Below are 57671 nucleotides of genomic sequence, written 5' to 3'. Positions count from 1 at the left end.
CATCCGCGAGCTCTTCCGGCACTACCTGGCCGTCGGCTACCTGACCACCGGCACTTTCGCCGTGGCCTGCCTCGTGGTCGCCCCCGAGGTGGTGCAGGTCCTCTACGGCGCCCGCTACCTCGATGGCCTCGCCGTCTTCCGCCTCTACCTCGTCACCGCCATGGTGCGCTTCGCCAGCCTCTCGCTCATCCTGTCCGCCGCCGGCAGGACCCGCGCGCTCATGGCGGTCTCCCTGGTCGCCGTCACCGCCAACGCGGTGCTGTGCCCCGTGCTCTACGCCCTCATCGGCTTCATCGGGCCGGCCGTGGCCTCGGTCGTCGTCAACGCGGCGATGACCTGGGTCCTCCTGCGCCTCAGCCTGAAGGAGATCGAGGGGAGCCTGCGCTCGGCCCTCGACCCCCACGACCTCGTCCTCTACGTCTTGAGCGCGCTGGCCGCCGCGGCCGCGGGCGCCGGAGCGCGCTGGGCGCTGCTCTCGATCGGCGCCCCCGTGCCCGTGATCGCGGTGGTCGTCTTCACCGCCGTGACCGCAGCGGTCCTCGCCCTCAACCGGAGATCCCTCATGGGCTCGCTGCGCGCGATCAACGCGATGAAGTGATGGCCCGCTCCGGCAGGACCGGGACAACCGGTATGCCCGGCACCAGTGACATGACCGACATGACCGACAACGACCGAAGTGATCCCCGAGCAGGAAGGCTCCACATGTGTGACGCAACAGGATGGCCCGGCGCGGCCCCGCCCCACGGCATGGCACCGGACTGGACCGGCGCACCCGGCCGCCTCACGGGGGAGGAGGCCCGCTGATGACTCTCGAAGACCTCCTCCTGCTCGCCAGGCGCTCCTGGCGCGTCCTCGCCATCGGTGTCCTCGTGGGAGCTCTCCTCGCGGCCGGCGCGGCCCTGCTCGGCCCCAGGTCGTACACCGCCGCCTCCATCGCCTACGTCAAGGTGGACGCCTCGATCGCCGCCGCTCAGGACAACCCGACGAGCTACCAGCTCGTCGCCTCCCAGCTGGCCGAGCGCAAGGCCAAGTCCCTCCTGCCGGTCATCACCTCCGAGACCGTGGCCCAGGGGGTGATCGATTCCCTCGGACTCGCGGGCACGACGCCCACCGCCCTGGCCGGCTCCATCAAGGCCAAGCACGTCACGGGCGCGGACACGGTCGTTGTCGAGGCCACCGCCGACTCGCCCGAGCAGGCCCGCAGGATCGCCGATGAGACCGTCCGGCAGTCCAACGCGGAGTTCGCCGCCCTCAACGGCGACGACATCCCCGTCGGGGTCGAGCTCATGACCTCCGCCGAGCTGCGAGCCGCCCCCCGATCACCGTCGATCACGATACTCATGGGCGCCGGGGTCCTCGGCGGGCTCGTCCTGGCGTACCTGGGCATTCTCGTGGTCGAGGTGCTCAACAAGCGGGTGCGCGGCGCCGGAGAGGTCCTGGCCGTCTTCGAGTCGCCGGTCCTGGGGGTTCTGCCGCACTCCGATCTCATCCGGAACGGTGCGGACGCCTCCGACCCGGCCATCGAGGAGGAGCTGCGCAAGCTGCGCACCAACTTCATCCGCGCCACGGCGACCGCCGGACGCAGTGCCGTCATCTCATCGGCCGTCCGGGGCGAGGGGCGCACCACCATCACGGTGGGCCTGGCCCGGGTCCTGGCGATGTCCGGGCACCGCGTCGTCCTCATCGAGGGGGACCTGCGCGCCCCGTCCCTGGCCTCCGTCCTGGGGGTGGACGGCCGTCGCGCCGGCCTGGCCCAGGTGCTCGCCGGCACCGCCTCCTCCGACGACGTCCTCGTGCGCACCTCCATGCCGGGCCTGTCCGTCATCCCCGCCGGGGCGCTGCCGGGCAACCCCTCCGAGCTCCTGGGCTCCTCGCGGATGACCGAACTGCTGGAGAGCCTGTCCGCCGAGGCCATCGTCCTCATCGACTCCCCGCCGACCTCGCAGGCCACCGATGCTGCCGTGCTGGCCGCCCAGGCCGACGGCGCCCTGCTCGTGGTCTCCACCGGCACCACCACCACCACCCAGTTGCGCCAGGCCGCGCAGGCTCTCGAGCAGGGCGGCGGGAGGATCCTCGGCGTCGTCCTCAACGCCGTCAACAAGCGGGGGCTTCTCGACGGCGGCCGCGCGGGTGCGCTCATGCCCGGTGGCGCGAGCCGATCCGGCGCCGCCCGCGGGGAGATCGGCGCCGGGGCCCCCGCGCCCGCGATCCCGGTCCGCGACAACGGCACCGCGGGGCTCCTGGCCGACCGATCGGCGGAATCATGATCCAGTCGTCCTCCTTCAGCGCCGTCCCGACGGCGTCCGAGGCCTGGAGGAGGAGGACCTTCTTCCGCCGGGGCCTGCGGGCCGGAGATCTCGTGATCATCCTGCTCGTCGTCGTATGCGTGGAGAGGCTGTGCCATGTCACCGGCCGCGAGGACATCGGCACCGGAGTCGTCCCCGCCCTCGTGATGCGCGCCCTGCTCATCGCGGCGGTCGCCGTGACCTGGGGGATGCTGCTGACCAAGGCCGATGTGTACCGCGACAGGGTCCTGGGGCACGGAGCCACCGAGTACAAGCGGGTCGTGTGGGCCACCGTCCTGGAGTTCGCGGGGTTCTCGATCCTGGGCTACATGGTGGGGGTGCGGCTGCCCACCTCCTACCTCGTGGCCGCGCTCGCGATCTCGATCGTGGCCCTCCTGGCCTGGCACTGGGCCGCCCGGCGCCGTCTCATCCGCCTCTCCGCCGCGGGGAGGCTCGCGCAGCCCGCCTACGTCGTCGGATCGACTGGCGCCGTGGCCTCGGCGATCGCCGAGCTCGCCCGGCAGCCTGGCCTCGGACTGCAGATCCGAGGCGCCTTCATCTCCGATGAGGGCCCCCTCGGGGAGCGCCCCGACCTCCCCGTGCCCATCATCGGGGGAGTGGGAAGCCTGCAGGACACCGTGGAGAGCTCCGATGGCATCGCCGTCGTCGTCGCGGAGGACTCCGGGCTCACCTCCGCCATGATCCGCCGACTGAGTCAATCCCTCGGCGCCGAGGGACGCCTCATCATGCTGCCCCCGCTCCTGCAGATCGCCAGCTCGCGGCTGTGGATGCGCTCGGCCAGGGGCCTGTCCGCCATCGAGATCCAGCAGCCCCGCGCCGATGTGGCGCACTCGCTGGTCAAGCGCGCCACGGACATCATCGCCTCCTCGCTGCTCATCGTCCTGCTACTGCCCGTGTGGCTCATCGTTCCGCCGCTGATCTGGATGCAGGACCGCGGCCCGATCCTCTTCCGCCAGACCCGCATCGGCCTGGACGGCAAGCCCTTCCAGATCTGGAAGTTCCGCTCCATGCGGATCAACGCCGACGCCGAGCTCGCTGGGCTCCTGCGCGAGCAGAACCGCACGGACAGCCCCCTGTTCAAGGTCGACAACGACCCGCGCATCACCCGCGTGGGCGCCTTCCTGCGGCGCACCTCCATCGACGAGCTGCCCCAGCTCTTCAACGTCCTGGCGGGCTCGATGAGCCTGGTGGGTCCGCGCCCCCAGGTGGCAAAGGAGGTCGCGCTCTACGACGATGAGGCCGCCCGGCGCCTGCTCTCCAAGCCCGGGATCACCGGGCTGTGGCAGGTCAGCGGCCGTTCCTCCCTCACCTGGGAGGAGGCCATCCGCCTTGACCTGTTCTACGTGGACAACTGGACCCCCGGGCTCGACCTGTGGATCCTGCTGCGCACCGTCAAGGCCGTCCTCCTCCTGGACGGCTCGGCCTGACTACCTCCGGCCCGGGTGGGCCCTGCCGGGGCCACCCATCGTCCGCGCCCACCGCTCTCCCCTCATCCCGATGCCTTATCGCCATCGACGCGCTCTCCCAGGCGCGCGGGGCACCACTGAACGACCCTGATGATCCGGCCCCGCGAGGGCCGGGAGGAGAGGAGCACCCATGCGCATCTCGATGATCGGATGCGGCTACCTCGGCGCCGTCCACGCGGCGTCAATGGCCGAGATCGGGCACGACGTCGTGGGGATCGACGTCGACGAGCACCGGATCAGCGCCCTCGCGGCCGGGAGGGCGCCGTTCTTCGAGCCGGGCTTCGAGGAGGTCCTCTCGCGCAACGTCGCCTCCGGGCGCCTCCGCTTCACCGCGGACATCTCCGCCGCCGAGGGTTCCCAGGTCCACTTCATCGGCGTCGGGACCCCCCAGACACCCTCCGGCGCGGCGGATATGACGTATGTGGACAGCGCCGTCGACGCCCTCGAGCCCCACCTGGGCAGGTGCGTCGAGGGCGAGGAGATCGTCGTCGGCAAGTCGACCGTCCCCGTGGGCACGGCCGCGCGCCTGGCCGAGCGCTTCGACGCCGCGGGCACCACCCTGGTGTGGAACCCCGAGTTCCTGCGCGAGGGCTTCGCGGTCAAGGACACCCTGGAGCCCGATCGCATGGTCTACGGCCTGCCCGCCGACACCTTCCGGGCCGAGGCGGCCACCGCCGTCCTCGACGAGGTCTACGCGCCCATCCTCGCCACCGGCGTCAAGCGCCTGACCATGGATTACGCAACGGCCGAGCTGGTGAAAGTCAGCGCCAACTCCTTCCTGGCCCTCAAGATCTCCTTCATCAACGCCGTCGCCCAGGTCTGCGACGCCGCCGGCGCCGATGTCACCTCCCTGGCCGAGGCCATCGGCCTGGATGCGCGCATCGGCCACCGATTCCTGCGCGCCGGCATCGGCTTCGGCGGGGGATGCCTGCCCAAGGACATCCGCGCCTTCCAGGCGCGCGCGGCCGAGCTCGGCACGGGCGAGGCTCTCGACATCCTCGCCGAGGCGGACCGGGTCAACTTGCGGGCGCGTTCCGTCGTCCTCGACAAGGCCCGCCAGATGCTCGATGATGGGCTCGACGGCGCCCGCGTGGCGATCCTGGGAGCCGCCTTCAAGCCGGACAGCGACGATATGCGCGACTCGCCTGCTCTCGAGATCGCGGGTCTGCTCGCCGCCGCCGGCGCGCGCGTGGCCATCACCGATCCCCAGGCCGGCGCCATCCTCGCCGAGCAGGGCCGCGAGGGCCTGGAGGTCTGCGAGACCGCCGATGAGGCCCTGCGAGGAGCCGATCTGGCCGTCCTGACCACCGAGTGGCGCCAGTTCACCTCCATCGATCCCGTGCGGGCGGCCTCCCTCATGCGCCGCACCAACGTCATCGATGGCCGCAACTCCCTGGACGCGGGGGCGTGGAAGGGCGCGGGCTTCTCCTACATGGGAATGGGCCGGCGCTGAGGGGGCATCCGGGCCAGTACAGTTGTCTCTCGCGGGCACGGTGCGGGCCCGCGGGCGATGAGGAGGACTGATGACCCACCACCAGGGATCCGGCGGCGCGGCGAGCGCTGAGGGCGAGCCGACCGGTCGGGCCGAGAACGGCGCCAAGGGCTCCCACCCGGGCGCGGCCTTCGGTATTCCCGCCCGCGCCACCGCCGAGGAGGTCGTCGACGCCGTCTTCGGCACCGGGGGCGCAAGCACCGGGGCCCGGGACGGCGGGGAGGGGATCGACCCCGGGCTCCTGCCCTACCTCGAGGCCGCCGACGCCTCCGCGGCGGGCGGGGGGCAGGATCCCTCCGCGCCGGGCCGCAACCTCGCCGAGGCCCGCCGGGCCGCCGGTGAGCGGGATGAGGCGCGATCGGCGGCCGAGGCCGAGGACCTGGCGGCCTTGCGCGAGCTCGTCGCGCACAACATGCTGGCCTCGGGCGACCCGGACGAGCTCGACGCGCTCCTGGCCGAGGTCGACGCCGACGGCTCCGATGACTGGGAGTCCTGGGAGCCGGTCCTGCCGGACGCCGATGGCGATCCCGACGGAGGGCAGAAGGCTGACGCGGCGAGGGACGGCGATCCCGGCGAGGGGGACGCCCACCGCCGGGCCCTGCTGGCGGCCGCCCGCGGCGTCGAGGTGGGCGAGCGCATGCGGCAGGTCGAGGCCGAGATCCTCTCCCGCGCCCCCGAGCACCGCGTCCAACCCTCCCTGGAGCGCATTGAGGCGGTGATGGACATCCTGGGCCACCCCGAGCGCGCCTACCGGGTCATCCACATCACCGGCACCAACGGCAAGACCTCGACAGCCCGCATGACCGAGCGGCTGCTGGCGGCCGCGGGCCTGCGCACCGGCAGATTCACCAGTCCGCACCTGGCCACGATCCGCGAGCGCATCAGCCTGGACGGCGAGCCGATCAGCGAGGAGGGCTTCATTGCCGCATGGGAGGACGTCGCCCCCTACATCGCGATGGTCGATGAGCGCTCCACGGCCGGGGGCGGCCCGAGGATGAGCTTCTTCGAGGTTCTCACCGTCATGGCGCTGGCGGTCTTCGCCGATCACCCCGTGGACGCCGCCGTTATCGAGGTCGGTATGGGCGGTACATGGGACTGCACGAATATTGTGGACTCCGATATCGAGATCATCACCCCCATCGGCCTCGACCACGCCGCCTGGCTCGGCAGCACGATCCGCGAGGTCGCCGAGAACAAGGCCGGCATCATCAAGGACGGGGCCACCCTCATCACCTCGCTCCAGGATCCCCGGGCGCAGGAGGTCATCGCTGCCGCGGCAACCGAGCACCGGGTCGTGTGGCGCAGGGAGCTCGATCCCCAGGAGGACCCGGGTGAGCCGGGGGCCGGCGAGTTGAGCGTGCGCTCGCGAGAACTGGCCGTGGGCGGCCAGCTCGTCACGCTGGCCACGGCGGCCGCCGTCTACGAGGACGTCTTCGTGCCCCTCCATGGCGAGTACCAGGCGCGCAACGCGCTACTGGCGCTCGCGGCCGTCGAGGCCTTCTTCGGGGGGCGCGCCCTTCCACCGGCCCTCGTGGAGGAGGGCTTCGCCTCGACGACATCCCCGGGGCGCCTGGAGGTCCTGCGGTCCTCCCCGACCGTCATCGTCGATGCCGGGCACAACCCGCACGGCGTGTCAGCCCTCATGCCCGCCGTTGAGGAGGCCTTCGGCTTCACGCATCTCGTCGCCGTCATGGGCGCCATGGCGGACAAGGACGTTGAGGGGATCCTATCGGTCCTCGAGCCCGCTTGCGACGCTGTCGTCTGCGTGCCCATCGACTCGCCCCGGGCCATGGACGTCGAGGACCTGGGGGCCGTCGCCCGCGAGGTCTTCGGGGAGGACCGCGTCCAGGTGGCGCAGGCGCTCGCCGACGGCGTCGACCGCGCCGTCGCGCTCTCCGAGGGCGGTGATGCCCCGATGACGTCCTCGGGCGTGCTCATCGTGGGCTCGGTGATCTTGGCCGCCGAGGCCCGGGCCCTGTTCCGCCGCCCCTGAGCCCGCGGGCGCGATATCGTCGTCCCACCGCGGCGGCCGGTGCGACGAGATCCGATCACCGGTCCCGCCCGTCACCGACGTCGAAGGACACCCATGACCGCCTCACCCAGCCGCATCCTCATCCTCGTCAAGCCCGACGGCGTGCGCCGCCGCCTCACCGGCGAGATCCTGCGCCGCATCGAGGCCAAGGGCTATTCCCTGGCCTCCCTCAAGCTCGTCGTCCCGACTGAGGAGGTCCTCGCCGCCCACTACGCCGAGCATGTGGAGCGCCCCTTCTACCCCGGGCTCGTGGAGTACATGACCTCCGGGTCGGTGGTCGCCGCCGTGGTGGAGGGCCATCGCGTCATTGAGGGCTGCCGCTCCCTCATGGGCGCTACCGATCCGACGACGGCCGCGCCCGGCACCATCCGGGGCGATCTTGCCCGCGACTGGGGATCGAGCGCCATCGAGAACCTCGTCCACGGCTCGGACTGCGAGGCCTCCGCGGCCCGCGAGATCGCCATCTGGTTCCCCGAGCTCGGCTGAGGCCCTCGCTGGCTCCCACGGGCGCGATGGCGGCCCGCCCCTTCCGGGGCGGGCCGCCATCGCGCGAGGACGGTCAAGGACGATCCGGGGCCGGCGGATCGGATCAGTGGCGTCAGTAGTGGCTGACCACGGTCGTGCCGTTGTCCGCCCAGGTGTACATCCACTGGGCCTCGTCAACGGGCATGTTGAGGCAGCCGTGCGAGCCCGAGTAGCCGAAGGACGAGCGCCACGGGGCCCCGTGGAAGGCGTACCCGCTGTGGAAGTAGCTCACCCAGGGCACGTCCTCAGTGACGTAGTCGGAGCCATCGGCGTTCTGGCCGCGCATCGTCTGCGTCGCGTACTTGAGGTAGACGCGGTACGTGCCGGTGACCGTCGGCGTCTCCGCGGCGCCATCGACGATCGAGACGGGCCCGCGCACGACGGTCGCCCCCTCGTAGGAGGTCACCGTCTTGGCGGAGAGGTTGACGTCCACCCATTTCTCACCGGGGGCGGCCTGGTAGATGAGGCTCTCGGCGCCGTCGGCGATGGCCCGCTGCGTCCACTTCTCCTCGCCGACCTCCATCTCGAAGGCCCCGGAGTAGCCGGTGCCCTTGCCCAGGGCCTCGGCGATCGAGGCGGACAGGGCGTCGGCGTTCTTGACCGTCCGGCTCTTGATCGCCTCGACGGGGGTCGCCACGACCTCGCCCTTGGAGTTGACGTTCCTCGTGCCCTGGACCTCGTCGATGTTCTCCTCACTGGCCTGATCGGCCACCCAGGAGGAGACCTCAGCGGAGTCGATCGACAACGTCGGCGCGGCGTCATTGCTCGTGGAGACGGTGATCCAGGAGGCCTTGGTGGAGGCGTCGGGGCTGTAGGAGGTTTTGCCGGAGGCGTTGGAGATCGTCACGTCCTGGCTGATCCAGCTGTTCGCCGTATCGGCCACGGCCTGGGCGTCCGCGTCCGAGACCGCGGGCGGCTGGGTGGTCATCGACACGGAGGCGCTGGTGGGGGTCAGGGTCGAGGCGGCCTCGGCGCCGGCCCGGGCCAGCGGGGCGGGATCGATGCTCGTCCCCGACACGGCCGGTGTCACCGTGAAGGAGGTCCCCTTCGCGTTGAGCGAGACCTCGGCATTGCGCGCGCGGACCTTGTCGGTGGGGATGAGCGAGGAGGCGTAGGCGTCGGTGACGGAGGCGTCAGTGGTTATGACCACGGGGATGTCCTCGGAGGAGAACAGTGAGGCCAGGCGATCCCCGGCGCTGGCGCCCCGCGCCAGGGCAGCGTCGGCCGTTGCGCCTGGATCCACGGTGATGCCGAGGTCCGCCAGCGTCGCGGTGGCGGTCACGTCCCCGGACACCGCGACCGTGGCCGACTCCGACTTCGAGGCGATCATCGAGGAGATCTCATCGCGCGTCATGCCCGACACGTCGGTCCCCCCGATCGCGGTTCCAGGGACGGCGCGGTCCGCGTAATGGCTCGCGTAGGCGTAAGCGCCCGTGCCCGCGCCGGCCACGAGCAGCAGTCCCAGCCCGGCCCACAGAGGCCAGCGGCGATGGCGTCCGGGCGCCGCCGCCTCGGTGCTGTTGTCCAGAAGAGTCTCCGCGGTCATCACATGCCCTCGATCGTGCCCGCCCTGTGAGCCCCCTCCTCGGGGAGGGGAGGGACGCGCTGTCCCCGTCCGGCCCCGCGTGCGCGCAGGGCCGTCCGTGAGACCATCACACGCCAGTCCGCTTACCGAGTCAACGCCCTTCCCTGCATGTTTCCTGTGAGATCCCTTAATGATCGTGAGATTTTGCGGGTCACGGGGCGTCCGTGAGGAATCCCCCTGGGTCCCGGTGGGCGGATACTCCCGGAGCGCCTGGGCGGCGGGCGGTGATGGGCCGCGGTGCGCGGGTGACGGGTCAATGACGGGCGCTGTTGAGCGCTGCCGGGCGCGGGAGCCCCGTGGGCGCGCGCCCGGGGGCGGCAGGATTAGACTCCTGCCCATGTCTGCCATCTCCTCCGCCGAGGTCGCGCGGGTCGCGTCGCTCGCGCGCGTGGCCCTGACCGATGAGGAGGTGACGCGCCTGGCTGGTGAGCTGGACGCCGTCGCCTCCTCCTTCGCCAGGGTCACCTCCGTTGTCACCCCCGATCTGCCTGCGACCTCCCACCCCGTGCCGCTGGCCAATGTCCTGCGCGAGGACATCCCCGGCCCGACCCTCGATGTCGACGAGCTCCTCGCCGGCGCTCCGGCGGCCGAGGACTCCATGTTCCTCGTGCCCCAGATCCTCGGAGAGGAGTCCGGCTCATGAGCGAGGCCCGTTCCCTGTCCGCCCTCATCCGGGCCACGGCCGCCGAGCAGGCTGAGGCCCTGGCCGGAGGCGAGGTGAGCTCCCGTGAGCTCACCAGCGCCCACCTGGAGCGCATCAGCGCTGTCGACGGCGCCATCGGGGCCTTCCTCGACGTCGATGCCGACAAGGCCCTGGCCGATGCCGACGCCGCCGACGCCGCCCGCGCCGCCGGACGAGCCGATGGCGGGGCCCCGCACGAGCTCACCGGCGTTCCCGTGGCCGTCAAGGATCTCTTCGCCACCCGTGGGCAGGTCACCACGGCCGCCTCCAGGATCCTTGAGGGATGGGTTCCCCCTTATGACGCCACGGCCGTGACGGCGCTGCGCGAGGCGCGCCTGCCGATCCTGGGCAAGACCAACCTCGACGAGTTCGCCATGGGCGGCTCCACCGAGCACTCCGCCTTCAAGCGCACCGCCAACCCGTGGGACCTCGGGCGCATTCCAGGGGGCTCCTCGGGCGGCTCGGCCGCTGCGGTGGCCTCCTATGAAGCGCCGTTGGCCCTGGGCACCGATACCGGTGGCTCGATCCGCCAGCCCGCCGCCGTCACCGGCACCGTCGGCGTCAAGCCGACCTACGGCACCGTCTCGCGCTTCGGCGTCATCGCCATGGCCTCCTCCCTGGACACGCCCGGCCCCATGGCCCGCACCGTCCTGGACACCGCCCTTCTGCACGACGTCGTCGGCGCGCACGACCCGCTCGACTCCACCTCGTTGGACGACGCCCCCCGAGGCATGGCCGCCATCGTCCGCGCCGCCCGGGCGGGACGGGACCTGACGGGCCTGCGCGTGGGCGTCATCTCCGAGCTCGATGGCGGTGAGGGCTACGACCCCGGCGTCATGGATTCCTTCCATGCCGCCCTGGCCCTGCTCGAGGCGGCCGGTGCGAGCGTGGAGACGATCAGCCTGCCCCACCTGGACTACGCGCTCGACGCCTACTACCTCATCATGCCCGCCGAGGTGTCCTCCAATCTCGCCCGCTACGACGGCATGCGCTACGGCCTGCGCGTCGAGCCCGCCAGCGGCCCCGTCACCGCCGAGACCGTCATGGCCGCCACCCGCGGCGCGGGCTTCGGCGACGAGGCCAAGCGGCGCATCATCCTGGGCACCCACGTGCTCTCCGCGGGCTACTACGACGCCTATTACGGGTCCGCGCAGAAGGTCCGCACCCTCGTGCAGCGCGACTTCGCCGCCGCCTGGGAGCGCGCCGACGTGCTCGTCTCCCCAACGGCGCCGATCACCGCCTACCGCTTCGGGGAGAAGGACGATCCCCTGGCGATGTACACGCTGGACGTCACGACGATCCCGGCCAACCTGGCGGGCATCCCGGGCATGAGCCTGCCCTCGGGGCTGAGCGGGGGCCTGCCCGTCGGCTTCCAGATCCTGGCGCCGCAGCGCGCCGATAACCGCCTTTACCGCGTCGGCGCGGTTCTGGAGGCGGCCCTGGAGGAGAGCTGGGGCGGGCACCTGCTGGCCCAGTGCCCTGAGTTGGAGGAGGAGCAGCGATGAGCGACACCCTGATGGACTACGACGAGGCCGTGCGCCGCTACGACCCGGTCATCGGCCTGGAGGTGCACGTCGAGCTCGGCACCGCCACGAAGATGTTCGACGCCGCCCCCAACGCCTTCGGCGGGGTGCCGAACTCCCGCGTCACCCCCACCTCCGTGGGCCTTCCCGGCGCGCTGCCGGTGGTCAACAAGCGGGGCGTGGAGTACGCGATCCGCATCGGCCTGGCCCTGGGCTGCCAGATCGCCGAGTCCTGCCGCTTCGCGAGGAAGAACTACTTCTACCCCGACCTGGCCAAGGACTTCCAGACCTCCCAATCCGATGAGCCCATCGCCTTCGATGGCGCCCTGGAGGTCGAGCTCGGGGACGGCGCGCTGTTCACCGTGCCCATCGAGCGCGCCCACATGGAGGAGGACGCGGGCAAGAACACCCACATCGGCGGGGCTGACGGCCGCATCGAGGGCGCCAGCCACTCCCTGGTGGACTACAACCGCGCCGGCGTGCCACTGGTAGAGATCGTCTCCCGCCCGATCATCGGCGCCGGGGCCAGAGCTCCGGAGGTGGCCGCCGCGTACGTTCGCTCCCTGCGCGATATCTTCAGGGCCCTCGGGGTGAGCGAGGCCCGCATGGAGCGCGGCAATGTGCGCGCCGACGTCAACGTCTCCCTGCGCGAGGGCCCGGACGCGCCATTGGGCACCCGCACCGAGACGAAGAACGTCAACACCTTCCGCGGGATCGACGCCGTCATCCGCTACGAGATCTCCCGTCAGGCCGCCATCCTGGCCAGTGGGGGGCGGGTCCTCCAGGAGACCCGCCACGGCCAGGCCGACGGCACGACGCGCGCCGGGCGCGTGAAGTCCGACGCCGACGACTACCGCTACTTCCCCGAGCCCGACCTCGTGCCAGTGGCCCCCAGTCGGGAATGGGTCGAGCAGATCCGTGCCGCCCTGCCCGAGCTGCCCGCTGCTAAGCGCCGTCGCCTCAGGGCCGAGTGGGATCTCAGCGACTCCGAGATGCGCGACGTCGTCAACGCCGGGGCCCTGGAGCTCATCGAGGCCACTGCCCAGGCCGGCACCACCGGCCAGGCCGCCCGCAAGTGGTGGATGGGCGAGCTCGCCCGCGCTGCCAAGGAGCGGGAGACCGCGTTGGAGGAATTGGCGATCACTCCGGCCCAGGTGGCCGAGCTCCAGGGGCTCGTGGACTCCGGGCGCCTGACCGACAAGCTCGCCCGGCAGGTCCTGGCCGGCGTGCTCGCAGGCGAGGGCGATCCCGAGGCCGTCGCCTCCGCACGCGGCCTGGAGGTCGTCTCCGACGAGTCCGAGCTCACGGCCGCCATCGATGAGGCGCTGGCCGCACAGCCCGACGTCGCCGACAAGATCCGCGGCGGCAAGGTCCAGGCCGCCGGCGCGATCGTGGGCGCCGTCATGAGGGCCACCAAGGGCCAGGCCGATGCCAAGCGCGTGCGCGAGCTCATTATGGAGCGCATCCAGGGCTGAGGCCCGGGCCCCTGACCCCATCGGTGCCCCGGCGCCCGCCCTTCGGAGGCGCGCCGGGGCACCGCTCATGGGGGAGGAGCGGTCGACGGGCCTGGGGAATCGGACAAGCGCGAATCGTCTTGCCTGATGGTCGCCCCGAGTCCGGTCCGTGGGGCGAGGGGGATAGGCTTCGGCCGAATCATTCCCATTCCAGGTGGTCGGCGAGCGGCGCCGACGGACACCGCTTCGAAGGAGCCATCATGGTCCAGCCCAGCCCCAGTTACACCGTGGCCCTGCACATGGAGGTTCCCGCGTCCCAGCGGGTCGTCGCGAAGCTGGTGGACACGGCCACTGCGACGGGCGCCGTCGTCACCGGCGTCGATGTCTCGGACTCCGACGGCGACAGCCTCGTCGTCGACCTGACCGCCGACACCCGCGACTCGGTGCATCGCGGTGAGCTCGTCGAGGCGCTGAGCGCCATCGACGGCGTTATCGTCGAGAACGTCGGGGATTCCACCTTCCTCGCGCACGTCGGCGGGAAGATCGAGATCGCGTCGAAGTACCCGGTGCGCAACCGCCGCGACCTCGCCCGCGTCTACACCCCCGGCGTGGCCCGCGTCTGCAAGGCCATCCATGACCACCCCGAGCGGGCCCGCAAGCTGACCATCAAGAAGAACACCGTCGCCGTGGTCACCGATGGCACTGCGGTGCTCGGCCTGGGGGACATCGGCCCGGCCGCCGCGATGCCCGTGATGGAGGGCAAGGCCATCCTCTTCAAGCAGTTCGGCGGTGTCGATGCCTGGCCCGTCGCCCTGGACACGAAGGACCCCGAGGAGATCATCGCGATCTGCAAGGCCATCGCCCCGGCCTACGGCGGTATCAACCTCGAGGACATCGCCGCCCCCAAGTGCTTCGACATCGAGGCCCGCCTGCGCGAGGAGCTGGACATCCCCGTCTTCCATGACGACCAGCACGGAACCGCCGTCGTCACGCTCTCCGCCCTCATCAACGCGCTCAAGGTGGTCGGCAAGCGCATCGAGGACGTGCGCATCGTCCTGTCCGGTGTGGGCGCGGCGGGCAGCGCCATTGCCAAGCTCCTCATGGCTCATGGCGCCACGGACATCGTGGGCTACGGGCGCACCGGCGCCCTGCACAGCGGGGACACCGAGGGCATGAACGAGCACCGCAAGTGGCTCGCTGAGAACACCAACCCCCGAGGGGTGACCGGCACGCTCAAGGAGGGGCTCGCCGGCGCCGATGTCTTCATCGGCGTGTCGTCCGGCAACCTGCTGGCCCCCGAGGACCTCGATGTCATGGCCGACGGCGCGATCGTCTTCGCCATGGCGAACCCGACCCCCGAGGTCGATCCGATCGGCGCCGCCGACCATGTCAGCGTCGTGGCGACCGGCCGCTCGGACTTCCCCAACCAGATCAATAACGTCCTGGCCTTCCCCGGCCTCTTCCGGGGCCTGCTCGATACCGGGATCACCAACATCTCCACCGAGCTCCTGCGCGCCGCGGCCACCGGCATCGCCTCGGTGATCAGCGACGCTGAGATCAGCCCCGTCTACATCATCCCCAACGCCTTCGACGCGCGCGTGTCCGCCGCCGTGGCCGCCGCCGTGTGCCGCTTCGCCGAGGACTGAGGCGAGCGGCCGCGATCGATCGTGAGGGGGCCCGGTCCGCGGACCGGGCCCCCTCACGATCGATCGCGGACCGGGCGGGGACCGGGACACCGGGCGGGGACCGGGACGGGGTGTGTTCTGCTTCATGCTCGGAGGATTTGACCTTATGGGGACGTCGCGGGCTAAAGTTCTCTTCGTTGCCGCGAGGGCCCGAGGGGCCCGAGGGCAGCACCGGAGAGAGTTTCGGAGCGATATGGGAGATGAGGGTCACGGACTCTCGATTTGACCGGCAAGTATCGATCCGATAAAATTCTCCAGCGCCTTCTTGTGGTGGTGGCCCTTGTTGTGGGGGTTGTTGTTGTGGGGTGGGTGTGTTGTTTGAGAACTCGATAGTGTGTCATGCTTGTTTATGTCATTTTTTGGCCTGTCTGGGTGCTTGATTTTTTGGTTGGGTGTCTTGGGTGGGTTGTGCTGTGGTGGTTGGCTTGTGCTGTTGCCTGTTTTGGGTGGTGGTGTGGGTTGGTTGCTGTGGCTTTTTTGTTTGGCCTGTGCTGTTGCCTGTTTTGGGTGGTGGTGTGGGTTGGGCCTGGTTTGTTTTTTCTGGGCTTGGCTTATGGGATGGATGCGCTTGGTCTGCCTTGTGTTTGGGGTGGGTTGGGTGTGTTTGTTTTGTGGGTTTTGTTTGGAGAGTTTGATCCTGGCTCAGGACGAACGCTGGCGGCGTGCTTAACACATGCAAGTCGAACGGTGAAGCCCTGGCTTTTGTTGGGGTGGATGAGTGGCGAACGGGTGAGTAACACGTGAGTAACCTGCCCCCTTCTTCTGGATACCGCCACGAAAGTGGTGTTAATACGGGATATTCTGGCTCTGTCGCATGGTGGGGTTGGGAAAGGTCTTTTGTCTGGTGGGGGATGGGCTCGCGGCCTATCAGCTTGTTGGTGGGGTGATGGCCTACCAAGGCTTTGACGGGTAGCCGGCCTGAGAGGGTGGACGGCCACACTGGGACTGAGACACGGCCCAGACTCCTACGGGAGGCAGCAGTGGGGGATATTGCACAATGGGCGGAAGCCTGATGCAGCGACGCCGCGTGAGGGATGGAGGCCTTCGGGTTGTGAACCTCTTTCGCTAGTGAAGAAGGCCTGCTTTTTTGGGTGGGTTGACGGTAGCTGGATAAGAAGCGCCGGCTAACTACGTGCCAGCAGCCGCGGTAATACGTAGGGCGCGAGCGTTGTCCGGAATTATTGGGCGTAAAGGGCTTGTAGGCGGTTGGTCGCGTCTGCCGTGAAATCCTCTGGCTTAACTGGGGGCGTGCGGTGGGTACGGGCCGGCTTGAGTGCGGTAGGGGAGACTGGAATTCCTGGTGTAGCGGTGGAATGCGCAGATATCAGGAGGAACACCGGTGGCGAAGGCGGGTCTCTGGGCCGTTACTGACGCTGAGGAGCGAAAGCGTGGGGAGCGAACAGGATTAGATACCCTGGTAGTCCATGCTGTAAACGTTGGGCACTAGGTGTGGGGGGCCTTTCCGGGTTTTCCGCGCCGTAGCTAACGCATTAAGTGCCCCGCCTGGGGAGTACGGCCGCAAGGCTAAAACTCAAAGGAATTGACGGGGGCCCGCACAAGCGGCGGAGCATGCGGATTAATTCGATGCAACGCGAAGAACCTTACCAAGGCTTGACATGTCGGTGTTGGTCGCGGAGACGTGGCTTCCCTGCTTTTGTGGGGCGCCGTCACAGGTGGTGCATGGTTGTCGTCAGCTCGTGTCGTGAGATGTTGGGTTAAGTCCCGCAACGAGCGCAACCCCTGTCCCGTGTTGCCAGCGCGTTATGGCGGGGACTCGCGGGAGACTGCCGGGGTCAACTCGGAGGAGGGTGGGGATGACGTCAAATCATCATGCCCCTTATGTCTTGGGCTTCACGCATGCTACAATGGCCGGTACAGAGGGTTGCGATGCCGTGAGGCGGGGCGAATCCCTTAAAGCCGGTCTCAGTTCGGATCGGTGTCTGCAACTCGACACCGTGAAGTTGGAGTCGCTAGTAATCGCGGATCAGCAACGCCGCGGTGAATACGTTCTCGGGCCTTGTACACACCGCCCGTCACGTCATGAAAGTCGGCAACACCCGAAGCCCGTGGCCTTATGGGGAGCGGTCGAAGGTGGGGCTGGTGATTGGGACGAAGTCGTAACAAGGTAGCCGTACCGGAAGGTGCGGCTGGATCACCTCCTTTCTAAGGAGTTTTTTGGCCTCTCGTTTGTTATTGCCTGGTCGTGGTTGGCTGGGTTCGGGGGGTTGGGTGATGTGGGTGAGTGTGGCGCGCTATCGGGGTTCTGGGGCGGCATGCCGTTCCCTTTTGTGGGCCTGATGCTGGCTTGTCTCCCTTTTGGTTGGGGGGTGGGTTGGTGTGTGGGTGGGTTGGTTGTGAACTGTATAGTGGGCGCGAGCATCTGCATGGTTCCGTGTTTGCTGTTTTCTTGGTGGGTTCTGGCCTGGTTTGGGTTGGGGTTTGCTGAGGGGGTGGTGTGCGGGGCTGTGTGTGATTTCGTTTGTTTTTGCTCTGTGTGTTTTGTGTGTTGTTTGTTTTTATGGGCGTTCGGTGGATGCCTTGGCATCAGGGGCCGATGAAGGACGTGGTGGCCTGCGATAAGCCTCGGGGAGCCGGCTAGCGGGCTGTGATCCGAGGGTTTCCGAATGGGGGGACCCGGCCGGGGTCATGCCCGGTCACCTGCGCTTGAATTTCATAGGGCGTGGGGGGTGACGCGGGGAAGTGAAACATCTCAGTACCCGCAGGAGAGGATATTCCGTGAGTAGTGGCGAGCGAAAGCGGATGATGGTTAAACCGTGGTCGTGTGATTACCCGGCAGGGGTTGCGGTTGCGGGGTTGTGGGGCATCGCCGTTCTCGTTTCTGCCGGAGCGGGGCGCAGTGAGAAAGCTTGTCTGGTAGCCGAACCTCCTGGGAAGGGGGGCCGTAGTGGGTGATAGCCCCGTAGGCGGAACTGGTGGGCCTGTGTGTGTGGTGTTCCCGAGTAGCACGGGGCCCGTGGAATCCTGTGTGAATCTGCCGAGACCACTCGGTTGCCTGAATACTTCCTGATGACCGATAGCGGATGAGTACCGTGAGGGAATGGTGAAAAGTACCCCGGGAGGGGAGTGAAAGAGTACCTGAAACCGGGCGCCTACGAGCCGTCAGGGCCCTTTTTTGGGGTGATGGCGTGCCTATTGAAGAATGAGCCTGCGAGTCAGTGGCGTGTCGCGAGGCTAACCCGTGTGGGGGAGTCGTAGCGAGAGCGAGTCCGAATTGAGGGCGTTTTAGTGGCGCGTCCTGGACCCGAAGCGGGGTGATCTACCCATGGCCAGGTTGAAGCACGTGTAAGAGCGTGTGGAGGACCGAACCCACCTCAGTTGAAAATGGGGGGGATGAGCTGTGGGTAGGGGTGAAAGGCCAATCAAACTCCGTGATAGCTGGTTCTCCCCGAAATGCATTTAGGTGCAGCGTCTCGTGTTGCCCGGCGGAGGTAGAGCTACTGGGTGGCTGATGGGCCCCACAGGGTTACTGACGTCAGCCAAACTCCGAATGCCGTTCGGGTGTGAGCGGGGCAGTGAGACGGCGGGGGATAAGCTCCGTCGTCGAGAGGGAAACAGCCCAGATCGCCGGCTAAGGCCCCTAAGCGCGTGCTAAGTGGGAAAGGATGTGCGGTCGCGCAGACAACCAGGAGGTTGGCTTAGAAGCAGCCATCCTTGAAAGAGTGCGTAATAGCTCACTGGTCAAGTGATCGTGCGCCGACAATGTAGCGGGGCTCAAGCACGCCGCCGAAGCCGCGGACCCGTCGCGTTTGTTCCTTTCCTTCCTTGTCCCTTTTTGGGCGGGTTGGGCAGGGGTGGCGGGTGGTAGGGGAGCGTCCTGCGCCGGGTGAAGCCTCGGGGTGACCCAGGGGTGGATGGCGTGGGAGTGAGAATGCAGGCATGAGTAGCGATACTAGGGTGAGAAGCCCTAGCGCCGAATGACCAAGGGTTCCAGGGCCAGGCTAGTCCGCCCTGGGTGAGTCGGGACCTAAGGCGAGGCCGACAGGCGTAGTCGATGGATGACGGGTTGATATTCCCGTACCGGTGTAGCACCGTCCATGCTGACGTGCGGGTGCTGACCCACGCCGCTGCTCACGTTGACTTGTGCTGGGGGCTTTCGGGTTCCTGGTGTGGGTTGTGGGTGGTGGTCTGGGGACCCTCCGTGCTGGTAGGCAAGCGCATTAACAGGGGTGACGCGCAGTGGTAGCCTCGCGGGCCTGATGGCTTGGCCCGTTCAAGCGTGCGGCCCGGTCCCTAGGTAAATCCGGGGGCTGCCTGCCCTGTGGGGTGGGAGGGTGAGGCGTGATGGTGACCCCGCTTTTTGGTGGGGGATAGTAGGGTGATCCTGTGGCGCCGAGAAAAGCCCCGGCGCGAGGTGCGAGCCGCCCGTACCCTAAACCGACACAGGTGGTCGGGCAGAGTATGCCTAGGCGCACGAGTGAATCATGGTGAAGGAACTCGGCAAAATGCCCCCGTAACTTCGGGAGAAGGGGGGCCTGAACCCTGAGACGGCTTGCCCGTTGGGGGGGAGGGTCGCAGAGACCAGGGGGGAGCGACTGTTTACTAAAAACACAGGTCCGTGCGAAGCCGCAAGGCGATGTATACGGACTGACGCCTGCCCGGTGCTGGAAGGTTAAGAGGATCTGTCAGCCCCTTTTTTTGGGGTGAAGCGGTGAATTCAAGCCCCAGTAAACGGCGGTGGTAACTATAACCATCCTAAGGTAGCGAAATTCCTTGTCGGGTAAGTTCCGACCTGCACGAATGGCGTAACGACTTCCCCGCTGTCTCCACCATGAGCTCGGCGAAATTGCAGTACGAGTAAAGATGCTCGTTTCGCGCAGAAGGACGGAAAGACCCCGGGACCTTTACTATAGCTTGGTATTGGCGTCCGCTATGGCTTGTGCAGGATAGGTGGGAGACTGTGAGGCCGTCACGCTAGTGGTGGTGGAGTCGTTGTTGAAATACCACTCTGGCCATGGCGTGCGCCTGAACCTGGGCCCGTGATCCGGGTCAGGGACAGTGCCTGGTGGGTAGTTTAACTGGGGCGGTTGCCTCCTAAAGTGTAACGGAGGCGCTCAAAGGTTCCCTCAGCCTGGTCGGCAACCAGGTGTTGAGTGCAAGTGCACAAGGGAGCTTGACTGTGAGACCGACGGGTCGAGCAGGTGCGAAAGCAGGAACTAGTGATCCGGCGATCCCGTGTGGGTGGGTCGTCGCTCAACGGATAAAAGGTACCCCGGGGATAACAGGCTGATCCTGCCCAAGAGTCCATATCGACGGCATGGTTTGGCACCTCGATGTCGGCTCGTCGCATCCTGGGGCTGGAGCAGGTCCCAAGGGTTGGGCTGTTCGCCCATTAAAGCGGTACGCGAGCTGGGTTTAGAACGTCGTGAGACAGTTCGGTCCCTATCCTCTGCGCGCGCAGGATACTTGAGAAGGCCTGTCCCTAGTACGAGAGGACCGGGACGGACGAACCTCTGGTGTGCCAGTTGTCCCGCCAGGGGCACGGCTGGTTGGCTACGTTCGGGACGGGTAACCGCTGAAAGCATCTAAGCGGGAAACCATCTTCAAGATGAGGTATCCATGCCCCTTTTTTTTGGGGGGTGGGAGGTCCCCAGTGGATTACTGGGTTGATAGGCCAGGGGTGGAAAGCCTGTAAGGGCTATTGAGCTGACTGGTACTAATCGGCCGATACAATCAACATGTTTAGCGCGCTGGCTTGTTCTTGCTTGTTTCCTTGTTGTGGGGCGGGTAGGGGTGGTTGGTGCGTGTGCGGAGTTGTTTAGAATACGGCGGCGCGCCCACTATGCGGTTCATGACCAGCCCACAGCCCCCTCTTGTGTTTGTCCTCATGTTTTGTGTGGGGGTTGGGGGGTGGGTGATGTGAGCCTGTCTGCCATGGTGATTGGTGGGTGGGTGGTGTATAGAGACGTCCCGGTGGTCATAGCGGGGGAGCCACGCCCGGTTTTCCTTTCCGAACCCGGAAGCTAAGACCCCCAGCGCCGATGGTACTGTCCTTGTTAAGGGGCGGGAGAGTAGGACACTGCCGGGTACTTGCTTGGAAGAGAGCGGGGAGACCTCCTGCGCGCCCGTAAGGGTGTGTTGGTGGGGTCTCCCTGTTCTCTTTCTTGTTTTTTGTGTTGTTGTTTTGTTCTCCCACACACCCACCCACACGCACACGCCCTTCGCGGCATTACCCCACCCGCCCGCGCGCGGGGTGGGGGTGGGGGGTGGTTGGTTCACCATGATGGGCGAGGGCGCGTCTTGTGGTCGTTGTGGGGCGCCGGCCCGTCACGACCGGATCCGGGTGCTGGTCCGACCAAGCGCACCACAACCGGGGCGCTGGCAGTGGTCTCGTCGGGCGCCAAGCAGGTCTTATGCCGTGGCTCTTCAGGTGGCCGGAGAGTCGCCGGGGAGTGTACTGGCCCGCCCCGTCGGAGCTCATCGGCCCCTGGGCGGTGGCCGCCGCCCTCATCGCCTGGACGGTTGCCCTGTTCGCTGCGGCCATTGTGCTGTTCCGGGGCCGTGGCATCTGAGGCGCGGCGGCAGGCACTGACGACATCGTCCACGTCAAGCGGCGGCCTGACACAGGCGTCGACAATCCACCCAGGGCCCAGGACCTCACGAGACCCTGCACGGGCGGTCCAGGGCCCTCCTCGCGCCTTGCCGGATCAGATCCAGCTCTGGAACCACATATGCCAGTACCAGAAGTCGTAACTGATTGTCTGGCCGGTCCACAGGGGCCACCACAGCAGCCCGAAGGCAACGGCGAGGAGCACGACGACGCCCATCGCGGCAAGCCCCTCGTACCGCAGCCGCCATCCTGAGACTCCGATCCATTCCTCAGTCAGGAAACTGGGGTTTGCGATACCTCGCCACCTGCCGAAGCCCAGGAATCGGGCGATTACGCCCCGGGGCGCCGGCAGGCCGGGGCCCGTCGTCCCCGCGATAACGGCGTACTCCTCATCTCGCGCGGCCGCCGAGCCCGGCAGTGGCGGGATCATCCCGGACAGCGAGCCCAGCGCGAGAGCGAGCACCATGACGACGCACGGCACGAAGGCCACGGTGTAGAAGGAGAAGATCGTGCGATCGGGGTACTGGAACCACGGAAGGTAGAGGCCCACGTAGCCGATAAGCGGCACCCACATCCTCCAGTCACGGCGAGCCACCGCTACCGTGATGACGACGGCGAGTGCGCCGATACCGAACCACCACACCGGGATGTTCCCGATCGCGGAGATCGCCTCCACGCAGTGGTCGGAGCCGCAGGACGAGCCCAACTGCTCTTTGGGGGGGTAGTAGAAGAGCGTCGGGCGCATCTGCACCAACCAGGAGAGCGGCTTCGACATGTACGGGTGACTGCTGTCCAGGCCCACGTGGAAGCGGTACATCCGGATGTGGTAATCGAGAAGGCTGTTGAGAGAGTCCGGCATCCAGGACCGAGGCAACATCTGGCCGGTCTCGCGCCGCTGCGCGGCCCAATCGCGGTTGAAGGCCTCCGAGTGGGCGAACCAGGAGAACCAGCCGGCCACGTACACGACGAGTGCCGTGGGAACCAGGTAGAGGAAGTCCTGCAACCCCCTGCCGAGGAAGCCTGCCGTGTGCCACGAGCGCGCTCTCACCGCGCGCAGCGCGCAGACATCCCAGACCACCACCAGGACCCCCACTGCGGCGAGCAGATAGAGGCCCGACCACTTGATCGAGCAGGTCAGGCCCAGGCTGATCGCCGTCGCCAGCAGCCACGGCCGCCATAGGAGCAGGGGAGCGGTGCTGCCCGCGGGACGATCGGCGAGCCCCCGGGCGAGCCGCTCGCGCATCCACTGGCGGTCGCGCACGAGGCAATACAGGGCGCAGGTCGCGAACAGGCCGATGAAGTTGTCGAGGAGGGCGATCCGGGACTCAGTGATCCCGATCCCGTCGATGGCCAGGAAGAAGCCCGCCAGACCGGCCAGGAGAGGCGAGTGGGTGAGCCGCATCATGATCCGCGTGACGAGGAGAACGGTGAGCACGCCGGCCAGCGCCGGCATGAACCGCCAGCCGAAGGAATTGACGCCGAAGATCTCCATGCCGGAGCCGATGAGCCACTTCCCGAGCTCGGGGTGGACGACGTAGGAGGGCTTCGTGGTCAGGGCGTGGGCGACGTCGCCCGTGGCGAAGAGGGCGTCGGCCCCCTCCTTCCATTCGGCCTCGTAGCCCACGTGCCAGAGCGCGTAGCCCTCCTTGACGTAATAGATCTCGTCGAACATGAGGCCCCGCGGGTGCGACAGGCCCACGAAGCGCGTGACCGCGGCCAGCAGGGTGACGATCGCGGTGACTGCCCAGCCATTGATGCGCAGGGAGGCGGCGAGCGCCCAGGAGGTGGGGCGCAGCCCGAGGCGCGCCCGAAGGACGTCCCCCGAGCGGTTGTCCATGAGGGGAGTAGCCGTGGGTGCCGTGGGCGCCGTGGGTGCAGGCCGCTTGCCGGCCGCCCAGCGCGCCAACTCCTCGCGAGGCGAGACGCTCTCGGCCCCAGGGGCGCTCGCGGCCGGGACTGCCGCCTCGACGGCGCCCGGCGACGGCAGGGGCCCGACCTCAGGGGTGTCGGGAAGGTCATGCCTGTTATCAGTCACCGGGCGAGTCTAAAGGGGGAGCGCCATACTGGGCCCATGAGCGACGTCACCGCGCCCCCGGGTGCCCATGAGACCGATCACGAGGCCCATCCGCGCGATGCTGCCGGCGGAGTCGGTGAGGCGGGCGCGACCGGCCCCGCCGAGCCGGGGGCCGATGCCCCACGGCGCGGTGAGATCCTCCTGGCCGCTACCCCCATCGGGAACGCCGGCGATGCTTCCGCCCGACTGCGCCGGGCCCTGGAGGAGGCGGACATCGTCGCGGCCGAGGACACCCGGCGGGTCAAGGCTCTCGCCCAACGGCTCGGCTTGCGCATCGGCGGCAGGACAGTGGCGTACCACGAGCACAATGAGGCCCAGCGGACCGGCGAGCTCATCGAGGCCGCCCAGTCCGGGCGGAGCGTCGTCATGGTCTCCGACGCCGGAATGCCGTCCGTCTCCGACCCCGGCTACCGGCTCGTCGTGGCCGCCGCCGAGGCGGGCGTGCCCGTGAGCGCCGCCCCCGGGCCCTCGGCCGTCCTCACCGCTCTGGCTGTCTCGGGCCTGGCCTCCGATCGCTTCTGCTTCGAGGGCTTCCTGCCCCGCAAGCAGGGGGAGCGGGGCCGGGCCCTGGCCGAGCTCGCCGATGAGCGGCGCACCATGGTTCTCTTCGAGTCCCCACGCCGTGTCCACGCGACCCTCGAGGCGATGGTCGAGGCCTTCGGCCCCGAGCGTCCCGCCGCGCTGTGCCGCGAGCTCACCAAGACCCACGAGGAGGTGCGCCGGGCCACGCTCGCCGAGCTCGCCGCCTCTACGGCCAGTGAGGTGCTCGGGGAGATCGTGCTCGTCGTCGCCGGGGCCCCGCAGCGTGCGGCCGATCCCGAGCAGGCCGCTGCGGAGGCGCTGGCACTGGCCGACGGGGGCATGCGCCTGAAAGAAGCAGCCGCCAAGGCGGCGCGTGGCAGCGGGCTGCGGCCCAACGCGGTCTACCAGCGCGCCCTGGCGCTCCGGCGGTGACAAGCCTCGCGCCCGGCCGGTGACACGGCCGGTTGACGGCCGCCGAGGGCCCGGATTGCCCGAGAGCCCCGGGTGCCCCGGGAGGCCCTCAGACGGTTGCGCCGCCGGACGGCTCGGCGGCTGGGCCGAGAAGCGCCCGGGCCCTCCGATTCGACGCACCGCGCGTCGCCACCCAGACGATCCCGATGATGAAGACGATCAATCCCGCGCCGCCCAGGAAGAGGGCCCCGAGGAAGCCTCCGACTCCCCAGAACATGCCCGAGACCGTCGCCGCGTCGCCCAACGCGAGGGATTGCGCGCTCCCACTGCACTCGAAGGTGTACATGCCCGAGGCGCTGGGCGTCAGGATCAGCAGCTCGGACTTGTCATTGACGGTCACGGAGCCCGTCACGGAGCGCTCCTCAACGGCGCCCGGGCCAGTGATGTCGCAACTCGCGTAGCCGTCGCCGAACAGGCCGTAGTCCTTCCCGCCCTCCAGGGCGGCAGTGGTGGTTCCGTCCGGGTCCAGCGGTTCCAGCGACACCGTTCTCGCGAAGGCGCCGAGACTGAGGATGATGCCGACGATCGCCACGACGATCATGATCACCCCGGAGGCCAGGAGAACCCAGGGAGCCGTCATGCTCTTGACCGCCGGGGGCCGCCAGGGCATGCCGTACCCCGGCGCCACTCCTGGGTAGCCGCCCGGATGGGCGGCCTGGTAGCCCCCGTAGGGTTCCGGCGGCGCGACGGGTGCCCCGGGCCCGGACGACCAGGAACCTCCCGTCGGGCCGAAAGGCGTCGAGGATGGAGCGGGGGACTGGGACATGACTGCTTCTCATCGTCGTGGGACCGCCCTACGGATGCCCGCTGGACTGTGGCGCCGGTGATGTTGGCGGTGCCAGTGGGCGCAGTGGAGAGCCAGGCGCTCCTAGCGCCCCGATACCACCATACGGCGCCGCGCGCACGAGCGGATAGGCTTGGCCCATGAGCCACATCCTGTCCGCCGTCGCCTGGCCCTACGCCAACGGCCCCCGCCACATCGGCCACGTCGCCGGTTTCGGTGTCCCCTCCGACGTCTTCTCCCGCTACATGCGCATGGCCGGGCACGACGTCCTCATGGTCTCGGGCACTGATGAGCACGGCACCCCCATCCTCGTGGCCGCGGATGCCGAGGGCGTGAGCGCCCGTGAGCTCGCCGACCGCAACAACCGGCTCATCGTCGAGGACCTCGTCGCCCTCGGCCTGTCCTACGACCTCTTCACCCGCACGACGGCGGGCAACCACTACCGGGTGGTCCAGGAGATGTTCCGTACTGTGCGGGACAACGGCTACATGGTCGAGCAGGTCACCCGCTCCGCCATCAGCCCCTCGACCGGCCGTACTCTGCCCGACCGCTACATCGAGGGCACCTGCCCGATCTGCGGCGCCGACGGCGCCCGCGGCGACCAGTGCGACACCTGCGGCAACCAGCTCGACCCCACCGACCTGATCAACCCGCACTCGCGGATCAACGGCGAGACCCCCGAGTTCATCGACTCCACCCACTACTTCCTCGACCTGCCCGCCCTGGCCGACGCCCTGGGCGACTGGCTCGACGAGCGCGAGGCCTCGGGCACGTGGCGCCCCAACGTCATCCGCTTCTCCAAGAACATCCTGGCCGAGATCCGCCCCCGCGCCATGACGCGCGACATCGACTGGGGCATCCCCGTTCCCGGCTGGGAGGACCAGCCCTCCAAGCGCCTCTACGTCTGGTTCGACGCCGTCATCGGCTACCTGTCCGCCTCCATCGAATGGGCGCGCCGCACCGGCGACGCCGAGGCATGGAAGCGGTGGTGGGCCGACCCCAATGCCCTGTCCTACTACTTCATGGGCAAGGACAACATCGTCTTCCACTCCCAGATCTGGCCCGCCGAGCTGCTCGGCTACAACGGTCAGGGCAGCCGCGCAGGCCTGCCCGGCGTCGGCCCCGGAGCGCTCGGCGCGCTCAACCTGCCCACCGAGGTGGTCTCCAGCGAATTCCTCACCATGGAGGGCAAGAAGTTCTCCTCCTCCCACGGCATCGTCATCTACGTGCGCGACTTCCTGGAGCGCTACCAGGCCGACGCCCTGCGCTACTTCATCTGCGCCGCAGGTCCTGAGACCGCCGACGCCGACTTCACCTGGGCCGAGTTCGTGCGCCGCACCAATTCCGAGCTCGTCGCCGGCTGGGGCAACCTCGTCAACCGCACCGCCACCATGATCCACAAGCGCTTCGGCGCCATCCCCGCCCCCGGCGAGTGGGCCGAAGAGGACACTGCGCTCCTGGACGCCATCGAGGCCGGGTTCGACGCCGTCGGCGACCTCATCCGCGCCCACCGGCAGAAGGCCGCCCTCGCCGAGGCGATGCGCCTGGTGGGGGAGGTGAACAAGTACATCGCCGACACCCAGCCCTTCAAGCTCAAGGGCGAGGACGAGGCCACCCAGGCGCGGCTCGCGACCATCCTGCACACCCTCGCCCAGGCGGTCGCCGATCTCAACCTCATGCTCTCGCCCTTCCTGCCACACGCCGCCAACGACGTCGACCGCGTCCTGGGCGGCGCAGGTCGGATCGCCCCCATGCCGCGCATCGAGGAGGCGGACGAGCTCGACCCCGAGGTCCTGCCCGCCGACTTCGACGGGCGCACCGGCTACCCCATCATCACCGGCGACTACACCGGGGCGCCGACCTGGGGGAGGCACAAGGTCGCCGTCGGCATCCCGATCGCCAAGCCCGCCCCCGTATTCGCCAAGCTCGACGAGTCCATCGTTGAGCAGGAGCTGGCCCGCTACGCCGACTCCGCCCCCGATGACGTCACCGGGGCATGAGCCGCTCTCACCGCGGCCCTGGGGAGCGGTCCTGGCCGCCCGCCGACGCAGTCGCGCCCCTGGCGGCGCCCGTCACCGACAACCACACGCACCTGCCCGTGCCCGGGTTGGCGCCCAGTGGTCCCGGGGCTGATGCGCCGCTGAGCGCGGCCGAGCTCGTCGAGCGGGCCGCGGAGCGCGGCATCACCCGCATCATCACCTCCGCCTGCGAGACGCCCACCTGGGAGGGCTCGCTGGGCCTGGCCCGCGATCTGCCCGGGGTGCGCGTGGCGCTGGCCATCCACCCCAACGAGGCCGTTCTGCACGCGGGGGTGCGCGAAACGGGGCCCGACGGCCTGGAGCCGCGAGTCGAGAAGCACCACGCCGAGCCCCTCGACGAGGCCATGAGCCGCCTCGAGGCGCTCATCCGAGGAGCGGGGGCCGCCGTCGTCGCCGTGGGGGAGACCGGCATGGACCTCTTCCGCACCGGTGAGCGCGGTGCCGCCGTCCAGCGCGAGGCCTTCCGAGCCCACATCGCCCTGGCCAAGGAGCTCGACCTGCCCCTGCAGATCCACGACCGCGACGCCCACGAGGACTGCGTCGGGATCCTCCTGGCCGACGGCGCCCCCGAGCGCACGGTGCTCCACTGCTTCAGCGGCGGGGCGGCACTCGCCCGGGCCTGCGTGGAGAACCACTGGTACGCCTCCATCGCCGGCCCCCTCACCTACCCCTCCAACGGCGCGCTGCGCGACGCCGTCGCCGCCCTGCCCGACGACCTCCTCCTCGTGGAGACCGACGCCCCTTACCTGCCGCCCAAGGCATGGCGCGGCCGTCCCAACGCCGGCTACCTCATGGGGGACACCGTCCGCTTCCTCGCCGAGCAGCGGGGCCTGGACGAGCGCGCCATGTGCGAGCGCCTCGAGAGCACGACCATCGAGGTCTACGGGCACTGGCCCAGCGCGGCGCCGGCCTCGCGCTGAGGGTGCCGCTGGTCCCGGGCCTGTCAAGGCGCATGCGCCCAAGGACCGATGACCCTCATTGAACGATCAGGTCGCGGCGGGGGCGATGTGATGAGGAGCATTGCCCACAAGACGGGGTGTCGGCTAGCGTGGCACCTGTCCCCGAATGATAGGAAGTCGATACCGTGGGTCGTCACTCCGACAGTAGTTCCCTGAGCACCACTTTCACCGAACTCGGAGCGCTCGCAGCCCGGTCCCTGGCCTCGGATCGCAGCGCGGGCCACGGCCGCAGGCGAGCCGAGGGCCCCGCGCGCACCTCGATGGCCCCCGTCATGATGAGGGCCGGTGGCGTCGCCACCGCACTGTCGATCGCCGTCTCCGGGAGCGCCTGGGCCGCCGTCAATGCCCACGAGGACACCGCCGACGACTCCGGATCTCCCGCGATGGCCGCGCTCGGATCCACTGTCAGCGAGGAGGCATCCTCTCAGGACGCCTCCGCCGGCGCGTCCTCCAGTGATCCGAGCGGCGCCGTCACCACCACGGGCACCGAGACTGTCTCCACCCTCACCGAGGACGTTGCCGACCCGCACACATCCTCGCAGAAGGAGAGCGTCGGCCTCGCCGCCGGGGAGAAGAAGATCGAGACCGCCGGCGTCGACGGTGTCACCCGCGTCACCTACCGTGTCGTCAGCGTCGACGGCCAGGAGATCTCCCGCGAGATGGTCTCGAGCGTCGCCGTCACCAAGCGCGTCGACGAGGTCGTCGTCGTCGGCAAGGGCACCCCCCAGGACGTTGCCATCGCCCAGGCGGGCGACGGCAAGACGAAGGCCTCCGCCCAGGCGATCGGAAAGGCCCTGCTGTCCTCCTATGGCTGGGGCGAGGACCAGTACGCCTGCCTCGACAACCTGTGGACCCGCGAGTCCCAGTGGGACTACCAGGCCGTCAACCCCTCATCCGGGGCCTATGGGATCCCGCAGTCCCTGCCCGGTGAGAAGATGGGCTCGGTGTCCAGTGACTGGGCCTCCAACCCCACTACCCAGATCAAGTGGGGTCTGGGCTACATCAAGGAGCGCTACGGCAACCCCTGCGCCGCTTGGGCCCACTCCGAGGCCACCAACTGGTACTGAGCCGACCGACGCCGGGCCGCGGCTGATGCGGCCCCACCCGGGTCGGCGCGGTCGGCAGTCTGAATCTGCTGCGCTGTGATCGCGCCCTCGCGCATGTGACTGGCCTCAATGGAAACGGTCGGCGCGCGTCCGTTAGCGTGAGGGCAGTCAAGCCCATGGAAGGAGGAGTCACGTGACTCCCGCCCCCCGCAAGCACATCCTCGTCCGCTCCGGCGCGCTCGCCGCAGCCGTCGCCGCGAGCGTCTCCGGAGGTGCCTACGCCGCCGTCGAGTCCACCGGCAACGAATCCCTGCCGCTGCCCTCCCCCACCGGCGGTGACATCGCGCAGGCCGCCGAGGCCCCCGCCCCCGAGCCCGACTCGACCTCCGCGATCGGCGGCGAGGTCCCCGAGGCGGAGGGCGCCGCCACCAGCGCGGAGAACGTCGTCGTTGAGGACGTCACCGACGCCCACGGCTCCACCGAGGAGGAGACCGACCAGCTCCCCAAGGGGGAGAAGAAGGTCAAGACGGCCGGCGTCGACGGCGTCACCCGCACCGTCTCCCGCGTGGTCACCGCCGCTGACGGCACGGAGCTCTCCCGTGAGGTCGTCTCCACCGTCACCGTGACCGCCAAGGTCGATGAGGTCGTCCTCGTGGGCACCAAGGAGGAGGCCTCCCAGGCCGCGCCGACGGCCGGCGCCGCGAGCGGCAAAGCCGGCGGTGCGGCGTCGGCGCCCCCGGCGGCCTCCGGGACCGACGCGGCCAGCGCGCAGGCGACCGCCCGCTCCATGATGGGCGCCTACGGCTGGGGTGACAGCGAGTTCTCCTGCCTCGTGAGCCTGTGGAATCGCGAATCCGGTTGGAACTACCAGGCGCAGAACGCCTCTTCGGGCGCCTACGGCATCCCGCAGGCCCTGCCCGGCAGCAAGATGGCCTCGGCCGGCTCGGACTGGCAGACCAACCCCGCCACCCAGATCAACTGGGGCCTGGGCTACATTCAGGGCCGCTACGGCAGCCCCTGCGCCGCCTGGTCCCACTCCGAGAGGACTGGCTGGTACTGACCCTCCCCCTTCCCCTCGCCGAGACCGGTCGAAAATAGGAGCGAAACCGGTTCCCTCTTCGCAGGCGGCGCCGTCGGCCCGTCGTGAGCCGGTCTGTGGTTCCCCGGCTGCCTCAGCGAGACGGCGCTTGGGCGTGACCGGCTCAATAGTGCGGCGCACGGCTCCTCGGGTAGCGTCACCACCACATCCCACCCCGAGGAGCGAATCCCATGACTTCGCGAAACCCTGACGGCCGAGCCTCCGCCCTGAGGGCCGGCGCCATCGCCGTCGCCGTCGGCCTGCTCGTCCCCGGCGGCGCCTATGCCGCTGTGGCCACCACGAGCGCCTCAGCGCAGAACGCCGATCAGGCCAGTGCCGTTGAGGACGACCCCGGCATCGCCTCGCTCGGCAGTGCTTATGAGGCCGCCAGCACCTCCGCGACCGAGGAATCGCTCGTCGTCGAGGACACCACTGAGGCGCACGGCTCCACCGAGGAGGAGACCGACCAGCTCCCCAAGGGGGAGAAGAAGGCCAAGACGGCGGGCGTCGACGGCGTCACCCGCGTCACCTACCGCGTCATCAGCACCGGCGGCGTGGAGGTGTCCCGCGAGGTCGTGTCGTCCGTGGTCGTGACCGCGAAAGTCGATGAGGTCGTCCTCGTGGGCACCAAGGAGGCCGCGGCCACTCCGAGCAGCGCCGACTCCTCCCCGGGATCATCGCAGAGCGCGGCCGCGCCCGCCGATGACGGCAGTCTTGACGACGACTTCCAGCGGCTCGCCCAATGCGAGTCCGGTGGCGACCCGCGTGCCGTCAACCCCGCCGGGTACTACGGGCTCTACCAGTTCTCCCTGGACACTTGGGCCTCTGTGGGCGGCACCGGCAACCCCATCGACGCCAGTCCCGAGGAGCAGACCATGCGCGCCAAGATCCTCCAGCGGCGCTCCGGATGGAGCCAGTGGGGATGCGGGCACTGATGCGCTGAGGCGCGCGGAGCGCTTGCCTCGCGCTCAGGGCGCGGTGGTGCCGCCCATGGCGCACTGGGCCGGTCTCGCTCCTGATTTCGACCGGTCTCGGCGAGGGGGTGGGGCGGGGCGCCGGTAGGCTTGGGCTCATGCCCGATACGACACCCCAGGCCGGCGCTGGACTGCTCGGCCCCGCCGAGATCCGGGGACTGGCCGCCACCCTCGGCGTCCGCCCCACTAAGACCCTCGGGCAGAACTTCGTCCACGACGCGGGGACCGTGCGCCGCATCGTGCGCTCCGCGGGCGTCGAGCCGGGCGAGTCCGTCCTCGAGATCGGCCCGGGCCTCGGCTCCCTCACCCTGGCGCTCCTGGAGGCCGGGGCTCGCGTCGTCGCCGTCGAGATCGACCCCCTGCTCGCCCGCGCCCTGCCGGCGACCATCGCCGACCGGATGCCCGGCGCCGCCGAGCGCCTGAGCGTCATCAACGCCGACGCCCTGGCCATCACCGGCCTCGAATCGCTGGGGCTCGCCCGGCCCGACGACGGCGCGGCGCCAGACCCCGCGGCTCCTGCCCCCGCCGCCCCCACCCGGCTCGTGGCCAACCTGCCCTACAACGTCGCCGTCCCCGTGCTCCTCTCCGTGCTCGCCGCTCTGCCGTCGATCCGCTCGGCCACCGTCATGGTCCAGGCCGAGGTCGCCGACCGGCTCGCCGCCGCCCCCGGCAGCCGCACCTACGGCGTCCCCTCGGCCAAGACCGCCTGGTACGCCGCCGCCCGCCGCACCATCACCATCGGGCGCACCGTCTTCTGGCCCGTCCCCGGGGTCGACTCCGCGCTCGTCGAGCTCACCCGCCGCGAGCCCCCCGCCACGGCCTCCAGCCGGGAGGAGGTCTTCGCCGTCGTCGACGCCGCCTTCGCCCAGCGCCGCAAGACCCTCCGCCAGGCCCTCGCCACGCTGGCCGGGAGCCCCGGTGCCGCCGAGGCCGCCTGCCGGCGCGCCGGCATCGACCCCGCGCTGCGCGGCGAGCGCCTCGACATCGCCGCCTTCGCGGCCCTCGCCGAGGCCCTCGCCGCCCCTGAGGCGCCGGCCGCCGCCCCGACGGCCCCCACCAGCAGCACCGCCCCTGAGGAGAAGCGATGAACCACCTGCGCGCCGTCCCCGACCCGGACGCCACCGGCCCCCGCGCGGGCTCCGCGACCTCCGTGCGCGTCGAGGCCCCCGGCAAGGTCAACCTGTTCCTATCCGTCGGCGCCCCCCGCCCCGACGGCTACCACCCCCTGACCACCGTCTTTCAAGCCGTGCGCCTCATCGAGACCGTCACCGCGCGCCGCCAGGCCCTCGACGCGCGCGGCCGCATCACCCTCACCCTCGCCGATCCCGACGACGCCGTCCCCACCGACGAGCGCAACCTCGTCGTGCGTGCCGCCCGCCTCCTCGCCGAGGCCACCGGCGTGACCGAGGGCGTCGACCTCCTCCTGCGCAAGCGGGTGCCCGTGGCGGGGGGCATGGCCGGGGGCAGCGCCGACGCCGCTGCAGCACTGCTCGCCTGCAACCACCTGTGGGGCACCGGCCTGGGACTGGGCGATCTTCTCGACCTGGCGGCCCGGCTCGGCGCCGACGTCCCCTTCCCCCTCATGGGCGCCACGGCGCTCGGCCACGGCGTCGGCGATCGCCTCACCCCCCTCATGGGGCGCGGCACCTACCAGTGGGTGTTCGCCCTGGCCCGCGAGGGCCTGTCCACCCCGGCCGTCTTCGCCCGCTTCGACGAGCTCAGCGCCGCCAGCGCCGGAGGAGCCGGGGCCCCGGCCGCCCCCGCCGAGGTCCCCGAGGCCCTCACAGCCGCCCTGCGCGCCGGCGATGCCGCGGCCCTCGGCGACTGTTTGGCCAACGATCTTCAGGAGGCCGCCCTTGACCTGCGCCCCGAGCTCGCCGAAGTCATCGAGACCGCCGAGCGGGCCGGGGCCCTGCGCGCCATCGTCTCCGGCTCCGGGCCCACCATCGCCGCACTCGCCCCCGACTCGGCCACCGCCCAGCGCGTCGCCCGGGCTCTTTGCGCCTCGGGCGCCTGCGCCGACGTCGTACGCGCCGACGCCCCCGTCGCCGGGGCCCGGGTGGTGGGCTGATGGCGCACCTGCTGGGCATCGAGGACCTGCGCATCATCGTCGGGTCGCGCACCCTCCTCGACGGCGTCCGCCTCGGCATCGAGGATGGCACCCGCGTGGGTGTCCTGGGCCCCAACGGCGCCGGCAAATCCACCCTCCTCGCGGCCCTGGCCGACAGGCGCGAACCCGACGGCGGCCGCATCACACGCGCCGGGGACCTCAGCGTCGCTCTGCTGACCCAGTCCGACGACTTCACCCCCGGCACCACCGTCACCCGTGCCGTCCACGGCGACGCCCCCGAGCACGAATGGGCCTCCGATCCCACCATCCGCGACATCCACACGGGCCTGCTCGCCGACGTCGCCCCCTCCGCCGACGTCACCGCCCTGTCCGGCGGGCAGCGGCGCCGCGTCGCCCTGGCCGCAGTCCTCACCGCCGACGCCCGGGTCGTGCTCCTTGACGAGCCCACCAACCACCTCGATGTCGAAGGCGTCGACTGGCTCGCCCGGCATCTCAGTGCTCGCTTCTCCGGGCGGCGCGCCGGGGTCGGGGCGCTCGTCGTCGTCACCCACGACCGCTGGTTCCTCGACGCCATCTGCACCAACGTGTGGGAGGTCGTCCCCGGCATCGACCCCGGCGGCGACCGCCCCCAGATCCCCGGGCGTATCGAGACCTACGACGGCGGCTACGCGGCCTACGTCCTGGCCCGCGCCGAGCGCGCCCGCCAGGCCGCGGTCGCCGCCGCCAAGCGCGACAACCTCCTGCGCAAGGAGCTCGCCTGGCTGCGGCGGGGCGCTCCGGCCCGCACCTCCAAGCCCCGCTTCCGCATCGAGGCCGCCGAGGCGCTCATCGCCGACGTGCCCCCGCCGCGCGACACCGTCCAACTCGCCGCCATGGCCACCGCCCGCCTGGGCAAGAAGGTCATCGACCTGGAGGACGTGAGTCTCAGCTACCCGGGGAGTGGCGGCGGGGCCGTGCCGGGCGAGCTCGGAGCGGCCCCGGCCGACGGCGCCGCTCCCGCAGAGGTCCTGCGCCATGTCACCTGGCGCCTGGCCCCCGGCGAGCGCGTCGGCATCGTCGGCGTCAACGGCGCGGGCAAGACCACCCTCCTCAGGCTCCTCGAGGGTGGCCTCGAGCCCACCTCCGGGCGGGTGGCCCGCGGCAAGACGGTCGCCGTCGCAACCCTGTCCCAGTCCACTCACGAGCTCGACGCCCTGGCCGACCTGCGCGTCGTCGAGGCCGTCGCCCAGGTGGGGGAGCGCGTCGCGGTCGGCGGCAAGGAGCTCACCGCCTCTCAGCTCGTCGAGCGCCTCGGCTTCACCCGCCAGCGCGCCTGGACGCGCGTCGGCGAGATATCCGGAGGGGAGCGGCGCCGCCTCCAACTGCTGCGCCTGCTCATGACCGAGCCCAATGTCCTCCTCCTGGACGAGCCCACCAACGACCTCGACACCGATACCCTCGCCGCTGTCGAGGACATCCTCGATACCTTCCCGGGCACGCTCGTCGTCGTCTCCCACGACCGCTACCTCCTCGAGCGCGTCACCGACCACCAGGTCGCCGTCCTCGGGGACGGGCAGGTGCGCGACCTGCCCGGTGGGGTCGAGGAGTATCTCGAGCTGCGCCGAGTCGCGGCCGACGGCGCTGGGCGGGGCGTCGTCGTCGGGGCGCGCGATCGCTCCGGCTCCGACCATCCCGGCGACGACGGACGACCCGGCCGATCCGCACAGCCCGCGCTCACCGGCGCCCAGCGCCGCGAGGCCACCAAGGCCCTCGGGCGGATCGAGCGCAGGATGGAGCGCGCCGCCCGCCGCATCGAGGATCTCCATGCCCGCCTCGAGGAGGTCTCGGCCGACCCCGCGCGCCTGGGCGAGTTGGCCGGCCTGGGACGCGAGCTCGCCCAGGCCCAGGTCGAGCACGCGGCCCTGGAAGAGGCGTGGATAGATGCTGCCGAATCGTTGGAGTCCTGACTCGGCTCCTCGCCCGACTTGCCCTTACGATGGTCGGGACGCAACGGCCCGGTGCCGAGCCTGAGGGTCAGGCCGGCTGGCCCAAGAGGAGGTCCTGTGCGCGAGGCTGCAGGCACGATCGGCGAGGCCCGCTGGGGCGCTGGCGACTGGCACGGAATCATCACACCGCGCGCCGCCCTCATCCTGCCCCCGGTCATCCCCATGCCGATCGTCGAGCGGCTCTGGCGGGACCTCCACGGGGACGGTCTGACGACGGCGGCCGTCCTGTGGGATGTCATTTCCAGCGTCGTCGCCCGTACGGGTGACCGGCCCGATTTCGCCTTCGTCCTCTTCGAGCCCGACGGGAACCGACACGTGGCCGTGCGGGGGCGCGGGGTCGTGCGCACCTCCCACGGGGATGTCGCCTCGGGCCCCACCTCCACGTGGACCGAGACCATCGTCCAGCCCTCCGACACCCTGGTCCTGCTCACTCCGGACACCGGCGACGGCATCATGCGGCCCCTGGCTGACGGCATCGCGCCGGTCAGCGTCGTGGCGCTGCCCGCGCTCGCGGAGGAGGAGCGGCCCGAGGGCGCGTCCATCGTCCACGACGCGGCCAGCCTCCCCCGCCGGGCTGAGGCCTCCGGCCCCTCCCCCGCCACGAGCCGCCCCACCGCCGATGTCCTCACCGGTGCCCCTGTCTCCGCCCCATCAGCGGCGCCGGTCGCCGCATCGGCCGGGCCGGCTCCGTCCACCGCGCCGCCGGTGCAGGCGGGCCGGCCGGAGACTCTGCCCGAGCCCGCCGTGGAATCCACGCTCGCGGTTCCCTTCGACCCCGCCGCAATCCTCGCCGGCGTCGACCAGCAGGGCGTCCCCGTGATCGACGGCGTCCCCGCGACTCTGCCCGAGCCCGCCGTGGAATCCACGCTCGCGGTTCCCTTCGACCCCGCCGCAATCCTCGCCGGTATGAATCAGGGCTCGACCCCCGCCGAGGCAGGGGGCTGGACAGCCTCCGAGCCGGCGGTGACGGCCGGCACCGCGCCAGCCCCGTCCGCAGGCTCCGCGCCCCTCCACTCGGCATCAGCGACTTCGGCGCCCGCCGTGCCCTCGGCCCCGATCGCCGCCTCGGGCCCCGCGGCCCTCTCCGCGGACATGCCCGCCCAGACCGGCCCGGGCATCGCGGCGCCCCCCGGCCTCGCCGTCGGCCCCGAGTCCACCGGTGAGTCCTCCCTCACCAGACCCGCGCCCCTCAAGCGCGGGGACCACGATGGCTCCACAGTGGCGGAGCTCCCGGGCGATCTCCTCGAGGAGATCCACGCGGCTCGCTCCGAGCTGGCCGAGCTCCCCACGCCGGACCGCAGTGGCCCCATCCCATCCCATGGCGCGCGCGTTCTGTCCGCCTTCTGCGCGAACTCGCACCCCAACCCCACTCACCTCGTGGCCTGCCGCGTCTGCGGGGCGCCCCTGGAGGGGCCCGTTCGGCTCGCGCCGCGGCCCGTGCTCGGCAGCCTCGTCCTGTCCGACGGGCGCGTCCTGTCACTCGGCGGGCCCATCGTGCTGGGGCGGCGGCCCTCGGCCGACCGCGTCGCCACCTTCGATGCCGGCTTCCCCACCTGCATCAAGGTATCCAGTCCGGATCGGCAGATCTCCCGCAACCATCTCCTCATCGACATTGACGAGTGGTCGGTCCTCGCCCGCGACCTGTCCAACACCAACGGCACGGTCCTGCTGCGGGAGGGCTCCGCCCCGGTCCACCTGTCCCGTGTGGAGACCACCATCCTGCGCAGTGGGGACGTGCTCGAGCTCGGTGAGGGAGTCACTGCGCGCTTCGAGGCCGCCTGATGGCCTCCCAGATCGACTCGCCCCCGCATATCGCCGGACTCAAGCACCTCCGCGTCCTCGGTTCGGGCGGATACTCCACCGTCCATCTCTACGAGCAGCAGGTGCCCCGCCGCGAGATCGCGGTCAAGGTCATGCGCGGCCCCTCCTCGGATCTCTTCCAGTCCGAGGCCGAGCTCATGGCCCGCGTCTCCAGCCACCCGGCGATCCTGTCGCTCTTCGGCGCCGGCGTCACCGAGGACGGGTTCGCCTACATCGTCATGGAGTACTGCCCGCCGCCCCAGTTGTGGACCGTGGCGCGCCGTCGGCCCCTGAGCATCGCCGATGCCCTGCGCACCATCATCCAGATCTCCGGCGCCGTCGAGACCGCCCATCGGGCCGGCATCATCCACCGCGATATCAAGCCCGCGAACATCCTGCTGACCGCCTACCGCCGGCCCGTCCTGGCCGACTTCGGCATCTCTTCCGTGGCCGGTGACGCCAACCAGGCCACTCGGGGGCTCTCCGTGCCCTGGGCTCCGCCCGAGCAGCTCATCGACGCCGCCAACCCGCATCCCTCGGCCGACGTCTACTCCTTGGCGGCCACCTGCTACTCCCTCCTTTCCGGGCGAAGCCCCTTCGGCTCGGTCGGCCAGAAGGACGACATCTTCCAGCTCTCCCGGAAGATCATCTCCGACCCCGTGCCGCCCCTCCAGCGCCCCGATGCCCCCGAGGCCCTCAAGAGGGTCCTCGAGGTCGCCATGGACAAGAGTCCCATGCAGCGCTACCCCAGCGCCCTGGCCTTGGGCCGTGCTCTGCAGGAGATCGAGTCGTCCCTCAACCTCCCGCCCACCACCATCGATCTTCTTCAAGACTCCCTCGACGGGTCCGAGGACGTCGGTGACGACGATGATTCCGGTACCCGCATCGCCGTCTTCTCCCGCGTGACCACTCCGACCCAGGCGCCCCCCGCCGCTCCGGAGGAGGACGACTCCGAGGAGACCGAGGAGGAGGCGCCCAGGAGGTCCTTCGTCGTCCCCGGCCTCATCGGGGCGGCCGCGATCGCGGTGGCTTCCGTGGGCGGCTACGTCGTGTGGAGCACTCCCGGCGAGGAGAGGCCTCCGGGCAGTTTCGCGACCATCCAGGCCGACCAGGCCGCTCCGCTGAAGGAGACCGCTCCCGCGCCTCAGGGCCTCGCCGGCGAGCTCACCGCTGATGGCACCGTCCGCTTCACCTGGTCGGCTCCGGCGGCCGACTGGGCGGGGGAGTACCAGTACCGTCAGTGGCGGGGCGCGGTCCCCACCTGGGAGACGACCGCTGACACCTCCGCCGTGCTGCCCGCGGGCCAGACCTGCATCGAGGTCGTGGCCGTGCGTGACGACCGCCGGGCCTCCAACCCCGTCCATGCCTGCGTCGACGCCCCGACCCCCTGAGCCTTCCTCCCCCTTTCTCCCCTTTCATCGAGACCGGTCGAAAATAGGAGCGAGACCGGTCCGCGGACCGGTCTCGCTCCTATTTTCGACCGGTCTCGCGAGGGGGGCGGCGTGGGCGGGGCGGGTGTCAGGACTCCAGGATGAATCCGATCGAGCCGAAGTAGATCGTCGTGCCGGGGAGCACGGGCACGGGGACGTCGGGCAGGAGGCGCGTGAGCACGCCATCCATGATGACCCGCGTGCCGTTGGTGGAGTGCAGGTCCGAGATCCAGGCGCCGTCGGCCATGGGCACGATGCAGGCGTGGGTCTTGGACACCGTTCGCGAGGAGTCCGCCAGGCGGATCGCCTCAGCCGCGTTGTAGCGCGAGATGTTCTCCGGGGCCCGGCCCACCAGCGCGATGTCGCTCAGTGCGATGGCCTGCCCGCCGGTGAGCGGCACGAGCCGCAGATGCGGCGGTGCGGCCTGCGCGGACAGGCTGCGCGCCATCGATCCGGTAAGCGCGTGGACGGTGGCGTCGCTGCCCTCAGACCAGTCCTCGATCGGCTCCGCGGCGTGGCGGCCGGACTCAGGGGAGTCGAGCGGTGTGGAGGTGATGATCGGGGCCTCGGGGGACGACGGCGTCGCCGGCGGCTCGGGGGAGAGGGGGGATCCGGCCAGGGAGTGCGGGGAGGCGGGTGCGGGGGTTCCCGGCGAGCGCACGGAGGAGAAGGCGTCGTCGGGGATGCCGAGGGAGGCGAGGGGCACGGGGCGGGTCACGGCCTCGGCCTCAGCCGCGTGGCGGCCCTTGCGGCGGCGCGAGCGGCGGGTGGGGGCCGCCGGCGCCGAGGCCGCGCTCACCGCGGAGGGCGCCGACAGGCTGGACGCGGCGGAGGCCGCAGAACCGGTGGTGACGGCGGAGCCCGCCGAGCGCGCGGAGAAGACCGAGGCCACTGCCGCCGAAACCGCCGAGACCGCGGAGAGCGAGGATCGCCCGCGCCGGGGCGGCGAGACGGTGTGCGCCGGGGCGGCGGAGGCCGCCGACGGCGCAGAGGCTCCCGACACTCCCGAGACAGCGGAGGCTCCGGACACCGCGGAGGAGCTCGAGGCGCTTGATCCCGCTTGGGGGACCTCCTCGATGATGGGACGGGTTGAGGGCACCTCCTGGATGATGCCCGTGGGGCTGGAGGTCGCTGAGGGGGCGGGAGCCGCACTGCCCAGGTCGTGCAGGGTGGGGAGCGCCGCAGCCGCGTCCGCGGAGGGCGCGGACATGTCGACGACGCGGATCGGCCTGACAGTCCTGAAGGTCTGCACCGGGCGGCGGCGGACCCGCCGACTCGCCCGGGCGGCATCGGATGGGGCGCTGGCGCTCAGGGGACTCGACGACTCCAGGCCGGGTCCCGCCTGCCCGGGGCCCCCGGCAGAGCCCGCCGTGGACTGGCTGACCGGCAGATCGGGCAGGACATGGTGGGAGGCCCCCGGCGGGCCCGCGTGGCGTCCGCCGCGCCCTGACGCAGTGGCCGGCTCCTGGGACTCGGTGGTCATGAGGTGCGATTCCTTCTGACTCGGTTGCTCGCTGCGGCGCGGCGGGGGGCGGCCAAGGATCGCGGCGACAGGCGCCCGCGCAGGCGCCCAGGCAGGGGGAGGGAGGACCTCATCCGACTCGCCGCAGTGTCCGCGGAGGACCACAGCGAGTTCAGCGTATCGGAGGCCGGCTCGCCGGCGCCGAAAACAGCCTCATCGACACCATTCGCGACAGGAATGAGACCCGCCGAGGGGAATCGCGCATCGAGGCTGCGGGCAGTCTCGTGGCGGGTCGCACCGGGCTTCAAGGGTGCTCGCAGGTCGCGGGCCAGGTCGAGCAGTTCATCCCAGGCGCCCAGCGCCCCGTCGGCCCCTTGCCGGCGCCGCCGCCTCCGGCGCCGCAGGGCCTTGAGCCCCAGGATGAGGAGGAAGGGCGCCAGGATCGCTAGGATCGAGCCTCCGATGAGGAGCAGGAGGCGGGAGATCGGTTCCGGCACGGGCTCGGGCTGATTGTGATCCTGGTCCGGGTCGTCGTAAGAGGGCGGCAGCTCCTCGGGCTTGGGCAGGGGGAGCGGCGGCTGGAGGGCCTGGGGCTGGGGGTTGATGGTGTCGTGCGCGGCCAGCTGCTCGGGGACCTGGTCGCGGTCGGGGGTGACGTCGACGGGCACCCAGCCGTGGTTCTCGAAGGGGATCTCCACCCAGGCGTAGACATCCTCCCCGGTGACGTTGGAGGCGTCGCCGTCGGTGGAGGGGCGGAAGCCCATGACGACGCGCGCCGGGATCCCCAGGGAGCGGCACATGAGCATCATGAGCACGGAGTACTGCTCGTCGTCGCCGATGAGCTGCTCGCGGCTGATCATCGAGGCCAGGCGGGCAGCGCCGTGCCCGGGGGGAGAGGCGTAGTTGGTGCCGTTGGAGTAGGCGCCCGCGCGCAGCGCGTTCTGCATCGCCGCGATCTGCACGACGGGATCGGACTGGTCGCCGACGATCCGGGTGGCCATCGCGGCGATCCCCGGGGGCACGTTGTCCACGGTGCCGAGCTGGATGGGCCTCACCGTGTCGCCGGTGAGTGCGTCCAGGCTGGGGACATCCTGCGGGCTCGTGCGCACGGTGACGATGTCACCTCTGGTCAGGCCGGCGGTCGTGATGAGGGTAGGGGAGGCGCCATCGCGGTAGAGGGTCTCGCGCAGCAGGATCGAGCGCTCCCCTCCGACCTCGATGGACGCGGTGGTAGGGACGGTGGGGACCCAGGGAAGGGCGTAGTCCTCCATCGTCATCCGGACGGTGGCGGGCTCGGAGGCGGTGGGCGCCAGGGCGGCGCCCGCGCCCAGCGGGCGGAAGCCGGAGTCGGAGCCGGTGCCGCCGCTGATCCGGGCGGCCAGGCCGTCATAGGAGTCGAGGGTGGCGACGGCGATGCGGGCGCCGTCGGACAGCCCCTCGACGCTGAGGAGGCGGGCGGAGGCCTGATCGGTCTCCAGGGCGCGCGTGAGCCCCAGGGGGGTGGCGTACTCTCGCAGGTCCAGCGGGGGCTCGAAGGCCTCGCGCAGAAGGTGGCGCTCGCCTTCGGCGGCGGGGAGCGCCAGCCCGATGCCGGCTCCGATGGACAAGATGATGGCGGCTCCCACGACGTGGCGCAGGGTGACCAGGCGGCGAGCCTGCTGGGACCCGGTCGTGCCGGCCACGAGGCGGCTGGCGCGCTGGCCACGAGCGGCGGCGGCCCACATGAGGAGCAGCAGGATGACGAGGGCGGGCCCGATGAGTCGGGCGGCCGGGGCGCTGCGCCCGCCCCAGGCGATGAGGATGGCGGGCAGTGCCAGGGCGATGAGGCCGGCAGTGCGCGCCCAGCCGGCCAGCAGCAGGCGGCAGGAGAGGGTGCTGATCGCCAGTCCCGCGAGCCACGGCAGGACGGACATGCCCACGTAGCCGCTCAGCGGCAGCGGCAGGGTGAGGGAGTTCTTCCAGACGGTGACCGTGCCGGCCAGGACGGCCCGCACGGCGGTCATGCCCGAGCCGACGTCGTGCAGGAGCAGGGGGCCCAGGCTCGCGTGGGCGATGGCGGCCAGGGCGAGGGTGAGCAGGGGGCCCAGGCGCAGGCGGGCGGCGGCCAGGGCGGCCAGGGCGCCGATGGCGATGCCCTCGGTGGCGGCGATGACGCCGCGGGGCCCGGCGAAGGCCGAGTAGACGGGGGCCGTCCCCACCACGAGCAGGGCGATGAGGAGGAGGTAGGGAATCGCGGCCAGACCCGCCCGCCGGGGGCGCGCCTGGGCGGAGGGCGTGGGGGAGCCCGCCGCGCGACGGAGTTTCAGTGGGGTCATAGGGCCCTCCTCAGGAGCTGGGGGAGGCTGTCGACCGTGTCGAGGTTGAGCACGGGGGTCGAGGCGAGCATGGAGATGCCGGGCTCGGCAGCGCCACAGGAGATGATGATCGAGCTCATGCCGGCGGGGATGCGCAGACGCGCCTTGGCCAGGGTGGCCTCGGGGCAGCCCGCGCCGGTGATGAGCGCGACGATGGAGGCGCCGGGGTGGAGCCCGGTGCCGTGGTTGACGAGGGCGTCGAGTTCCTCGGCGCCCGTGAGGTCCAGTGTGCAGGATGCGTCGAGCAATCGCGCGGGGCCCGTGGTGGGCAGAGTGTCGCGCTGGGTGAGCACGGACACCTCTCGGCTCTCCATCATCGAGCTGAGGGCCAGCGAGCAGGTGGCGGATACCGCCGTCTCGAAATGATCCGGGTCGAGGTAGTCGTCCTCGCGCACGGACAGCAGGGTGAGGAGGCTGGCGCGCTGGGTGGCCTCGAACTGGCGGACCATGAGGGTGCCCGTGCGGGCGCTGGACTTCCAGTGGACGTGACGGCGGTCGTCGCCGGGGATGTAGGGGCGCAGCGCGTGGAAGGAGGCGTCGGACATGGACAGGTCCTGGGTGACGGCGCCCTCGATGTCCCGCATGACGCCGTGGACGGCCTGGCCGATGCGCACCGTGCGGGGGTGGACGTGGACCGTCTGCGCCGTGCTCATGGCGCGGGAGCGGCGGGCCAGGCCCAGGGGGTCGCCGACCACCTGCATGACGGGGCCGATGGACAGGACGCCGCGGCGCTCCGTGGGCAGGGCGAAGCCCTCGTCGTGGGACTCGCCGGCGTGGAGGAGGGGCACGTTGATCTCGGCGAGGCCCTCGCCCATGGGCATCTCCATGCGGGTGGGCAGGAGGGCGCGGGTTCCCTCGTTGGAGGCGGTCACTCGCACGAGGGCGTGGTCGCCCACCGCGATGCGCGGGGCGATGAGGCCGTGGGTGACGGTGTGGCCGCCCTGGTGGAGGATCCAGCCCAAGGCCGTGAGCAGGCAGGCGATGAGCGCGGCGGCGCCGGCCCAGGCCTCCTGCCAACCCAGGGTCGCTCCGGCCAGGAGGCTGGCGACGGCGAGGCCCGCGGCCGTCCAGCCGGTGCGGGTGAGCACCTGGGCGCCGGTGGTCCCGGGCGCGTCGGCGCCGGGGAGGTCGGGAGATGTGGTGGGGGCCCCCGGGGAGGGGGTGCTGGTCAGGGGATTTAGGGTATTCAGGGAGGTCATCGATGTGGTGGGTCACCCGATCGCGATCTGACAGGTGACGGTCAGGTTGGGATTATTGGTCAAGGGTAGGCTCCGCCACTGCGGAGAGTAGCTGGTGTAGTAGGGAGCGCTTGACGGCCAGACATTGGTGTCATTGAAGCTGCACAGGAGCGGTTTCCCCGGGGGGAAGCTCGAGAGGTCCAGGACGACGCGCCAGCAGCTGCCCGCGGAGTACCCGGACTTGGCCAGGTCGCTCGCGGTGCAGACGGCCTCCGGGCTCGTGGTCTGAATCGGCAGGACCTGGGACTGGCCACCCTGGTTCGCCAGCGGCTGGGCGTGGTGCTCCTGCTTCGCCGGCTCCGGCTTATTCCATGTCTGCGGATCGGAGCATTCATCACTGTAACCGAGGGCGTTCTCAGCGCGCACGCACCACCAGGTGCGGACACCCTCGGGGAATTGAACAGTAGCTGATTCGCCGGCCTTGAGGGTGCCCAACCAGGTCTTTTTCTGTCGGTTGTCGTCCGTGTAGTGGTGGTACTCCACAGGAAGGCCACCATCGGTGCCGGGGCTCCAATGGCAGGTTGTCTGTCCGTCGGAGCCCACCTTGTCACACCAGACATTCGTGGGATCGCCAGGCTTCCCTTTGGGGATGACACTGGTCGACACCGTATCGGAGTAGACCGTGCTCCCATCTCGACGGGTGCCGTAGGCGCGGGCCTCGACTGTGACTGATCGGCCGGCGGGGAGATAGTCGAAGGTCGTGCCTGTCGTCCAGCCGCTCCCATGGACGCGGTATTCGATGGTGAGATCGCCCGCGCTCCAGCCATCGCCCGCCTGAGCGCTCGCGGACACTGTGACCTGTCCGGCGACGGTCTTAGACTCCTTGGCGGACAACTCCGTGGGGGGCAGCGGCTTCGAGCGCAGGTCGAGATTGATGCTCTTGGAGTTCGAGGAGTCCGTCGAGCCGCCCCGCGTCGTCGCCCTCACGGTGAAGGTGTAGGTGCCCGATGTCGAGAGCCTGATCGAGGCCGACAGGGCGGAGCCCGCGTTGATCGTGCGGGACTCCGGGCCGGTGACGCTCACCGTATAGGAGACCGGGCCCGCGTGGTTCGGGCTGGCCCCCTGCCAGTGGACCGTCACCCCGGAGGCCGTCTGGACGACGCTCGTGACCTCGAAGGAGCCCGGCTTACCGTAGGGCGTCGCAGAGGAGCCGGAGCTGGCGCTCTTGGAAGAGCCGACCTCCGCGCCTCCCGAGTTGGCCACGGCCGTGACAGTCACGGAGTAGGAGTCGCCCGTCTGCACGCCGTCGGCCGCGCCGATGGTGAGCGAGGTGCCGGTCGTCGTGCGGGTGATGTCGCCATTGTCGGAGTGGAAGACCACCCGGTAGCTGGTCTGAGTGCCCGGCACGGCAGTCCCCGGGGTCCATGAGGCGGTGAGGGTCCCCTCGCCGGCCTGGAGGCGCACACCGCTGGGGGCGCCCGGCGACGACGGGCCCAGGGTGACGGTGTTGGAACGGCCGGCCGACGAGGTGCCATTGGCGTTCGTGGCCGTCACCTCGAAGGTGTAAGACCTGCCGGCGGTCAGGCCCGTGGCGTAGCACGGGCTGCCCGTGCAGCTCCAGGAGCCTGCGCCGCCTACCTCGGTGAGGGTGTAGCCCGTGATGGGGCTCCCGTTGGCGCTGCCCGGAGACCACGTCACCCTGACGGAACTGTAGTCGCGCGCCTCGGCCGCCACCTGCGTGGGCGCGGAGGGCGCGGAGGCCACGGTGACCGTCACCGTGCCGGTGGCGGCCCGGTCCGCGGAGCCCGTGGCGTCGAGCACCTGGTAGCGGACCACGATGTCACCCGCGGCCCCGGCCGACGGCGTGATCGTCAGCGAGGTGCCCGAGGCGCTCACCGAGCCCCGCCCCGAGGCGATCGTGGGCGTGCCGGACAGGGTGATCGGCTGGTCCGGGAACGGGTTGGACACGTAGGAGGAGACATCCACCGTCACCGCCTCGCCATTGGAGCTCAGCGTCGCCGGTGTCGTCGTCATGCGCGGGCGGGTCGAGGCGCTCGCCGCCAGCGGCAGGCTCGCCGACACCTCCGGGTTCTTGCCGTCGGAGACGGTCACCGGCAGGGCGCCGGTGGTGCCGGCCGCCGTCGCGGCGTCCGCGCCCACCGTCACGCTGGACCCGGACTGGGAGGCCGTGAAGCCGGCCGGCGCCGAGCCGATCGTGAAGGTGAGAGCATCGCCGTCGGGGTCGGTGGCCATGGCGGACAGGTCCACGGTCACGGGAGTCTCATTGGGCGCCACCGTCACGGCCGTCGGGATGAACGTGGGGGCGCGGTTCTCCGTCGACTCCACGAGGATCGGCAGGCTCAGCGTGGCGCTGAGCGCGCCGTTACCCGTCCCATCGGCCACGGTGAGGGAGACCTGGGTCTGCCCGGTGAAGCCGGAGGAGGGCGTCACGGACAGCGAGCCGTTGCCCTCCGCACTGGCCGAGGACAGCCCGGCCCCGGCCGTGATCGAGGACTCATCCCCGATGACGGGCGAGGTCCCCGAGCGGGTGAGGACGTAGGAGGCCAGGGGGATGGAGGTGGCCTTGTCCGCAGGGATCCTCACCGGGGTGGTCGAGGGGTTGATCTGGGGCGCCAGGTCCGAGGAGGCGGGCACGGAGACCACTGCCTGGCTCGTGAGCCCGTCGGGGTCGGTGATCGTGTAGAGGATGAGCTGTGGGGAATTCGTGATCGATACCCGCAGGGAGCCCCCCTCCACCGTGGCGTTCGGGTCCGAGGTGGACACGGTGAGCGTCTCCGGGCTCCCATCGGGGTCGGAGTCGTTCTTGAGCACGTCCACCAGGGCCGTGCCCGAGGCGTCGATATCGGACAGCGTTACCGCATCATCGGCGGCGAAGGGCGCCTGAGGCGGGGCATCGGCGCGCACCTGCGCCGTCAGAGTGCCCACCGCGGTGCCTCCGCGGGAATCGGTGGCCGTGTAGTGGACGGTGTAGTTGCCCTCCGCCTCGGGCAGCTCCAGGGCGACCTGGCTGCCCGCCGTGCTCGCCGACAGTGCGGGGTCCTCGCTCGTGGGTTCGCCGGCCAGGGTGACCGGGTCATCATCGGAGTCCCAGTCGTTGGCGGTCACGTCCACCCGCACCTTGCGGCCCGGCTTGGCGGTCACCAGGTCATCGGTGGTCTTGGGCGGCGTGTTGACGGTCGCGGGGGCGGCGATGCCGACCCGTGCTGTGCCTGTGGCCGTGGCGCCCAGGTGGTCGGTGACCGTGTAGGTGAAGGAGTCGGTGCCGCGGGAGCCCTCGAAGGCGGTGTAGGTGAGCACGTTGCCCTTGACCTCGACACTGCCCTTCGTGGGCTGGGTGGCCAGGCCGGTGAGGGTCACGGAGTCCCCATCGGGATCGATCCGGTCCAGGGGAACCGTCAGTGAGGCCTTCCTGCCGGCGACGGTGGACGCCGTGACCGGGCGCGGTTCCGGGGCGGCGTTCGCGGCGTCGTCGCGCTCGCGCACCTCGATGGTGGCCGTGGCCGTGGCCGTCTGCCCGGCGGAGTCCTGGACCGTGTAGGACACCTCCGCGGTGCCGGGGGTGTCTCCGGCCTTGAAGCGCAGCTTGTCCTGGTTGATCCAGGCGGTGCCCAGCGAGTCATCCGGGACGGTGAGCTTGCCAGTGGTCGTCAGGGACAGACCCGAGGGGGAGGCGTCGTTCTCCAGCACGGGGATGGTGACGATGTCGCCGACGCGCACGACGGCCGTGTCGTTGACGCCGATCGGCGCCTGGGAGGCCGAGTAGGGCAGGGGCACGATGGTGATCGTGCCGGTGGCCGTGGCCGTGCCGTTGGAGACCGTGTACTCGGCCGTCATCTTGCCCTGGAGCTCGCCGACGGCGGAGATCTGCATGAGGGAGTGGTCGACAACGGTCGCGCTCACCCCGGAGGCGGGCGGCGTGGTGGCCGAGACCGCCACGAGGACCCCGCCGGAGGGGTCGGTGTCATTGGCCAGGGGGTTGACGGTGACCGAACCGCCCGGGGCGAGGAAGACGGTGTCGTCCTCGACCACGGGAGCCGCCGAGGGATCCGAGGCCTCGGCGATGTCCACGCGGATGAGGCCCTTGGCCAGGGAGGCTCCGTCGGAGGTCTCGTAGTCGAGATAGTAGGTGCCCGCGCTCTGGGCGGTGAAGCTGACCGTGCCGGCGGCCTGGTCCTTCGTGGCGGTCGCGCCGCTGGGCGGCTCGCTGATCGAGCTGAGGCGCAGAGGCGTGGAGGTCGGCGAGGAGTCATTGGCCAGCGGGGAGATCGTCACCTGCTGCCCGACGACGCCTCTGGCGTGATCCGCGTGCGTGGCGGGAACGGCGTCGCCGGCCGGGACGATCTCGACGGTCAGCGTGCCCTCGGTGGTGGTGCGGCCATCGGAGACGATGATCGTCATCTCGCGGGGCCCCGTGCCGCCGTTCAGCTCGGTGACGGTGAGCAGGCCCTCGGGGGTGGTGCGGGCCTCCAGGCCCACGCCGGTGGCGGAGACCAGGTGCGGGTCATCGCCGTCGGGATCGCGCCAGTTGGACAGGACGGAGATCGAGTCCGTGCCGCCCTCGGCGAGCTTGAGGGTCTGGGCGGCCTGCTGCTCGGGCGCGGAGTTCTCCGAATCGGGGCGGATCGTCACCGTGGCGACGGCGGAGTCGGACATGCCGCGCCCGTCGTCGGCCGTGTAGGGCACGGTGATCGTCCCGGTCGCGCCCGCGGGGACGTTGATCGCCAGGGCCAGGCCGCCCTGGACCTGGGTGACCGTCGCCGTCGAGCCGGCATCACCCGGGATGGCGGTGAGGACATCGCCGTCGGGGTCGGAGTCGTTGGCCAGGACCGGCAGGACCGTCGTGCGACCGGCGCGCACGCCGAAGGAGTCGTCGACGGCGTCCGGCGGGTTCTCCTCATCGCGGTTCGGGGTCTGGGCGGGATCCTGCGTGGTGTCCTTGGCGCTCTCGTCCGGGGTGGCGTTGTCGCTGGAGTGCCCGGAGTTCTCGGTCCACTCGTCGGCCTGGGCGAGGTTCTGGTCGGGCAGCCATACGGTGCCGATCGTCGTGTCGTTGAGGACGATCGCGTCGCGGTTGGTGCGGAAGACGGGGGTGGTCGAGGAGGCGAGGGCGTCGTCGTGGATGTACTCGGGGGACGAGGAGCCGCATATCCGCAGGAACTGCCCGGAGGAGGACCAGGCCGCGTAGGAGCAGGCGCCCAGGCGAACGGGGCGGGCGGCGACTCCCGGGGCGGCGTCGCCCTTCTCCGCCGATGGCGTGCGCGTGGGGGACGAGCCGTCGAGGGGCACGCTGATGAGCTCGGTGCGCGAGGCGACGAGCACGCTGGAGGCGTCGGGGCCGGGCTGCTGGAGGGCCAGGCCTGTCTCGCCGAGGTCGACGGTGGTGCCACCGGGCAGGTGGAGGGTACCGGTGCCGCGCTCCAGGACGATCGGCTTCGAGCCGACCGCGGTGAGTGCGGCATCCGCGCCGGCCGAGAGCGTCAGCGCGGTGGAGGTGGGGGGCGCCCAGGAGGTGGCGGTGGCGGTGGCCGTGGTGAGGGCGCCGGTGGAGGGGGACAGGGCGTGGATGGCGCCGTCGGTCCCGATGGTCGCCAGGAGGCCGGGGGCGTCGGAGATGATCGGGGAGGCGGAGCCGCTGGTGACGATGCCCGCCTCGCTCGCCAGGGCGCCGCTGACAGTGCCATCGGCCGAGTTGATCGCGATGACGCGGTCGGAGCCCTGGGCGATCGTGGTCCCGGCGGGCAGGGTGGCCACCGAGGCTTTGGAGACGAGCGCCGGATCGACCTTGTCCACGGACTTCGCTGAGGCGTCGGAGACCAGGACATTCTTGCCGTGCTGGCTGACATCGAAGTCCGACGACGCCGTGCGGATGACGCCGTCCGCCTCATGGGAGGAGGCGTTGATGCGGGCCACGAGATGCTTCGACGTCGAGGTCACCCAGACGCCGTCATCGTGGAGGTCGAGGTCCTGCTGGGCGATGCCCTGGTGCTGCACGGCGGCCAGGCCCAGGGCTGCAGCGCACAGGACGGTCAAGGCGCCGGCGCCGCGGCGTCGGATCCGGCCGCTCAGAGTGCGGACGATGGAGGAGGGCACGGAGATGGCTCCAATCGGGACGGGATCGCGCGCTCGGGTGTACAGGGCCGAGCCGACGACCAGGATTCGCCATTCATTCTACGGGCGCGCCCCGGCCGGTGTCCCCCCTCAACCCGTTAGCCGCCACCTCGTGATCTTCCAGGTGGCGGGGCCCACAGACTCTATGACGGGGGCGTCACGAAAGCGCGGGGCGGGGGAGGGGCGAGCAGTGCCCGACGCCGTCTGCGCCGCGGCTGGGACCGTCCCGGTTGCCGGGATCAGTCCGGCGTCGTCGGGTGGTTCAGCACCGGATCCAGCTGGAGGCCCCGCAGGCCGTTCCAGGCGAGGTTGACCATATGGGCCGCCACCGATTCCTTGCTCATGGAGCGATCCTCCAGCCACCACTGGGCCGGCATGGCGACGATGCCGACGAGCATCTGGGCGTACAGCGGCGCGGTGGAGGCCTCGAGCCCGTGGGCGCGGAACTGCGCGGCGAGGATGCCGGAGACCTGGATAGCGACATCGGACAGAAATGTGGAGTACGTCCCCGCCGCGCGATCACTGCCCGCCGACAGCAGGCGGAAGCCGTCGGGCGAGTTCTCGATGTAGGTCAGCAGGGCCAGCGCCGCGCGCTCGACGATCACCGAGGGGCTGCTCGAGGAGCGCAGGGCCTCGGTGATCGTGGCGGAGATCGTCGTCAGCTCACGGTCCACGATGACGGCGTAAAGACCCTCCTTGCCGCCGAAGTGCTCATAGACCACCGGCTTGGAGACCTTCGCCCGGTGAGCGATCTCCTCGATGCTGGTCCCCTCGAAGCCCCTGTCCGCGAACAGGGCGCGCGCCACGGCGATGAGCTGCTCGCGCCGTTGGCTGGCGCTCATCCGGGTGCGCTTGGGGGCCACGGGGATCGGCGCGCCTCAGGAGGCCCGGGCCTCAGGCCTCGGCGGGCACGACGTGGCCGGCCAGGGAGATCGCCTCATTGACGGCCCGGTGCAATTGCTCGGGGATCGATCCCCACACCCGCATGATGAGGTCGGCGGGGATCGTGGGCAGGCCCGCCATCCGCAGGATGATCGCCGCCTGCGGGTGGGCGTGGGCGTCTGTGCTCATGGCCCAGAAGCCGGCCATATCGGGGGCGGGGCGCAGCCGCTGGGGCTCGGTGTCCGGGATGAGGGACGCCAGGACGGCCTTTTGGGCGCTGTGGCGTCCGGCCTTGGAGGAGTCGTCAGTGGCGGGGACGATCGCCAGATCGACGACGAACTCCGGGCGGCCGGCCTCGCACCTGACGACGCGGGCCTCGGAGCCGAGCCGGTCAGCGCGCGAGAGGCCCTCCAGGACCTGCAGCAGGAAGGGTTCGGCCGAGGGGTCCAGGGCCCCCGCGGCCCGTCGCCGCGCCTCGATCCGCGCCCATCCTGGTGCCGGGTAGGTGGGGATGACGATCCAGTTGCCCGGATCGGGTCGAACGGCGATCTCCATCGTTGTCCTGCTTTCTTGTTTTTCCTCGTCGTCGCCTCTGCGCGCCAGCGCTCATGCCGCCCCTCCCCGGGCGGCGCCTGCCGTCCGCGCGCCGATGGCCGGTCCATGGGCCGCCGGGCGCTAGTACCGGCTAGTCCTTGACACGGTACCCCACCTTGCCGAAGAGAACGCGATCGCCGGGAAACACGGGTTCCGGGATCCCCGGGACCGCGCGGCGCGAGGAGCCCCCGTGGACGATAGTGGTGCCGTTGGTGGAGTGCAGGTCGGTCACCCATAGACCGTCGACCACCGGGATGAGCAGGGCGTGGGTCTTGGAGATGGACAGCGAGGTCCCGCGCAGCACGAGGAGGCTCGCCTCGGGGTGCTCCGGGGAGGCCACCGGGTCGCGGCCCAGGACGACGACGCCGGCCAGAGCGATCTCCCCGCCGTCCCGCTCGGGGACGAGGACGGCGGTGGCGCCGGTGTCCTCGATCGAGGAGGGCGTGCGGATGGACTGGATGGTGGAGTCCAGGGAATCCTCGCCGTCGGAGTGCGCCCCCAGGTCCACGTTGCGCAGATCGACGGGCTCCGTCGGGGGAGGCGCCCCGTGCTCCTCCTCGACGCGCGGCGCTATCGGCGCGCTCGTGGCGCTCACCGCGCTGGGCACGGAGGCGGCGCTGGTGAGGATGTCCGTGCTCCCCGTGCTCCCCGTGCTCCCCGTGCTCACGGCGCTTGTCGTGCTCGCGCTGGAGGCGCTGATGGCGGGCGCGCTCGCGGTGCTGATGGCCGATGCCTGCGAGGGCGCAGAGTCCGCCTCGGGGGTCTCAGCGTCGATGACGGGCCCGGAGGCGCCGCCGTCGGGGGCGAGATCCACCGAGCCGACGACGAGGCGGGCGTTCAGGGCGTCCAACCCACTGCCGTCGAGCGTGGGGCTGTCGAGCTCGGGTGCCTCCTCTGACCAGGGGATGGAGCCCAGGATCGCCACGGCGCCGGGCTCCTGCGCGCGCGAGGAGGAGCGTCGCCTCGGACGGCGCGTGCGAGGAGCGCGATCGGCACCCGCACCAGCGGTGGCGGAGGAACTGGCCGCGGGGGCCGACGATGCCGAGGAGGGCGCCGCCGAGGGCGTCGTCGGCTCGGGCTCGCAATCGCGGGAGCCGGTGGTGCCACCCATTAGGCGCTCGTCGGAGGGCACGGCCGAGGGCGTCATCATCGCCGTCGGCTCATCGGGCAGGGGCGCGGGTGAGGAAGGGGGCGGGTCGCTGGGGGCGGGGGACGGCTCATCCGCTCCGTGCGGCGGGGCGATCGCGCTGGAGGGCTTCGTCGCGATGAGCCGCATCCGGCTCAGGCGGTCGTGCCAGCTCATCCCCTCGGGATCCTTTGCCGCGCTGCGCAGCATGAATAGTCCGCCGATGCCGGCGGTGAAGAGCGCGGTGACGAGGATGAGGTCGGCGTGGACGAAAGTGCCTACGAAGGAGGGGCCGTCATTGGAGGCGTCGACCATCCTCACCCCGACGATCCGGCCACCGGGCGTCCAGCCGGTGGCCGCGACGAGGGCGAATCGGGCGAGGACGAGCCCCGCTGCGGTGACCCCCGCGGTGATCGGCAGGCCCAGGGGCTCCTTGACGAGCAGCGTGATGATGGCGCCGATCGCGACGCCCAGGAGGATGTCGATGACGACGGCGAGGAGGCGGGCCTTCGGGGATGCCGGGAGCGCGGGGCCGGGGAGCGCCCGCCGCTGGTTCTGCTTCGGCGCCTGAGTGGTGGTGGCGGTCACGCGCGCTTTCCCTTCGCGTTGGTGATCTTGGTACCGCCCCTCACGCAGTGGCCGCCACCGCCTCGGACTCGGGCGACGCGACCTCCTGGAGGAGGGCCCTGCGCAGCATCGTCGACGAGGTCGTCGGCGTGTACGGCAGGTAGACGACGCGGGCGCCGACCTCTGCCATCTGCTCCTCGAGCAGCCGGCCTTTGTCGGTACCGCGCCAGTCCGTTCCCTTGAAGAGTACATCGAATGGCGCGGTTCGCCAGGCCAGGCGCTTGTCCTGATCGTGATCGAGGATGACATGATCGACCATCCGCAGGGCCTGGACGAGGGCCATCCGTTCGTGCTGGGGCACGATCGGACCTCGGCCTTTCATCCGCTCCAGGGAGGCGTCCGTGGCGACTCCGGCGATGAGGCGGTCGCAGTGAGCCGCCGCGGTTGTGAGGATATTGAGATGACCGACGTGAAGCATGTCGAAGCCACCGGGGACGTAGCCGACGATCATCAGTAGGCCCCCTTCCCACCGGTGACGGCGCGCGCCGTGGCGGCCAGGATCTTGGCGTCGATCAGCGCGCCGCGGTTCTCCACGTAGTGGCGGTCGAGGGCCACAGTGGAGTTCCAGGACAGGTCCGATCGGCCCGAGACCTGCCACAGGCCGGTCATGCCGGGGCGCACGAGGAGGCGGCGGCGCGCCTCGTCGTCGTACTGGGCGACCTCGCTGGGCAGGGCCGGGCGGGGGCCCACCAGGCTCATCTCGCCGCGCACGACGTTGATGAGCTGGGGGAGCTCGTCCAGGGAGGTGCGGCGCAGGATCCGGCCCACGCGGGTGATCCGGGGGTCGCGGGAGTCCTTGAACAGGACCTGGTTGCCCGAGTCGCCGCCGCGAGCGATCAGCGCCGCCCTGCGGGCATCGGCGTCGGCGTACATGGAACGCAGCTTCCACATCGTGAAGTGCGTGCCATTGAGCCCCACGCGAGTTTGGCAGTAGAAGGGGTTGCCGGGGGACTCCAGGCGCACGGCCAGGGCCGCGATCCCGATGATCGGCGAGGCGGCCAGCAGGAGCATCAGGCCGACGAGACGGTCGACGACCTTCTTGCCGGCCTCGCGGGTGCGGCGGGTCCTGACGGCGATGAGCGCCGTCCATCCGTGCGTCACCGGCAGACCCGTCAGGCGCCCGGGCTCGACGTCCTGCAGGCCGGGGGCGACGATGAGGCGGACGTGGGTGCCCTCGAGCCCGCGCATGAGGGAGCGCAGGTCGTCGGGGGCGACCGCGCCGAGGGTCATGACGACGTCGATCATCTCCTCGCTGACCATCTGCGCCAGGCCCTCCGCGTCGGGCACGGGCATCGCATTGCCCAGGCGCCCGGTGGTGCCGGAGGAGAGGTAACCGATGACGAGGAAGCCGTCGGCGGGGTGGCGGCGCATCTCGTGGAGCATCGGCTCGGCACCGGGGCCCATGACGATGAGGGTGCGGCGCAGGGCGTGGCCGTCCATGCGGCGGCGGCGCAGGTGACTGGATTCGACCGTCCTGCCCATCAGGATGAGGAGGAACTGGGCGGCCAGCAGGCAGGCCACGGCGATCGGACTGAGGGAGGAGCCCAGGGCGCGGTTGGCCAGGAGGCTGACCGGCAGGGCCAGTACGTGCAGGCCGAGGAGCGCGGGCAGGGGGATGGAGCCGTGATCGACGGCAGCGGCGCCCAGGCCGCCCAGGGCCCAGGTTCCGACGATGATCAGCATGCCCACGGTCGTGGCGGCGAGGGTGGCGCCCGCGCCGCCGAAGGGGAGGGCGATCCAGGCGGGGATGGCGATCGCGACGAGGTCGCTGAGCACGATCCAGGCCAGGAGGTCGCGGCGCATGGAGGACCATGCAAGACGGCCACGCGCGGGCTCTGCGAGGGGCAGGCGTGCCAGGGGCAGGCCGGTCTCCGGCCTGATAGTGGCCGCAACATCATTCAGGTACATCAGGGCTCCTGTTGAAGTATGCGAGGGATGTTCGGGGAAGGGATCCGGAAGGAGAAAGTGTCCAGGTCAGACTAGGTGCTAAAGACCGGGGCCACAGGGAGCGACCCGCTGGGAGCCTGAAGGTCAGACCTTTCGAGGGAACGGCGGATCGGAATCGTCGTTAGTAGTCGTATGTCAGATCTTCTGAGCAGATTGTATCCCCCAGGCGTGCGGCTTGGGCAATGTTGTACGGCACCTGTGCGCCATCGGCGGCGCGAGACGGTGCGCGGTTCTGGGCAAGTGGGGCTTGGCCTGCGTCGATCGTCTTACCTCGAAGGCGTCTTGAGCGTTGAACTCCGGAAGGTCCAGACCTCTGGCCTGTGGCTTCGCGGCTGGGCGCTCCCAGTGTGAGATGTGCCGCCGTCGCGGGCAATGCCGCCCGGGACCTGCGAGGGGCCGCCATCGGTCACGGAATAGCGCCAAAAGCCCGGGGCCGCCGGGGCGCCGGGAGGGCCGGCTGCTAGAGTCTGGCCGTTCCCGCGGCGTCCCCGACGCTGGTCCTTGCCCTGTTGCTGCCCTGTTGAACGAGGTACCGCTATGCCCACCCAGCCCGCCCCCCGGAGACCCGGGCCATGGGCCTCGGTCGGCCGGACGGCCGGCGCGAAGATGGTCGTCATGGTCGTCGCAGGCGTCTTCGGCCTCATCAATACCCGGCTCATCCTCAGCCACTTCGGCGCCGACGCCTACGCCCAGTACGGCCTGCTGGCCACCTTCCCCACCCTCATGCCCTTCACCGACCTGGGCATCGGAGCGGTCATCCTCAACGTCGTCGCCGGCTCCACCGATCCTGCTCACGACTCCACGTTGCGCCGTACCCTGACCACCGCCATGCGCGTCCTGCTCGCCTCCACGGTGGTCATCTGCACCGCGGGCATCGTCATCCAGCTCCTGGGCGCCTGGCCCACCCTGCTCGGCGCCCGCCTCATGGATGGCGGCGGTGCCACTGCCACCATCTGCCTCCTCATCTACTCCCTCGCCCTGCCGTTGAGCGTGGGGCAGCGCATCGTCGTCGGGCTCGGCCGATCGGCCACCCAGGTGATCAGCTCCGGTGTCGTCTCCCCGGCGATGACCACCCTCCTGCTGCTGGCGATCGTCACCCGCATGGACTCGGGCAACGCCGTATCCATCTACTCCTACCTGGCCAACACGCTGGTCTCGGTCATCTGCATCATCGTGGCCTGGCGGGCCACCGGCCCCCTCCTGCGCGAGGCCGCGCGCGACGTTCCCCGGCTGCGCGAGGTCCCCGGCGTCAAGGTCATCAACACCGCCGGTCCCCAGCTCCTGCAATCACTCGTCCTGCCCATCGCCTTCCAAACCGACCGCATCCTCCTCAGCCACCTGGGCGCCTCCGACGCGCTCGCGCAGTACAACCTCGCCAGCACGCTGTTCAACCTGCTCACGCAGACCGTCGTCGCCGCCGGCGTGGCCATGTGGCCGGTGTTCGCGCGGGCCCGCTCGGCCGGGCGGATCGCCAGCCCCCTCAAGCCCGCGGGGGTCTTCGCCGGCGCCGCGGGGGTGATGGCCCTCGCCATGGCGCTGCTCGCCCCCTGGGCCGCGGGCATCCTGTCCGACGGCACCATCCGCCTGCCGACGCTGCTCATCGTGTCCTTCGCCGCGTCGGTCATCGTCGAGGCCGCCAAGTACCCGCTGGGCATGTACATGACGGACCCGCGCGGGCTGCGCTTCCAGGTGGTCCCGGTCCTCGTGCTCGTCCCGGTCAACTTCGCCCTGTCCTGGGCGCTCATCGCGCCCTTCGGTCCGGCCGGACCCGTCCTCGGCTCCGTTATCTCCGTGGTCATCTGCCAGTCCATTCCCTACCTGTGGTGGGTGCGCCGGGACCTGGCGCGCCGCCGTCGCCAGGCCGGTGAGGAGGCCGGGACGCCCGCCGATGATGCCCAGCCCACCCCTGCCTGATCCCCTACCCGCATAGTTGGAGACCTCATGAACCCCTCGAAGCCAGTCAGCCCCGGCCGCCCCGGCGATCCCGCCGGTGGTGCGCGCCCCAGCATCGGTGAGTCGATCCGAGCGCTGTCGACCGCGCAGAAGGCCAAGGCAGGCGCTCCCCTGTACTCGCGCCTCGTCAACCGCCCGCTGGGACGGGTGCTGGCCGCCGTCGCGCACCGCCTGGGCGCCACCCCGGACCAGGTGACCGTTCTGTCCGCGGCCTGCACGATGACCGGCATCATCCTCATCGCCGCCCTGCCGCTGACCGTATGGGCCGCGCTCGTGACGGCGGGCCTGCTCGTGCTCGGCTACGCGCTCGACTCCGCGGACGGCCAGCTCGCCAGACTGCGCCACGGCGGCTCGAAGGCGGGGGAGTGGCTCGACCACGTCGCCGACGCGATCAAGCTCTCCAGCCTCCACCTGGCCATTGCGATCTCACTGTTCCGCTTCGCCGACGTCGTCGGCTCGCGCCCGGCCCTGCTGCTGCTCCCGCTGGCCTACAGCGCCGTTCAGAACATCCACTTCTTCACCTACATCCTCACCTACCAGCTGCGCTACAACGGTGGGACCCCGCTGGCCAGGGACGAGGGGCGCGCGGGGATTCTCAAGTCGATCCTGTCCGCGCCCACGGACTACGGGCTGCTGTGCATCGTGCTCGCGCTGCGCTGGGCGCCGGTGCCCTTCCTCGTGCTCTACGCGCTCATGCTCCTGGGATCGGCCGGCTACCTCGCCCTCGCCCTGCCCAAGTGGTACCGGGACATGCGCGCCCTCTGACGCCTCGCCCCTCCCCATCACCGAGACCGGTCGAAAATAGGAGCGAGACCGGCCCGCGGGCCGGTCTCGCTCCTATTTTCGACCGGTCTCGGTGATAAGTGGG

36 protein-coding genes and 3 rRNA genes (1 of these 39 running past the window's edge) are annotated in these 57671 nt (G+C 70.4%); 27 read left to right on the top strand and 12 right to left on the bottom strand.

The window, feature by feature from the left end:
* The 6 genes from B1H50_RS03640 to ndk form a co-directional block, all read left to right on the top strand.
* Positions 1-598, top strand: the 3' end of a protein-coding gene (locus B1H50_RS03640) for a lipopolysaccharide biosynthesis protein (RefSeq protein ID WP_080462435.1). 881 nt of this gene lie to the left of the window's left edge; only the last 598 of its 1479 coding nucleotides appear in the window; its start codon lies beyond the left edge, outside the window; it ends in the stop codon at positions 596-598.
* Positions 599-803: 205 nt separating this feature from the next.
* Positions 804-2267 (top strand): tyrosine-protein kinase domain-containing protein, encoded by a 1464-nt coding sequence (locus B1H50_RS03635; RefSeq protein WP_080462434.1) that lies wholly within the window; start codon positions 804-806, stop codon positions 2265-2267.
* Positions 2264-3733: a sugar transferase gene (locus tag B1H50_RS03630; protein ID WP_080462433.1), complete on the top strand. Its 1470-nt coding sequence runs from the start codon at positions 2264-2266 to the stop codon at positions 3731-3733. Before B1H50_RS03635 ends, B1H50_RS03630 begins: the two co-directional genes overlap by 4 nt.
* Before the next feature lie 169 nt (positions 3734-3902).
* Positions 3903-5225, top strand: coding sequence for a UDP-glucose dehydrogenase family protein (locus B1H50_RS03625; protein ID WP_080462432.1), 1323 nt, complete (start codon positions 3903-3905; stop codon positions 5223-5225).
* A 70-nt stretch (positions 5226-5295) separates the two neighbouring features.
* Entirely contained in the window at positions 5296-7257 is a 1962-nt protein-coding gene (locus tag B1H50_RS03620) for a bifunctional folylpolyglutamate synthase/dihydrofolate synthase (RefSeq protein WP_080462431.1), read from the top strand.
* A gap of 93 nt (positions 7258-7350) precedes the next feature.
* Entirely contained in the window at positions 7351-7782 is a 432-nt protein-coding gene (ndk, locus tag B1H50_RS03615; protein ID WP_080462430.1) for a nucleoside-diphosphate kinase, read from the top strand.
* Between the two features lie 112 nt (positions 7783-7894).
* On the opposite strand, the gene B1H50_RS03610 is transcribed toward ndk, so the two are convergent.
* On the bottom strand, positions 7895-9367 hold the full coding sequence (locus tag B1H50_RS03610; protein WP_080462429.1) for a L,D-transpeptidase family protein: 1473 nt from the start codon (positions 9365-9367) through the stop codon (positions 7895-7897).
* Between the two features lie 376 nt (positions 9368-9743).
* On the opposite strand from B1H50_RS03610, the gene gatC reads away from it, so the two are divergent.
* The 8 genes from gatC (at position 9744) to B1H50_RS09695 (ending at position 21280) form a co-directional block, all read left to right on the top strand.
* Complete coding sequence (gene gatC, locus B1H50_RS03605; RefSeq protein WP_080462428.1) at positions 9744-10049, top strand: Asp-tRNA(Asn)/Glu-tRNA(Gln) amidotransferase subunit GatC; 306 nt, start codon at positions 9744-9746, stop codon at positions 10047-10049.
* Positions 10046-11593 carry an Asp-tRNA(Asn)/Glu-tRNA(Gln) amidotransferase subunit GatA gene (gene gatA / locus B1H50_RS03600; protein WP_080462427.1) on the top strand — a complete coding sequence of 516 codons (1548 nt, stop codon included), beginning with the start codon at positions 10046-10048 and terminating at the stop codon, positions 11591-11593. The genes gatC and gatA overlap by 4 nt, the downstream gene beginning before the upstream one ends.
* A complete protein-coding gene (gene gatB, locus B1H50_RS03595) occupies positions 11590-13086 on the top strand; it encodes an Asp-tRNA(Asn)/Glu-tRNA(Gln) amidotransferase subunit GatB (RefSeq protein ID WP_080462426.1) in 1497 nt (498 codons plus the stop codon). Before gatA ends, gatB begins: the two co-directional genes overlap by 4 nt.
* A gap of 239 nt (positions 13087-13325) precedes the next feature.
* On the top strand, positions 13326-14711 hold the full coding sequence (locus B1H50_RS03590) for an NAD-dependent malic enzyme (RefSeq protein WP_080462425.1): 1386 nt from the start codon (positions 13326-13328) through the stop codon (positions 14709-14711).
* A gap of 658 nt (positions 14712-15369) precedes the next feature.
* Positions 15370-16913, top strand: a 16S ribosomal RNA gene (locus B1H50_RS03585).
* Between the two features lie 343 nt (positions 16914-17256).
* Positions 17257-20447, top strand: a 23S ribosomal RNA gene (locus B1H50_RS03580).
* 230 nt (positions 20448-20677) lie between these two features.
* Positions 20678-20796, top strand: a 5S ribosomal RNA gene (gene rrf, locus B1H50_RS03575).
* The 16S, 23S and 5S rRNA genes sit together here, the layout of an rRNA operon.
* A 325-nt stretch (positions 20797-21121) precedes the next feature.
* Positions 21122-21280 carry a hypothetical protein gene (locus tag B1H50_RS09695; RefSeq protein WP_158082820.1) on the top strand — a complete coding sequence of 53 codons (159 nt, stop codon included), beginning with the start codon at positions 21122-21124 and terminating at the stop codon, positions 21278-21280.
* Between the two features lie 135 nt (positions 21281-21415).
* Here the strand turns inward: B1H50_RS09695 and B1H50_RS03570 are convergent, their stop codons facing one another.
* A complete protein-coding gene (locus B1H50_RS03570) occupies positions 21416-23353 on the bottom strand; it encodes a dolichyl-phosphate-mannose--protein mannosyltransferase (protein ID WP_308421842.1) in 1938 nt (645 codons plus the stop codon).
* Positions 23354-23389: 36 nt separating this feature from the next.
* Between B1H50_RS03570 and rsmI the strand changes: the two genes are divergently transcribed.
* A complete protein-coding gene (rsmI, locus tag B1H50_RS03565) occupies positions 23390-24346 on the top strand; it encodes a 16S rRNA (cytidine(1402)-2'-O)-methyltransferase (RefSeq protein WP_080462424.1) in 957 nt (318 codons plus the stop codon).
* 88 nt (positions 24347-24434) lie between these two features.
* Here rsmI and B1H50_RS03560 read toward each other — a convergent pair whose 3' ends face one another.
* Positions 24435-25151: a hypothetical protein gene (locus tag B1H50_RS03560; protein ID WP_143231755.1), complete on the bottom strand. Its 717-nt coding sequence runs from the start codon at positions 25149-25151 to the stop codon at positions 24435-24437.
* 158 nt (positions 25152-25309) lie between these two features.
* Between B1H50_RS03560 and metG the strand changes: the two genes are divergently transcribed.
* The 10 genes from metG (at position 25310) to B1H50_RS03510 (ending at position 38512) form a co-directional block, all read left to right on the top strand.
* Positions 25310-27169, top strand: coding sequence for a methionine--tRNA ligase (gene metG, locus B1H50_RS03555; protein WP_080462422.1), 1860 nt, complete (start codon positions 25310-25312; stop codon positions 27167-27169).
* Positions 27166-28128 (top strand): TatD family hydrolase, encoded by a 963-nt coding sequence (locus B1H50_RS03550; protein ID WP_080462421.1) that lies wholly within the window; start codon positions 27166-27168, stop codon positions 28126-28128. Before metG ends, B1H50_RS03550 begins: the two co-directional genes overlap by 4 nt.
* 164 nt (positions 28129-28292) lie before the next feature.
* Positions 28293-29234: a G5 domain-containing protein gene (locus B1H50_RS03545; protein ID WP_080462420.1), complete on the top strand. Its 942-nt coding sequence runs from the start codon at positions 28293-28295 to the stop codon at positions 29232-29234.
* Positions 29235-29406: 172 nt separating this feature from the next.
* Positions 29407-30273 (top strand): aggregation-promoting factor C-terminal-like domain-containing protein, encoded by an 867-nt coding sequence (locus tag B1H50_RS03540; protein WP_080462419.1) that lies wholly within the window; start codon positions 29407-29409, stop codon positions 30271-30273.
* A gap of 209 nt (positions 30274-30482) precedes the next feature.
* A complete protein-coding gene (locus B1H50_RS03535; protein ID WP_080462418.1) occupies positions 30483-31226 on the top strand; it encodes a resuscitation-promoting factor in 744 nt (247 codons plus the stop codon).
* Positions 31227-31363: 137 nt separating this feature from the next.
* Positions 31364-32353 (top strand): 16S rRNA (adenine(1518)-N(6)/adenine(1519)-N(6))-dimethyltransferase RsmA, encoded by a 990-nt coding sequence (gene rsmA / locus B1H50_RS03530; RefSeq protein WP_080462417.1) that lies wholly within the window; start codon positions 31364-31366, stop codon positions 32351-32353.
* The gene (locus B1H50_RS03525; RefSeq protein WP_080462416.1) at positions 32350-33336 is read left to right on the top strand and encodes a 4-(cytidine 5'-diphospho)-2-C-methyl-D-erythritol kinase; all 987 of its coding nucleotides are present in this window, start codon (positions 32350-32352) and stop codon (positions 33334-33336) included. Before rsmA ends, B1H50_RS03525 begins: the two co-directional genes overlap by 4 nt.
* Positions 33336-35282 carry an ABC-F family ATP-binding cassette domain-containing protein gene (locus B1H50_RS03520; protein WP_080462415.1) on the top strand — a complete coding sequence of 649 codons (1947 nt, stop codon included), beginning with the start codon at positions 33336-33338 and terminating at the stop codon, positions 35280-35282. Before B1H50_RS03525 ends, B1H50_RS03520 begins: the two co-directional genes overlap by 1 nt.
* A gap of 96 nt (positions 35283-35378) precedes the next feature.
* A complete protein-coding gene (locus B1H50_RS03515) occupies positions 35379-37103 on the top strand; it encodes an FHA domain-containing protein (RefSeq protein ID WP_080462414.1) in 1725 nt (574 codons plus the stop codon).
* Positions 37103-38512, top strand: coding sequence for a serine/threonine-protein kinase (locus tag B1H50_RS03510; RefSeq protein WP_080462413.1), 1410 nt, complete (start codon positions 37103-37105; stop codon positions 38510-38512). Before B1H50_RS03515 ends, B1H50_RS03510 begins: the two co-directional genes overlap by 1 nt.
* Before the next feature lie 127 nt (positions 38513-38639).
* Here B1H50_RS03510 and B1H50_RS09610 read toward each other — a convergent pair whose 3' ends face one another.
* The 9 genes from B1H50_RS09610 to B1H50_RS03460 form a co-directional block, all read right to left on the bottom strand.
* Entirely contained in the window at positions 38640-40034 is a 1395-nt protein-coding gene (locus B1H50_RS09610) for an FHA domain-containing protein (protein WP_143231754.1), read from the bottom strand.
* Positions 40031-42328, bottom strand: coding sequence for a transglutaminase-like domain-containing protein (locus B1H50_RS10065; RefSeq protein ID WP_080462410.1), 2298 nt, complete (start codon positions 42326-42328; stop codon positions 40031-40033). The genes B1H50_RS09610 and B1H50_RS10065 overlap by 4 nt, the downstream gene beginning before the upstream one ends.
* A complete protein-coding gene (locus tag B1H50_RS03490; protein ID WP_080462409.1) occupies positions 42325-43566 on the bottom strand; it encodes a DUF58 domain-containing protein in 1242 nt (413 codons plus the stop codon). The genes B1H50_RS10065 and B1H50_RS03490 overlap by 4 nt, the downstream gene beginning before the upstream one ends.
* Positions 43567-43578: 12 nt before the next feature.
* Complete coding sequence (locus B1H50_RS03485) at positions 43579-49656, bottom strand: Ig-like domain-containing protein (RefSeq protein WP_080462408.1); 6078 nt, start codon at positions 49654-49656, stop codon at positions 43579-43581.
* A gap of 257 nt (positions 49657-49913) precedes the next feature.
* Entirely contained in the window at positions 49914-50537 is a 624-nt protein-coding gene (locus B1H50_RS03480; RefSeq protein WP_188640747.1) for a TetR/AcrR family transcriptional regulator, read from the bottom strand.
* A 31-nt stretch (positions 50538-50568) separates the two neighbouring features.
* The gene (locus B1H50_RS03475) at positions 50569-51111 is read right to left on the bottom strand and encodes a hypothetical protein (protein WP_080462407.1); all 543 of its coding nucleotides are present in this window, start codon (positions 51109-51111) and stop codon (positions 50569-50571) included.
* A 130-nt stretch (positions 51112-51241) separates the two neighbouring features.
* The gene (locus B1H50_RS03470; RefSeq protein ID WP_158082819.1) at positions 51242-52864 is read right to left on the bottom strand and encodes an RDD family protein; all 1623 of its coding nucleotides are present in this window, start codon (positions 52862-52864) and stop codon (positions 51242-51244) included.
* A 40-nt stretch (positions 52865-52904) separates the two neighbouring features.
* On the bottom strand, positions 52905-53354 hold the full coding sequence (locus B1H50_RS03465; protein ID WP_080462405.1) for an FAD synthase family protein: 450 nt from the start codon (positions 53352-53354) through the stop codon (positions 52905-52907).
* Positions 53354-54811: a sugar transferase gene (locus tag B1H50_RS03460; RefSeq protein ID WP_229657993.1), complete on the bottom strand. Its 1458-nt coding sequence runs from the start codon at positions 54809-54811 to the stop codon at positions 53354-53356. The genes B1H50_RS03465 and B1H50_RS03460 overlap by 1 nt, the downstream gene beginning before the upstream one ends.
* A 654-nt stretch (positions 54812-55465) precedes the next feature.
* Between B1H50_RS03460 and B1H50_RS03455 the strand changes: the two genes are divergently transcribed.
* Both B1H50_RS03455 and B1H50_RS03450 read left to right on the top strand, forming a co-directional pair.
* Positions 55466-56764, top strand: a complete 1299-nt coding sequence (locus tag B1H50_RS03455) for a lipopolysaccharide biosynthesis protein (RefSeq protein ID WP_188640746.1) — start codon at positions 55466-55468, stop codon at positions 56762-56764.
* Positions 56765-56791: 27 nt separating this feature from the next.
* Positions 56792-57568, top strand: a complete 777-nt coding sequence (locus B1H50_RS03450) for a CDP-alcohol phosphatidyltransferase family protein (RefSeq protein WP_080462403.1) — start codon at positions 56792-56794, stop codon at positions 57566-57568.
* Positions 57569-57671: the final 103 nt, after the last annotated feature.

It is taken from the genome of Actinomyces gaoshouyii, assembly GCF_002072175.1.
GTDB lineage: Bacteria > Actinomycetota > Actinomycetes > Actinomycetales > Actinomycetaceae > Actinomyces > Actinomyces gaoshouyii.
Note: the sequence above shows the minus strand (reverse complement) of the source record. Positions and strands in the feature narration are given on the sequence as shown.

Bases quoted from the DNA above. Each gene is read 5' to 3' on its own strand.
- B1H50_RS03635 (WP_080462434.1), top strand. From the start codon at position 804: ATGACTCTCGAAGACCTCCTCCTGCTCGCCAGGCGCTCCTGGCGCGTC.
- B1H50_RS03630 (WP_080462433.1), top strand. From the start codon at position 2,264: ATGATCCAGTCGTCCTCCTTCAGCGCCGTCCCGACGGCGTCCGAGGCC.
- B1H50_RS03625 (WP_080462432.1), top strand. From the start codon at position 3,903: ATGCGCATCTCGATGATCGGATGCGGCTACCTCGGCGCCGTCCACGCG.
- B1H50_RS03620 (WP_080462431.1), top strand. From the start codon at position 5,296: ATGACCCACCACCAGGGATCCGGCGGCGCGGCGAGCGCTGAGGGCGAG.
- ndk (WP_080462430.1), top strand. From the start codon at position 7,351: ATGACCGCCTCACCCAGCCGCATCCTCATCCTCGTCAAGCCCGACGGC.
- B1H50_RS03610 (WP_080462429.1), bottom strand. From the start codon at position 9,367: ATGACCGCGGAGACTCTTCTGGACAACAGCACCGAGGCGGCGGCGCCC.
- gatC (WP_080462428.1), top strand. From the start codon at position 9,744: ATGTCTGCCATCTCCTCCGCCGAGGTCGCGCGGGTCGCGTCGCTCGCG.
- gatA (WP_080462427.1), top strand. From the start codon at position 10,046: ATGAGCGAGGCCCGTTCCCTGTCCGCCCTCATCCGGGCCACGGCCGCC.
- gatB (WP_080462426.1), top strand. From the start codon at position 11,590: ATGAGCGACACCCTGATGGACTACGACGAGGCCGTGCGCCGCTACGAC.
- B1H50_RS03590 (WP_080462425.1), top strand. From the start codon at position 13,326: ATGGTCCAGCCCAGCCCCAGTTACACCGTGGCCCTGCACATGGAGGTT.
- B1H50_RS09695 (WP_158082820.1), top strand. From the start codon at position 21,122: ATGCCGTGGCTCTTCAGGTGGCCGGAGAGTCGCCGGGGAGTGTACTGG.
- rsmI (WP_080462424.1), top strand. From the start codon at position 23,390: ATGAGCGACGTCACCGCGCCCCCGGGTGCCCATGAGACCGATCACGAG.
- B1H50_RS03560 (WP_143231755.1), bottom strand. From the start codon at position 25,151: ATGTCCCAGTCCCCCGCTCCATCCTCGACGCCTTTCGGCCCGACGGGA.
- metG (WP_080462422.1), top strand. From the start codon at position 25,310: ATGAGCCACATCCTGTCCGCCGTCGCCTGGCCCTACGCCAACGGCCCC.
- B1H50_RS03550 (WP_080462421.1), top strand. From the start codon at position 27,166: ATGAGCCGCTCTCACCGCGGCCCTGGGGAGCGGTCCTGGCCGCCCGCC.
- B1H50_RS03535 (WP_080462418.1), top strand. From the start codon at position 30,483: ATGACTTCGCGAAACCCTGACGGCCGAGCCTCCGCCCTGAGGGCCGGC.
- rsmA (WP_080462417.1), top strand. From the start codon at position 31,364: ATGCCCGATACGACACCCCAGGCCGGCGCTGGACTGCTCGGCCCCGCC.
- B1H50_RS03525 (WP_080462416.1), top strand. From the start codon at position 32,350: ATGAACCACCTGCGCGCCGTCCCCGACCCGGACGCCACCGGCCCCCGC.
- B1H50_RS03520 (WP_080462415.1), top strand. From the start codon at position 33,336: ATGGCGCACCTGCTGGGCATCGAGGACCTGCGCATCATCGTCGGGTCG.
- B1H50_RS03510 (WP_080462413.1), top strand. From the start codon at position 37,103: ATGGCCTCCCAGATCGACTCGCCCCCGCATATCGCCGGACTCAAGCAC.
- B1H50_RS09610 (WP_143231754.1), bottom strand. From the start codon at position 40,034: ATGACCACCGAGTCCCAGGAGCCGGCCACTGCGTCAGGGCGCGGCGGA.
- B1H50_RS10065 (WP_080462410.1), bottom strand. From the start codon at position 42,328: ATGACCCCACTGAAACTCCGTCGCGCGGCGGGCTCCCCCACGCCCTCC.
- B1H50_RS03490 (WP_080462409.1), bottom strand. From the start codon at position 43,566: ATGACCTCCCTGAATACCCTAAATCCCCTGACCAGCACCCCCTCCCCG.
- B1H50_RS03475 (WP_080462407.1), bottom strand. From the start codon at position 51,111: ATGGAGATCGCCGTTCGACCCGATCCGGGCAACTGGATCGTCATCCCC.
- B1H50_RS03465 (WP_080462405.1), bottom strand. From the start codon at position 53,354: ATGATCGTCGGCTACGTCCCCGGTGGCTTCGACATGCTTCACGTCGGT.
- B1H50_RS03460 (WP_229657993.1), bottom strand. From the start codon at position 54,811: ATGTACCTGAATGATGTTGCGGCCACTATCAGGCCGGAGACCGGCCTG.
- B1H50_RS03455 (WP_188640746.1), top strand. From the start codon at position 55,466: ATGGTCGTCGCAGGCGTCTTCGGCCTCATCAATACCCGGCTCATCCTC.
- B1H50_RS03450 (WP_080462403.1), top strand. From the start codon at position 56,792: ATGAACCCCTCGAAGCCAGTCAGCCCCGGCCGCCCCGGCGATCCCGCC.